The organism is Burkholderia sp. Bp8992, from assembly GCF_003853705.1.
In the GTDB taxonomy this organism is placed as follows: domain Bacteria; phylum Pseudomonadota; class Gammaproteobacteria; order Burkholderiales; family Burkholderiaceae; genus Burkholderia.
In genome coordinates, this window is the sequence record NZ_QTQI01000009.1 from 168287 (window position 1) to 223607 (window position 55321).

Consider the following 55321-nt stretch of genomic DNA (forward strand, 5'->3'; position numbering starts at 1 on the left):
GGTCGTCGATGATCTCGATCGTCATCGGCGTGCCGTTCGCGTCGCGCAGCGCGCCGTCCCGGTAGCGCCAACCGGCCTGCTCGAGCAGGTCGCGCGCTTCCTTCAGGTTCGCGCGCAGCGAGCCGGGCGGCAGCGTCGACGGCTGGCTGATCATCGGGCCGAACACGGCCGGCGGCAAGGTCGACCGGTACGGTTCCAGCAGCGCGAGTTCCTTCGCGCTCGGCATGCCGGACGCCGCGAACGGGCTCGCCTCCCAGAAGCTACTGGTGCGGCGGTACTGCCCGTAGAACATCATCCGGCTCATCCAGTCGAAGTCGAACGCCAGCGCAAGTGCATGCCGCACACGCACGTCCTGGAACATCGGCTTGCGCAGGTTCATCAGGAAGCCCTGCATCTGCGCGGGGCCGTCGGGGAATTCGCCCTGCTTCAGCATGCCGTTGCGAAAATTCTTGCCGACGTACTTGCGCGCCCACTGCGTCGCGCTGTATTCCATCCGCGCGTCCACGTCACCGGCCTTGAACGCCTCGAGCGCCGTGTACTGGTCGAGGTACAGCTTGAACGACACGTGGGCGAAGCGGAACATGCCGCGTCGCGACGGCAGGTTCGCGGCCCAGTAGTGCGGGTTGCGCACGTAGCGGATCTGCTTGTCGTTCCTGCGCTGCTCGATCAGGTACGCACCGCTCGCGATCGGCGGCACGGCCGCGATCTGGTCGAACGGCGGCCGCGTGCCGTCCGCGCGCTGCCCCCATTTCGGCGAGAACACCGGCAGGTCGCCCGCGATCAGCGCCGCGTCGCGCTCCGCGTGCTTGAACTCGAAGCGGATCGTGTGGCCGTCGACCACCACCGCACGCTTGATGATCGAGAACTGCGCGTTGTAGAGCGGCGACGCCTGCGGGCTCGTCAGCGTGTCGAACGAATACTTGACGTCTGCCGCGGTGATCGCGTCGCCGTTCGAGAAGCGTGCGGCCGGGTTGATATGGAACGTCGCCGACAGCCGGTCCGGCGCGAGCTCGACGTCGTCGGCGACCAGCGCGTATTCGGATGCGAGTTCGTCCCAGCTGCGCTGCATCAGCGTGTCGAACATCAGGTTCTTGATGTCGGGCGCGGGCGAGCCGCGCACGAGGAACGGATTCAGCGAATCGTAGCTTTGCGCTTCGTCGTAGTTTTCGAAATCGAGCGTGCCGTCGTCGGGCGCATTCACGTCCGCGTAGTCGAAATGCGTGAAATCCGGCGGATATTTCGGCTGGTCGTATTGCGAAATCGCCGGCACCGCGAGCGCGGCCCGCGGCATCGCACCGCCCGACACGAGCAGCGCCGCGCAGGCGAACAGCACAATCCGCGCGCGGTGCGGCACGTGTGCCCATCGCCATTTCAACAGTCTCATGGTCAGTCTGTCCGGAAGCGTGCGGGCGCGAAGCCTGCACGCGGTCGATGCCTGTGCCGGACGCCGCGTACTGGCCGCGTCCCGCCGGTAGTTCGTGTTGCAAACGATCGAAACACTGCGCCATCGCGTGCCGCGGTTGCGGGCATGCGTGGCGCCAGGCGAAAAAGGGCCGCTCCAATTAAAGGGGGGTTGTGGACGTGGAGCGGCCCGTCCAAGCCTGTCAATCCATCACGGCCTCCGTCAGAACTTGTACGTCGCGCCGACCTGCGCGAACCGGCCGATGTACGAGTACACCGACGTGTCGTACCCGCTCTGGCTCAGCGTGCCGTTCGCGAAGATCGGGTCGTACGGCGGCGTGCGGTTGAAGAGGTTGTCGATGCCGCCGTAGATCGTCCAGTTCTTGAAGCCCGTGTACGTCACCATCAGGTTGAACTGGCTGTACGAACCGACTTTCGGCGGCTCCGCCATCAGGTTCTGCGCGTACGGGCCCGTGAACTGCCACGTCAGCGCTGCATCGAACTTGCGATAGTTCCAGTCCAGCGTCGTGTTGCCGCGCCAGCGCGGGAAGCTGCCGCCGAACGGCTGCGTGATCGTGAAGTTGTTGCCCGCGCCGTTGACCGGCGCGGCGCCCGGGAAGCCGATCTTGTAGCTGTTGATGTATGCCCAGTCGCCCGACAGCGTAAGCATGCCCCAGCCCTTGAGCGGCAGCCCCTGGCGGAACGTACCTTCGAAGCCGTTCGTGTCGAGGTAACCGAGGTTCTGGTACGGAATCACCTTGTACAGCAACTGGCCGGTCGTCGGGTCTGTCACGACCTGCGATGGCTTGCCCTGGCCGATCACGTTGTCGATGCGGATCTTGTACCAGTCGAAGCCGATATCCGTGTAGCGGGCCGGTGAGACCTGGAAGCCGATGTTGAAGTTGCGCGTGCGTTCCGGTGCGAGGTTCGGGTTGCCGACCGTGATCGACGTGTAGTTCTGCCCGGTAGCCGGGTCGACCTGGATGCCGAGGGTCTGCGACTTGCTGTCCTCGACGAAGGTCGGCGCACGGAAGCCGCGGTTGTACGACGTATACAGCGTCAGCGCCTTGATCGGCTGGTAGCGCAGCGCGAAGCGCGGAGAGAATGCACCGCCCACGTCCGTGTAGTGGTCGTAGCGGCCTGCCTGGCTGAACGTCAGGTTCTCCAGGATCGGCACGTTGATCTGGTAATAGACAGCCGCAACGTTGCGCGCGCCGTTCACTGTCTGCAGATCGGGCGAGATCACCGCGCCGCTCAGGTATTCCGAGCCCGGCGTCAGCGTTTCGCTCTGGTGCGTGAACTGCGCGCCGAAGCCGATGCCAACGTCACCGGTCGGCAGGTGGAACAGGTTCGGCGTCGACAGCGTCGCGTCGATCGTGTCGAGCTTCGAGATGCCGAGGTTGTTCGCTTCCTGGTACAGGCCGTTGAATGCGTTCGGCGTCGCGGCCGGGTTCGCGAAATTCAGCGTGCCGTTCTGGTAGATGTTGTTCAGCGCGTTCACGTTCAGCTGGTTCGTGAACACGTTCGACACCGTGCTCTGCGAATGGCTGACCGACGTCGCCCAGTCCCAGTCGCCGTACGGCAGCGTGAACGAACCCTTGATGCCGGCGGCCGCGCGCCAGTAGTTGGCCCAGGTCTTTTGCGCAACCGTGTTCGGAAACGCGTAGGTTAGCGGCGTGGCCGCGCCCGTCGTGTTGTACGGGTTGCTGGCCGGTACCGTGTAGTTGAACGGCGACAGCAACTGCGTCTGCGGATTCCACACCAGCGCCGGGTTCTGCGGGTTGCCGATCACGTTGTTCCACAGGCCGTCGTTGGTCGTGGTCGTGTTGTAGCTTTCCAGGAAGTCCGCGAAGGCCGTCGTCGTGTCGTTGATCTTGAAGTCGCCATGCAGCTTCGCGTTCAGGCGCTCGGTCATAGGCAGGATCGACGTGCTTTCCGCCGTGTTGTACCCGCAGATGGTGCCCGGCAACCCGGCCGACAGCGAGTTCGTCGCGGCCTGGTGCACCGCTCCGCCGAACGGGCAGCCGTTCAGCGCCTGCGCACTGCCGTCGGGCATGTTCCAGTAGGACGGCGCGAGCAGCGAGAAGCCGCCCGGCTTGCCCGTGAAGTCCTGGTTGCGCGTGGAATCGCGGTCAGCCAGCGTGAAGCCGTTCGACTTGTAGTAGCTGAGTGCGGCCGTCACGTTGAAGCGGTCGGCGTTCAGGTCGCCGAAGCCGCCGAGCACGCCGAACTTCATCGTGCCGTCGCCGTTACCGGCGTTGATCGCGCTGCCGAGGCTGCCGTCGAGCTGCAGGCCGCGGAAATTGTGTTTCGTGATGATGTTGACGACACCGCCGATCGCGTCCGAACCGTACTGCGACACCGCGCCCGTCTTCACGATTTCGATCCGCTCGATATCGTTGAGCGGCAGCGTGTTGAGGTCGAAGAACGAATCGACGCTGTTCGAGAAGAATGCGTACGGCGCGACGCGCTGGCCGTCGACCAACACGAGCGTGTACTTCTCCGAGAGGCCGCGCAGTGCAATGCCGGCCGCGCCGGCCGCGAAGTTGCCCGACTGCCCTTCGCCCCAGCTGTTCGCCGAGTTGGCCGTCGCATTGCGCAGGAAGTCGGTCACCGTCACCGCGCCGCTGGCCTGGATCTCCTTCGGCGTGATCGTCTGCACCTGCTGAAAGCCGGTCTTGTCGGATTGCCGGATCAGCGAGCCCGTCACTTCGAACCGCTTGATCTGCGCGACCTTGCCCTGCCCGTTCGCGGCGGGTGCGGCAGGCGTCGCCTCGGCCGCTGCACCGGGTGCCGCATCGGGCGCCGCAGCGTCCGGTGCAGCGGCGCTGCCCGCCGTGCCGCCCGCCTGCGCGACGGTCACGGGTGCGCCGTTCGCGACCGCATCGGCGATCGCGACGGCGCCCGGCGCCGGCTGGCTCTGGGCGAACGCCGGCGGCACCAGTACGGCCGTCAACGCGAGTTCCGCCCAGACTATCCTCTTGATGGCCAACGCCAACACTCTCTGCTTCATCTTGTTCCCTCTCGCTCGTAGTAAGACCCCACCTGCTGTGCGCCGGAACCTTGTGAATTCCTTGCGCGTCCTGGGTGCCCGTGTACCGGAACCCGCGATTGCCACGCTTTCGACTGCCATGATTCGAACGGATCGGCCTCGGGGCACCAGTGCCATTCAGCACGACCGCTATTTATTGTTTTGCTTTGTCATACTAATTACCTACATTGAGCGCGCTACCTGCCTCTTCCCGATTCGACGGATGGCGCGTCGTGGTGCCGGCCCTTCCTTCGATCGGATACTTCTTCCTTGCGGCCGCCGCCGCTAGAACAGCCGCGGCGTGCCGACCCAGACGATTACCGCCTCTTCGTCGGCCGTGTTGTGCCACGCGTGCGGCATCGTCGACTCGTAGTGCGCGGTATCGCCTTCGTTCAGCGTGAACGTGCAGTCCTCGAGTGTCAGCGCGACCTGCCCGCGCATCACGTAGACGAACTCCTCGCCCGCATGCGTGGTCATCTCGGACGACAGCTGCCCTGCCGGCATCCTGACGAGGATCGCGTCGAGCTTGCGGCCGTCGACCAGGTTCGTCAGCCGCGCGAACAGGCTCGTCGAGTTCGCGAACTGGAAATACTGCAGCGCGTTGCCGCGGCACACCGAGCGCGCTTCCGTCGGCGTGTCGATGAAGTACTGCATCGTCACGCCCAGCGCCTTCGCGATCCGGACCAGCGACGTGATCGACGGCGTTGCCCGCCCGCGCTCGACCTGCGACAGGAACGGCTTCGAAATGCCGGCGATGCCGGCCGCTTCGTCGAGCGTGAGTTTCAGACGCTGGCGCAGCGCCCGGATCTTGTTGCCGAGCGACACGGCGACGAGCACCGACTCATCAGGGGGCACAACCATGGAAGAACTGAGCCTCGCAGTCGAAATCGGTTTGATGTCGGCGATCCGTGATCGATGCAACGATGCGCACGGCCCGGCGCGATACCCGCTCGCGCGCGGCAGCCGCGTGCGGGTGGTGCGCGGCGCAGGACGGCACCATCGCGGCCTGTCCGCACACGTCTCGCATATTTCATTCGGTTTACTAACTAACAAGGCTGCTCCTTTTCCTCGTCGAACCTGAACGTCATGCTGTCATGCACCGGCACTGTCGCGGCGGCGCACCGCTTGCCGATCGCGCCTGCAGCGTGCGCCGCCACCCCGTCGTTGCGTTACCGGGACGCCACCGCCGTCCACAGCCTGGCCAGGTCGCCGGAACCGTCGGTTCCCTTGACCGTGCGCAGCACCTGTACTGCATGTGCCTTCTGGCCGGCCACGTAGTACGCCTCGCCGAGCCGCAGTCGCGCCGCGTCGGGATGCTCGAGGCCGCCCTTCGCGATTGCCTGCTCCATCATCGGCAGCCCCTGCTGCGCGCGGCCCGCAAAGACGAGGTTCATGCCCGTGTCGAGCGGCGTCGCCGGCGTGGCGGCATCTGCGCCCGATTGCGCGCGCTTCGCGGCGAGCGCCTGCAGCCGCTTCTCGCGGTCCGCCTGCGCGTCCTTGCCGAGTACGCCGGACGCGAACCCCTGGTCGATTACCTGCTTGCCCTCGGCGGGCGATCCCGCCACCAGCGCGAGCTGCGTCATCTCCATGTATGCGTCGGCCGTCGCAAGCGATCCCGTCGCGCGGCGCAACCGGTAGATGTCGAGGTCGAGCGACGACAGATACCCGGGCGTGCCGCGAATGGCCGTGATCATTTCGTCCCAGTACGCGGGGCTCGGATGGTAGGTCACCAGCAGCCCGAGCGCACTGCGATACGCGTTGCCGTCCTTCACTTTCTGCGCGCACGTCGCGAGCATCTGCAGTTGCCCTTCGTCCGGTGCGCGTCCGCTGTTTGCCTGTGCGTCGGTGCTCGCCTTCAACTGGCTCACGACCGGCGCGCAATCGTTCGACAGGTAATACGACTGCGTGAGCAGCGTGCGCATTTCAGGGTCCGTGCCGCCTGCCTTCAGGTAGCGCTGCGCGATCCGGATCGCCAGCGGATAGTTCTTCTGCTGGAAATAGATGCCGGCCAGTGCCGCTGTCGTCCGCTGCTCGTCCTCGCCCGACAGCCGCCCCGAGTTCAGCACGGTTTCGTACGCCTGCGCAGCCGTGCCCGAGTCGCCGGCCGCGATTGCCGCCGCGCCGCGCATCTCTTCCACCATGTACGTTTCATACGGTGTCCGGTTGGGCACGGCGGCCGCCTGGCCGATCTTGCCGAGCGCGTCGCGATACTTGTGCGCGCGGTACAGCTCCTGCGCCGCTGCGAGCGGTTTCGCCACGTCCGGCCGCAGCGCGTCTGCCGGCAGCGCCGGCCGGCCGAGCATGCAGGTCGCGCCGAGCGCCGTCACCGCCAGGATCCGTTTCCATCGTCGCTGGTTCATCGGCTCGTCCGTTTCGTCATTGCATGAACTGTTCGTTACCGATCAGGCCGATCTTGGTCGCGCCCACGCGTTGCGCGGACGCCAGCACGGCCGCCACGTCCTTGTACGGCACCAGCTTGTTCGGTCGCAGGTGGATCTCTGCCTGCACGGGTTCCGCCGCGACCTGGGTCAGTTTCGCCTCGAGTGCCGAACGGTCCGGCACCGGTGTGCCGTTCCACGTCGTCGTGCCGTCGAAGTCGATATCGATCTGCACGACTTCCGGCGGCGCGGCCGGCGGCGGCGGGTTGCCGACCGGCAGGTCCATCTTCACCGAATGCATCTGGATCGGAATGGTGATGATCAGCATGATCAGCAGCACCAGCATCACGTCGATCAGCGGCGTGGTGTTGATGTCGACCATCACTTCCGGTTCCGCGTTGCTTCCGCCCGAAGGCACATTCATCCCCATCTTCGACTCCTGTCGACCCGCGTTAGCGCTTTAGCGCTTACGCGGGTCCCATGCTTTGCGGTCGACCCGCGTTAGCGCTTTAACGCTTACGCTGATCCCATGCTTCGCGGTCGACCCGCGTTAGCGCCTCAGCACTGACGCGAGCCCCATGCCCTGCAGCCGATCCGCTCGGGCGCCTAACCGCCGCGTGCCGGCGGCTCCGTAATGAACGACAGCTTCGCGATCCCCGCACGCTCGCACATCGTGACCACCCGGCCGATGAACTCGTAGCGTGTGTTCTGGTCGCCCCGCACGTGGACGCTCGGCTGCGGCTGCTGTTGCGACACGCCTTTCAGCTTTGCGAGCAGTGTCGGTGCGTCCACCAGCTGCTCGCCCCAGAAGAAATCGCCGTCGCGATTCACCGCGATCTCGATGCTTTTCGGCGTCGTCTGCAGCGGCTGCACCGTCTCCTTCGGCAGCTGAAGCTGGATCGTGTGCGTCACGACCGGAATCGTGATCAGGAAGATGATCAGCAACACCAGCATCACGTCGACGAGCGGCGTCGTGTTGATGTTGGCGATCACCTCGTCGCTATCGTCCTGCCCGACGTTCATGGCCATCGCGCGTCTCCGTCAGCCGGTCAGTTCGCGAGCGATGCCGCCGGCGATGCCGCACGCACCGGGCGCCGGTTGCCGGCCAGCAGCACCGTGTGCAGTTGCGCGCCGAAGTTGCGCACCCGCTCCATCACCGACTTGTTGCGCCGAACCAGGAAGTTGTAGCCGAGCACCGCCGGCACTGCGACGGCAAGGCCGATCGCGGTCATGATGAGCGCCTCGCCCACCGGGCCTGCGACCTTGTCGATCGACGCCTGCCCCGCGATGCCGATCGCGGTCAGCGCGTGATAGATCCCCCAGACCGTGCCGAACAGCCCGACGAACGGGGCCGTCGACCCCACCGTGGCCAGAAACGCGAGCCCGTCCTGCATCCGGTTCGACACGTTCGTGATCGAGCGCTCGACCGATACGTCGATCCACGTGTTGCGGTCCACCGCTTCGAGCAGCGCGTCTTCGTGATGTTCGCCGGCTTCGATCGCGGTTTCGGCGATGAACCGGAACGGCGACGCCTCGTCGAGCAGCTTGGCGCCTTCGGCCAGCGACGGCGCGGTCCAGAGCTGCGCGTCGGCCAGTTTCGCGCGACGATTCGCACGCAACTGCTCCAGGAACTTGGTGATCATGATGTACCAGCTTCCCATCGACATGATCACGAGCAGGATCAGCACGAAACGGGCGACGAAGTCGCCGTTCTTCCAGAGCGCGCCGAGCCCGTACGGATTCTCGACTGCGACCGACGTGGCCGGCGCGGGCGGCGGCGCCGGCTCGGCGGCGGCCGGTGCCGGAGCCGGCGCGGCCTGCGCCGACGTATCGGCCGCCCCGCTGGCCTGCGCGTGGGCGAGCTGCGGCGCAACGAACCCGTCGACCACGACGACGGACATCAACATGCTTGCCGCCAGCGCGGCCAGTAAACGCTTCGTCATACCCCACTCCAGTTCTTTCGTTGAACTTAATACACAAGTTCGAGACGGTTTTCCCCGACCCGGCTCGTGCCGGGCCGCCCACTGCATCAATTCAGATTGAACGAGAACGGCACCTGGACCCGCACCGACTGGCCCTGAGCGACGCATTTGAACCGTTTCACGGTGTTGAACGCGGCGCGATCGAGGATCGGATCCGCCGACTGTGCGACGCGCTCGTTCGTGATGTTCCCTTCCGCATCCACGACGAACTCGATCGTCACGTCACCCGTGATGTTGTTTTCCTGTGCTTCCTTCGGATACTGGATCGACGCGCGCAGCGTGTCCGAATTCGGGCAGACGACCCCGACGTCATGGCTGACCGGCTTGGCCGGTGCCGGAGGCGCCACCACCGGCGCCTGCACGGCCGGCGCAGAAGGCACCGGGGCCGACTGGTGCGTGATCGTGGCCTGCGGCGGCGCCTGCACCTGGACTTCCGGCGGCGGCACGAACGGCGGCGGCGGCGGCGCGAATTTCGGCGGCGGGAGTTTGACCACGGGCATCGGCGGTGGCGGCGGCGGCTTGACCGGCTCGATGATGCGGGTTTCGATCGGATGCTGGATCACCTGCACGACTTTCGTCGCGAGGCCGTTGAGCAGTGCGTAGATCAGCACTGCATGCAGCACCAGGACGATCCCGATGCCGCCGAACCGGCGCACCGGGTTCTGCTGCTTCTTGCCGAACTCTCTCGGACGCCCCAGCGTGGCCAGTCCGCTGTTCGAAGTAGCCAGATGTTCCTCGACTTTCATGCCCACCATCCATCCCCCAAGCGATTCGCCCAGTTTCGGGTTGCGGCCGGCAGCGCAGCCAGGTCGGCATCGCCACCGCATCATCCCGAAAATTTCATTTCAAATTCAATTAGCAATCCGAATTGAAAGAATCACATTCGAATTCCAATTAATTCTTTATCAAGGAATCGTTCCGGCCGGCGCGGCCCGGCTTTACACCGGTAAACCACGCGCCCGCACGGTCAGGCAATTGTTAGCTGAGCAGACGCCCCTCGTATTTCGTATGACGAATCGCCGATCGTTACGCGGTGATGTCAATGGCGCCGTTCACTTGGGTGCAGAAGATAGCAAGGAAAAAATTTTGCCGTCAAACTTTATTTGATGCCCAAATACAAAGTTTGGAGGCTTTATTCAAATAATATTCCGGTAAGCACAAATCAAGTATTTATTATTCAAACGGTAATTGATTTGTATGGATATATCAAAATCCGGATATCAAACCCTTTTCGACATAAATATTCGCGTATTTCCTGCGCTGCACCAGAATGGTTGGTCCCGGAGACGACGGGCTGGCGCGTCGCGTCATCTCGGCAACGCCGGCATCCGTCGTTCGACGTCCCTCTTCACCTGCTCGGAACGCGGCCGGCGTCACATGCCGCGAGACGCCGGCGGCACGATCCGGTCTCGTAAATATAAATAGGAATCCGATACAACTAGAATGAGATGACGATCTATCGAATCATCACGAAACAACTTCGCACATCAAATTAACATTCCGGGAAAACGCGTCCGAAAGGCACACGCCCCCCTCCTCGGCGCGCACGCATGCGCGCCGCCCTCGCGTGTCACCGCATGCGCCGTCTCGTCAGGACAGCATCATCCCCTGCATCTTGTGCGAGAAATGCGCGCGCTCCGCCGTCTCCATCAGCATCAGGAATTCGTCCTGCATCATGTGGATCAGCGCTTCGTGGTCGCCGGCCTCGAAATAGACTTCCGGCTGCTGCGCGAGACGTTCCTCGAGGAAGGTCTTCATCCCGTACGCCATGCAGACCGGCGGCAGCGCGCCCATGTCGCAATCCTTGAACAGCTCGCGCAACTCGACCTCCCGGGCGAGCACGAGATGGCGTCCCGTCTTCACCCAGAGATCCGACAGGCGCACCGCGTGCGTCGTCGGCAATACGGCGGCGACGTAGCCCTCGTCGTCCTCGAGGAGCACGGTTTTCGCGAGGCGATCGCCGGGAATATGCGCGGCGGCGGCCGTCTCCATGCTCGTATGGCTATAGGGGTGGTACACGACTTCGTACCGCGATGACTTCTGGCGCAGGCAATCCTGCAGGGTGGCGGATACAGGCATGGCACACCTCGTCTGGGCGAATCGGGCGAACGGCGTTCGCACCGGATTCGTTCAGCATAGGTCGCATTCCGGCCAATGGAAACGCCGTCGCGCAGCGACCGTCCGGACGGCCCGACGCGCGGTTCCGGTCCTTTTTCGCGCGGCCCGCGCGCCGAAGCCGGCATGTGAAATCCGGGCCCGGAATACGCTTCGCAGACCCTCTTTTCCTGTAGACGAACCCGGGCAGTGCATATGGCGGGCGCGGCCGCGCGTATCGATCCGCAGGCGCTGCAAAGCCGGACCGTTAGTTGCGTTTACGAGAAGACGCCAACGGAAAGCGCGCGTGTGCGCTCCATTCCGCAGGCACGCGAAAGGCCGCCTTGGCGCCGCCCGAACCGCGCCACCAAGGCGCCGCACACTGCCCTATACTGAGTCGGCCGCACGCGAACCGGCGGCACCCACCGACTCCGGGAGCGACACATGCATTACCAGTTGATCTACGAACTCGTCGACGATTACCTGACGCGACGGGAACCGTTCCGTGCGCAGCATCTCGCGCTCGCGCAGGCCGCGACCGAGCGCGGCGAACTCGTGCTCGCCGGCGCGCTGGCCGATCCGGCCGACCAGGCCGTGCTCGTGTTCGAAGGCGATTCGCCGGAAGCGGCCGAATCGTTCGCGCGCGCCGATCCGTACGTGCAGAACGGCCTCGTGAAATCGTGGCGCGTGCGGCCGTGGCGCGTCGTGATCGGCAAGCACGCGCCAGGCTAGGCGCGCGGGATGTCTACAGCCACCCTGCCCGCTTGAAACGCCACCACAGCGCGAAGTCGGCCACGACCATCACCGCGATGCAGCCGTAGAAGCCGTACTTCAGGTGCAGTTCGGGCATGTTCGCGAAGTTCATCCCGTAGATGCCGGCGATCATCGTCGGTATCGCGAACAGCGCGGCGAACGAGCCGAGCCGCTTCGTCACTTCGCTCTCCGCGAGCGAAATCATCCCGAGGTTGACCTGGATCGCCGTGACGACCATCTCGCGGCGCCCTTCGATCGTCTTCACGATCCGCTGCAGATGGTCGTACACGTCGCGAAAATATGCGGCCATGCCGCTGCAGACCTGCGGCACGCGCCCGCCGGTGAGCTTCGCGAGCGGCTCCATCAGCGGCGCCGTATGCTGGTACAGCAACACGAGCCGGCGTTTCAGCGAATAGAGATCCTCGATGATCGCGCGCGACGACGCGGGCGTCGCCTTCGCGAAGATGCGGTCCTCGAGTTCCTCGAGCTCGGTGCCGAGCGTTTCGAGGATCGGAAAATAGCGGTCGACGACCTGATCCATCAGCGCATAGAACACGAACGCCGATCCTTCCTGCAGCAGATGCGGCTCGCGCTCGCAGCGCTTGCGCACTTCGCGGAAATCCTGCTCGGTATGGTTGCGGATCGACAGCACGTAGTTCGGGCCGACGAACACGTTCAGTTCGCCGACCTTGAATTCGCCGTCCTCGTCGAGCTCGACCGTATGCAGCACGGCGAACAGCGAATCGCCGTATTCCTCGATCTTCGGCCGCTGATGCCCTTTGCGGGCATCCTCGAGCGCGAGTTCGTGCAGACCGAACTCCTCGCCCATCAGGTCGATTTCGTCGGGCGTCGGATCCTTCAGCGCGACCCACACGAAGCATTCGGGCTTCGACACGTAGTCGCTGATGGCATCGATATCGATGTCGGCCAGCTTGCGGCCGTCCTGGTATGCAGCGCAGTTGATCAGCATGTTGTCCGTGATGTTGCGGTTTGCGCATCAGTTTACCGCTTTGCTGCGCGGACGGCCCGGCTTGCACGGCACGCCGTTATTGGTCATGATCGGGCTGCGTGCGCCGCAGCACGCGCACCGCGGTACGTCGACAGGCCCGCGGCACCTGCGTTGCGCGATGCACAACGCCCGCGCGATCCAACCGTCAAGGAGGCAGACCTATGTGGTATTTCTCGTGGATACTCGGCATCGGCGTGGCGCTCGGCTTCGGCATCATCAACGCGATGTGGCTGGAAGCGGAGGTATTCTCGCGCGGCGACAAGCGCAACGACACGTCGAGCCCGCGGCCGGGAGGCAAGGCTTCGTGACGCACCTGGTGTTCTTTTGCGGTCACGCCGGCACCGGCAAGACCACGCTCGCGAAGCGGCTCATCGGGCCGCTGATGCGCGCGACCGGCGAAGCGTTCTGCCTGCTCGACAAGGACACGCTGTACGGCCGCTACAGCGCGGCCGCGATGGGCGCGCTCACGGAAGATCCGAACGATCGCGACAGCCCGCTCTACCTGAAACACCTGCGCGATCCCGAATACCAGGGCCTGCTCGATACGGCCCGTGAAAATCTCGCGCTCGGCATCGGCGCGATCGTCGTCGGCCCGCTGTCGCGCGAAGTGCGCGACCGGCGCATCCTCGACCGCGCATGGCTCGGCATCGCACCCGACGTCGCGCTGACGGTCGTCTGGGTCCACACGTCGGAAGACGTCGCACATGCGCGGATCGTCGCACGCGGCAACCCGAACGATGCGTACAAGCTCGCGCATTGGGACGAATACCGGCAGCGCCGCTTCGTGCCGACCGGCCGTGAATGCGACGGCATCGTGATGTTCGACAACACAGCGCCGTCCGACGCGGACGTCGACGCGCTGCTGTACCGCATCGTGCCGCCCCCCCAACCCGCGACGATCGTCCCGCCGCTGCCGGCCTGAGCGCGCCGCCCGCCGCCGCCCCGCTTTCTGCTTTCCCCCAAAAAAACAACGCCGGAAGCGCTGCTGCGCTCCCGGCGTCGTACGGCCCTCGTGCCAGAGGCTGGCGGTCGGTCAGGCGACCGCGTGCACGCGCTCCATCGTGCCGCCTTCGTACAGCTTGCCGAAGCGGTTCGACAGGAACGCCTTCAGCGACACCTTTTCCTGCGGGATGAAACCGCTCTGCGGCAGCTTCTTCTCGCGGAACAGATCCAGCACCGCGCACATCGCGCCGGCCGTCGTGATCTGGATCGCGCTCATGTGCATCCCGCACACGTCCTTCGCGAAGATCTTGCGCGTGAACACGTCCTGCACGAGCTGGCCGTCCTTCACGCCCGTCACCGTGACGAACACGAGCACGACGTCCTGCTTCGTCGACGGCACCGCGCGGCGCATGATCGACTTCAGCGTGTCGCGATCGGTCGACAGGCGCAGGTCTTCCAGCAGGAACTGGACGAGCTCGCGGTGGCCTGGATAGCGCACCGACTTGTAGTCGAGCGTCTCGACCTTGCCCGACAGCGTCTCGCACAGCGTGCCGAGGCCGCCGGACGTGTTGAACGCTTCGTATTCGGTGCCGTCCAGCGAGAAGTGCTCGAGGCCTTCGAGCGGCTGCACCCACTGCTTGCGGCCGTCGCGGATCGCTTCGCACGGCTGGCAGTATTCGTTGATCAGGCCGTCGACGCTCCACGTCAGGTTGTACTTCAGCGCGTTGGTCGGATACTCGGGCAGCGCGCCGACGCGCATCTTCACGTCGCGCACTTCGCTGAAGCCGTTCACGAGTTCGTGAGCGGCGATGCCGATGAAGCCCGGCGCGAGGCCGCACTGCGGCATGAACGCGCGGTCGGAGCCGTCGGCCAGTTCGCGGATCGCGTGGGTCGCGCGCACGTCTTCGGTCAGGTCGAAGTAATGGACGCCGGCAGCCTTCGCGGCGGCGGCGACGTTGACTGCGAGGTAGTACGGCAGCGCGTTGACGAGCGCATCGAAGCCCTTCACCGCTTCGCGAATCGCATTCGCGTCGGCCGAATCGACCCGTTGCGTCGCGATGCCTTCGCGCGACAGCTTCGCAAGCGCATCCGCGTCGCGGTCGAACGCAACGACTTCGTAGTCGCCCGTTTCACGCAGCATGTGAGCAATGGTGTGGCCGATCAGACCTGCGCCGACGATGGCGATTTTCATGCGCTTATCTCCTGATGATGGGTTGGTGTTGTGAACGGCGTTGAGCCATGAACACAGTTTAGGGACGCTCAAAATCAGTTCCAAGACGAAGAATGATGCGAAACGACCGATAATTTCGACGTTATGACGACACATTTCGCCGAAACGTCGAAACGAGGGTTTTTCACCCGCTGCGGCCTGCTATGGCTGGCCTAAGTTTCGCGATTCAGACTGCATGCCGGTCACCCGATTTCCATGGAGGCATCGCATGCAATCCCTGCCCGTCAACCGCGCGTCGCACTGGCTGAACAAGGTGCCCGACGTCGCCCTGTCGTTCTGGATCATCAAGATCATGTCGACCACGGTCGGCGAAACCGGCGCGGACTTTCTCGCGGTCAACGCGGGACTCGGCCAGACCGTCACGCGCGTCGCGATGGCGTCGCTGCTCGCGATCGCGCTGTGGCTGCAGTTGCGCACGCGTCGCTACGTGCCGTGGATCTACTGGCTCACGGTGGTGCTCGTCAGCATCGTCGGCACGCAGATCACCGACCTGCTCACCGACGGCCTGAACGTCAGCCTCTACGCGAGCACCGCCGCGTTTGCCGTCGCGCTCGCTGCGATCTTCTTCGTCTGGCATCGCGTCGAAGGCACGCTGTCGATCGACACGATCGTCACGCCGCGGCGCGAGCTGTTCTACTGGGCCGCGATCCTCTGCACGTTCGCGCTCGGCACCGCCGCCGGCGATCTCGCGACCGAGGCGCTCGGGCTCGGCTTCACCGTCGGTGCGCTTGCCTTCGGCGCGTTGATCGCGGCCGTGTTCGCCATGTGGCGGTTCGGCGCGAACGCGGTGCTGGCGTTCTGGATCGCGTACATCCTGACACGTCCGTTCGGCGCGTCGCTCGGCGATCTGCTCACGCAGGCCCGCGCGTACGGCGGGCTCGGTTTCGGCGCCGCGTGGACGAGCCTGCTGTTCCTGACCGTGATCGTGCTGCTCGTCGCCGTCGCGCAATTCGGCAGCGGCGCGCAGACGCGTGCCGGCGCCGCCGATTGACACCCCCTATTTCCCTTCATCGCATCGAGGACATCCCATGACCATCCCGAATTCCGTTTCCCGTCTCGTCATGACCGCAGCCGCGATGGCCGTGCTCGGCACCGCCGCCGGCTGCTCGAAGCAGGATGCGAGCGCATCGACCGCGGTACCCGCCGCGGCCGCCGCGTCGTCCGCAGCACCGCGCGCCTCGAAGCTCGGCGACCTGTCGCAATTCCGCACGATCGCCGCCGACGTGAACACGCTCGTCGCCAAGGGCGACCTGCCCGGCGCGAAAACCCGCATCAAGGATCTGGAGATCGCGTGGGATTCGGCCGAGGCCGGCCTCAAGCCGCGCGCTGCCTCCGACTGGCACATGGTCGACCAGGAGATCGACCGCGCCCTCTCCGCGTTGCGCGCCGACCATCCGACCCAGGCCGATTCGGCCGCCGCGATGAAGAGCCTGCTCGCGGCCTTCGACCGGTTCGGCGGCAAGTAAGCGCGGATCGGCGATGCGCCGGGCGCGCCGCACGTGACGGGCGCGCGGGAATCGCATACGCTGGCGGCGATCGCGCAGCACGGAGAACACGCATGCGAATACTGCTCGTCGAGGACGACCCGATGATCGGCGAGGCGGTCCATGCCGCGCTGAAGGACGCGTCGTACGCCACCGACTGGGTCGACGACGGCGGGCGCGCGCTGGCCGCGTTCGCCGCGCAGCCCTACGACCTGGTCCTGCTCGACCTCGGCCTGCCCGGCCGCGACGGGCTCGACGTACTGGCCGGCATCCGCGCGAAGGACGCCGGCACGCCGCTGCTGATCGTCACCGCGCGCGACGGGCTCGACGATCGCCTGCGCGGCCTCGACGGCGGCGCCGACGACTACATCGTCAAGCCGTTCGACATGGCCGAGCTGCTCGCCCGGATTCGCGTCGCGATCCGGCGCCGCGCCGGTTCGGCCGCGCCGCTGCTCGGCAACGGAATCGTGTCGCTCGACCCCGCCACGCGCGAGGCGACCGTCGACGGACAGCCGCCGGTCGCGCTGTCGAACCGCGAGTTCTCGCTGCTGCGTGCGCTGCTGGTCCGCCCCGGCGCGATCCTGTCGCGGCGCGAGCTCGAGGATCGGCTGTACGGCTGGGGCGAGGAAGTCGAAAGCAACGCGGTCGAATTCCTGATCCATTCGCTGCGCCGCAAGCTCGGCAGCACCGTGATCAAGAACGTCAGGGGGGCCGGATGGATGGTTTCAAGAAGCGCCTGAACGAGTCGATCGGGTTCCGCCTGTCGGTCGCGCTGTCGGCCGCGATCCTTGTCGTCGCCACCATTGCGGCCGCGTTCGCGTTTTCATCGGCGTTCGATGAAGCGCACGAATTGCAGGACGACGTGCTGCGCGAGGTCGCGACGCTGCTCGACCGCCAGCGTGCGCCTGCGCCGCATGCGGCGGGCGCCGGGCCCGCACGCGAAAGCGACGAGCTGTCGCGCGTGATCGTGCAGCCGCTCGGCGCCGATCCGCAAGCACGGCAACCGCGCACCGACGGCTCGCCTCAGCTCGCGCTGCCGCCGACGCTCGCCGACGGGCTGCATACGGTCGATGCCGGTGGCAGCGCCTATCGCGTGATGGTCCGTACGTTCGCGAACGGCGAGCGCATCGCGGTCGCCCAGGCAGCCGGCATGCGCGACGACGTCGCGCGCGAGAGCGCGTGGCGTACCGCGTTGCCGCTGCTGATCCTCGTGCCGATCCTGCTGCTGCTCGTCGCCGATCTCGTGCGCAAGCTGTTCCGTCCGGTCGCCGCGCTGTCCGCCGGGATCGACGCGCGCGACGAACACGACCTGCGCCCGGTGCCGGCCGAGCACGTGCCGGTCGAGGTGCGGCCGTTCGTCGTCGCGATCAACCGGATGCTCGCGCGCGTCGCGCAATCGGTCGATGCGCAGCGCCGCTTCGTCGCCGACGCCGCCCACGAACTGCGCTCGCCGCTCACCGCGATGTCCCTGCAGGCCGAGCGGCTGGCCGACATCGACCTGCCGGACGACGCGCGCGCACGGCTCGCCGCGCTGCGCGGCGGGCTCGACCGCAGCCGCCACCTGATCGGGCAGCTCCTCGCGCTCGCGCGGGCGCAAAGCGCGCCGGCCGCGCCGCCCGGCGCCGTCTCCGTGCATGCGATCTATCGCCGCGTGCTGGAAGACCTGATGCCGCTCGCCGAGGAGAAGGCGCTCGACATCGGCATCGACGACGGCCCGGACGCCCGCGTGAGCGTCGACGAGCTCGAACTCGCATCGCTGGTCATGAACCTGGTCGACAATGCGATCCGCTACACGCCGGCCGGCGGTCGCGTGGACCTGTCGACGTCATGCACCGATACGCATGCGTGCGTGACGATCGTCGACAGCGGGCCGGGCATCGCGCCGCAGGAGCGCGAGCGCGTGTTCGATCCGTTCTACCGCGTGCCCGGCAACGCGCAGATCGGCTCCGGGCTCGGCCTGTCGATCGTGAAGATCCTCGCGGACCGGATGGGCGCCGACATCACGCTCGCGCATGCGGACGAGCGGGCCGCGCACGGATTGCGCGTATCGGTGCGGATTCCGCTCGCGCGGCCGTCACGCGCAGCGCAGCCGCGCGACCGGACCGACGGCTGATCGAGCCGCTGCGTGCGATACAAATGCGACCGAAGCGTCAGCCGCCGATCGTCCCGCGATCGATCTTGCGCGACAGGATGATCGACGTCGTCGTGCGCTCGACGCCTTCGAGCGTGCCGATCTGGTCGAGCAGGTCGTTGAGCCGTTCGGGCGAATCGGCGCGCAGCCACGCGACGTAGTCGTACTCGCCGCTCACCGCGCACAGCAACTGCACTTCGGGCATCCGGTCGAGCTTGCGCAACACGTCCTTGCCGAACTTCGGCGTGAGGATGATGCCGACGTACGCGTAAATGCTCGCGTCGAGCACGTCCTGCCCGAGCCGGACGCTGTAGCCGGCGATCACGTTGGTGCGTTCGAGCCGCGCGATGCGTGCGACGACCGTCGTGCGCGCGACGTCGAGCTGGCGCGCGAGATCCGCGACACTGGCGCGCGCATCGGCTTGCAGCAGCGCGACGAGTTGCCGGTCGAGATCGTCGAGTTGGTCGAGGCGAGGTGGACGCATGAGACTGGGCCGGTGCGCAACGCGCCGGCTGAGTGGAAGGTGACGCGATGATAGCGCCGAACGCCGGTGCGCCCAACCGCCATCGCCCGGGTTCGAACCTTTCGATTTCGATTCGTATCGGATGTAAGCAAGTGTCGCATTCACTGCTGCGCCGCACGCGGCGTGCTACTAATAGCGTGCGACGCGAGATGCGCGCTTGCGGCAGCAGCCGCCGCGCCCGCTCGCACGACATCACCCCGGAGAGCCAACCATGAAGAAAATCTCGCTCACCCTCGCTACGCTCGCCGTTGCAGCCAGTGCGTTCGCGCAAACCCCGGCCCAGCCGCAAGCGCCCGCCCCGGCTCCGGCCACGACGGCCGCTGCGTCGGCCCCGAGCGCCGAGCAGCGCGCGGCACGCCATGAAGCGCGCATCGAGCAGCGCATCAAGTACCTGCACGATCAGTTGAAGATCACGTCGGCGCAGGAACCGCAATGGAAGACGTTCGCCGATACGATGCGCGACAACGGCGAAACGATGGGCCGCCTCTACAGCGAACGGATGGCCAAGCACGACGTCTCCGCGATCGACGACATGAAGCAGTATGCGGAACTGTCGCAGGCGAACGCCGACGGCGCGAAGAAGCTTGCCGAAGCCTTCGCCCCGCTCTACCAGAGCTTCCCGGCCGAACAGAAGGCGCTGGCCGACACGACCTTCCGCGGCTGGCTGCACCACGGCGGCGAGCACGGCGGCAAGGGCAAGACGAAGGGCAAGGAAGGCAAGGCGGCGGCCGCGCCGGCCGCCAGCGCACCCGCGCAGCCCTGACGCCCGCCGCGCCGGCGCCGTGCCGTGCCCGCCCGGGCCGGACGGCGCCGCGCCCCTGCCGGCGACCGGCGCGCCACACGGCGCGCCGAATTCGGGATAAGCTCCCGGCTTTTCCAGCTTTCCCGCTCCTTCCCGCCATGCTCGAACTCAAGCAACTCGATCTGCGTACCGACCCGCAGGCCCGTCGCGTCGTCAAGGACGAAACCGTCGCCGTGGATTTCGCGGATGTCGATGGCGAACTGATGAGCCTCGAAGGCCCGAACCGCTATGTGGCGGGCGACGCATTGATCACCGGCTCGACCGGCGACCGCTGGGTCGTGTCGCGCGCCCGCTTCGACGCCAAATACCTGCCCGCCGATCCGGCACTCGCGCACGGCACGCCGGGCGCCTACCGGAACCGGCCGGCCGTCGTGCTCGCACGCCGAATGGACGAGCCGTTCACGATCGCCCGCTCGGAAAACGGCGACACGCTGCGCGGCGTCGCCGGCGACTGGGTCATGCAGTACGCGCCCGGCGACTATGGCGTCGTGCAGGCGCAGCGCTTCGCGCAGGTGTACCGCGACGCATGATTCGCCGCGCCGGCGCGATGCCGGCGCCGTCGCTCACGCGAAGTCTTCGTCGAGTTCGAGTTCCGCGTCGCGCTCGACGGCCTCGCCGGCCGCGTGCCGCTCCTCGAGCGACCCGAGCATCGCTTCCGTATACGCATGCAGCACCGCATGACTGCGCGCGCGCTGCATCGGCTTGAGCGCCAGGTAGCGCGCGAGTGCCGCCGGCACGATGCGGATCGCGAGCGTCATCCGCTTCGGCGTCGCGCCGAAACGCATCGCGAGCCAGTGCACGGACAGGAAGCGCCCGCGCGCATCGCTGCTTTCGGCAAAGCGCGTCTGTTCCGGAAAGAGATCGCAGATCACGCGCGCGAGCGCGTCGAATTCCGCGCTCTGGCATTCGATCAGATAGTCGTCCATTCCGCTCTCCCGTCAGGCCGCCGCGCGCGACGGCCGGCACGTCTTCACCAGCACGACCACCAGGGCCGCGGCCAGCACGAAATACAAGGCCTCGACCCACGCGGCCGGCAGCGCGCGCACCTGGTACAACAGCGCCGGCACGGCCGCGAGCGCATGCAGAACGATCGCGAGCGGCAACACGCCCGCGCGGCCGGCACGCACGCCGCGCCACACCAGCACCGACAGCGCCACCTGCACCGCGAACGCCGAGCAGCGCTCGAGCAGCAACAGCAGGATCGACTGTGCCGACAGCGTCGCGAGCATCATGTGCAGCCGCACCACGGTGTCGACCGGCAGGTCGGACAGCTGCGTCTCGAGCTGGCCGCGGCCCGCGAGCCATGCGAGATACGACCACTGGCCCCACACGAGCACGCCGACGAACCATGCTTCGGCACCGGCGTGACCGATCCCGTAGCCGATCCCGCGACCGTCGCCGGCCGATTCGCCGTAGCGGCGGTTCAGGAAACGCATCCCGAGATAGCGGCCGACTTCCTCGAAGACGGCCGTCGCGAGCGCACCGTACGCGACGAACGCGAGCGGCTGCGTCAGCCAGCCGTCCTCAGGCGTGTGGCTCAGCACGAGCCCGTGGAACGCACGCTCGACGATCATCGCGAACAGCGTGAAGACGGCGACACCGACGATCGTGTCGCGGCGGTTGAGTGCAAGCGGCTTGCGCAGGATGCGGAAGAGGACGAGCGGCAGTAGCGCGATGATCAGCGTGGCGGCGATCAGCAGCGCCAGCGTGACGGGAGCGACAGTCATGTATTTCCTTGATCGGGGCAGCGCACCTGGCGCGCTGCGTGCCCCGAATGATACTCAGCTTGCGGTCGACGCGCGCGCACACAGCGCGCCGGGCAGCATCGCGACGCGCACGTCGCCCGCCGCGCCGTCGATCCGCTCGTGCACGAATTCGACGGCCTTGTAGCCGATTTCGTAGGTCGGCTGACGGATCGTCGTGATGCCGATCAGCTCGGCCCATTCCGGATCGTCGATCGACAGCAGCGCCGCCTTCTGCTGCCACGCGGCGCCGAAACGCGCACGCAGGTGGCGCGCGATCGCGAGCGCAACCGGCGCGTTCGCGGCGAACAGCGCCGCGCGCACGCCGCGCCGGGCCGCGGCGTCGATGCGGGTGTCGATGTCGGCAAGCGCCGCGGCAGCCGCGTCGGGCGCGTTCAGGTCGAGCACGACCGTCGGCGGCACCGGCAGCCCGCGCGCGTCCAGCGCCGCGCGGAACGCGGCCTCGCGCGCGCGCCGCGAGCTGACGCGCTCGAACGGCTGCACGACGAAATGGATCGCGTCGAAGCCGTGTTCGACCAGGTGCGCGAGCGCCATCTCGATCGCGTCGGCGTTGTCGAGGCCGATCAGGTCGGCCTCGAAGCCCTCGACCGTGCGGTCGACGAGCACGGCCGGAATGCCCGCGCCGCGCAGCGGGCGCAGCACGTCTTCGTCGGCACCGAGCGCGTTGACGATCAGCCCTTCGACGCGGTAGGTCGTGAGCAGCTGCAGGAAGCGCCGCTCCATCTCGACCTCGTTCGCCGCGTGACAGATGAGCGGCATGTAGCCGAGCGCATGGCACGCGGCCTCGACGCCCTGCAGCACTTCGACGGTGTAAGGATTGGTCAGGTCGGCCGCGAGCATGCCGAGCAGCCGGTTGCGGCCGCGCTTGAGCCCGCGCGCCATCTGGTTCGGCCGGTAGTTGAGCCGCGCGATCGCCGACTCGATCCGCTGGCGCAGATCGACGGACAGCACATGCGTCTCGCCGTTCAGGTAGCGCGACACGCTGGTCTTGCCCGTGCCGGCCTCGCGCGCGACGTCGCTGATCGTCGCCGGACGCGTCGTGGAAGGTTGCGAATCGGTCACTGTCGTGCCTCGCGACGTGCGATCCGCGCCGCTTCGTGAGCAGACGGACCTTTGTTGTTGGAAACGTAAGCCACCCGGCGGACTCCCCTGTCTGAGCGCTTCTGCGCCTGCACTGATCCCGTGCTTCGCGGTCGATCAGCGCCCGCGAGTCGCGTGCGTCGGCAGTCGGCCGCCCGGACCTGGCGCGGATACCCGCCGCGCGACGCCACCAGCCATGCAGCCGGGTTGTCGACGCGACGAGAGCGGGCGATCATAACGCAGCCAGCCCTCCCGCACCAAGATCATCGACTCTAACCGCGCCGCCGCCGCGCCGGGCGGTCGCCGGATGCGGCTCACGCGTGCGCGAGCGCGTCCGGATTGACGAGATTCGTGCGCAGCGTGCCGGCCAGCGCGCCGACCAGGTTTTCCGCCGCGCAGCGCGCCATCGCATGGCGCGTCTCGTGCGTCGCCGAGCCGATATGCGGCAGCGCGACGACATTCTTCATCTGCAGCAGCGGCGAATCCGCCGGCAGCGGCTCCTGCTCGAACACGTCGAGCCCCGCACCGCGGATCGTACCCGCGCGCAGCGCATCGACCAGCGCGGCTTCGTCGACGACGGGCCCGCGCGACGCGTTGATCAGGATCGCGCCGCGCTTCATCTTCGCGAATTCGGGCGCACCGACCAGATGGCGCGTTTCCGGCGACAGCGGCACCTGCAGGCACACGAAATCCGACTGTGCGAGCAGTTCGTCGAACGTCACGCGCCGCGCGCCGTACTGCGTCTCGGCTTGCGCGTGCGCGGAGCGGTTCGCGTACAGCACCTGCATCCGGAAGCCGAGCGCCGCGCGGCGCGCGACCGCGCCGCCGATCCGCCCGAGCCCGACGATGCCGAGCGTCTTGCCCTGCACGTCGGTGCCGTACAGGTCGGAGCCGATGCTGCGATGCCAGTTCCCTGCCTTGACCCACTCGGCCAGCTCGACCACGCGCCGCGCGGACGCCAGGATCAGCGAAAACACCGTATCGGCGGTCGACTCGGTCAGCACGTCCGGCGTATGCGCGAGCACGATGCCGCGGCGCGTCAGGTCGGCGACGTCGAAGTTGTCGTAGCCGACCGAGATCGTCGACCACGCCTTCAGCCGCGGTGCGCCGTCGAGCATCCGCGGCGTGACCTTCAGGCTCGCGCCGATCGCGCCGTCCGCGTCGCCGAGTGCGGCGGCAAGCGCGTCGGCGCCGTCGGCCTGCACGACGTCCGCATGCTCGCGCAGGTACGCGAGAACGTCATCGGGCAGCGGCTTGTACGCGACGATACGGGGCTTCATGTTTCATTTTCCTTGCAGCGGCGCGGCGAGCGGATGCGCATCGCGCGCCTGGGGTTTGACGGACAGCGTGAGGATCACCGCGGCGACGAGCGCGGCACTCATGAACGCATACGACGCGACGGGCGACCCGGTCGCACCGTTCAGGTAGCCGACGAAGTACGAGCCGACGAACGAGCCGAGCGCGCCCATGCTGTTGATCAGCGCCATCGCGCCGCCCGCGACGTTCTTCGGCAGCAGCTCCGGCACGATCGCGAAGAACGGGCCGTACGGCGCATACATCGCGGCGCCCGCGACGACCAGCAGCGCATACGAGATCCAGAAATGCGACGAGCCGAGCGCGTACGACGCGGCGAATGCGGCTGCGCCGATCAGCAGGAACGGCCACACGAAGCCGCGGCGCGAGCCGACCTTGTCGGACGCCCACGATGCGGCGAGCATCGCGATCGTCGCCGCGAGATACGGCAGCGCGGACAGCCAGCCGGTCGCGACCATCCCGAGGTCGGACCCGTTCTTGACGATCGACGGCAGCCACAGCACGAAGCCGTACACGCCGATGCTCCAGCAGAAATACTGCGCGCACAGCTTGATCACGGCCGGCGAGCGGAATGCCTCGCCGTAGTTGCGCACGGGCTTGATCGCTGCCTGCTCGGCCACGAGCGCGGCGTCGAGGTCGCGCTTTTCCTGCGCGGTCAGCCACGGCGAATCGGCCGGCTTGTCCTGCACGAGGAACCACCAGCACACGGCCCAGATGATGGCCGGCACGCCTTCGGCGATGAACATGTGGCGCCAGCCGAATTCATGCACGAGATAACCCGACACGATCGACATCCACAGCACGGTGACCGGGTTGCCGAGGATCAGGAACGTGTTCGCGCGCGAGCGCTCGTTCTTGGTGAACCAGTTGCTGATGTAGATCAGCATCGCCGGCATCACGGCCGCCTCGACCACGCCGAGCACGAAGCGGATCGCCATCAGCGACGGGATGTTGCTGACCACGCCCGTGAGCGCCGCGCAGCCGCCCCACAGGATCAGACTGACGAACACGAGCTTCTTCACGCTGCGGCGTTCCGCATAGATCGCGCCGGGGATCTGGAAGAAGAAGTAGCCGAGGAAGAACAGCGCGCCGATCAGCGACGACAGGCCCTTGCCGATGCCGAGATCCTGGTTGATGCCGGCCGCTGCCGCGAACCCGTAGTTCGCGCGGTCGAGGTAAGCGAGGCTGTACGTGATGAACACGATCGGCATGATCGTCCACCAGCGACGGGCTGCGAGATTGGTTGCCATGAGAGTGTCTCCGTATGTCGACCGGACTTGGCGCTTCAGCGCCCGTCCGGCCTCCAGCAAAACTACGTGTGCGTCGTGCACGAAATGGATCCGCGGATTGTGCCGTGTCCGGCCTCTCATTGCGCGGTGACGATTTCCTCTAAGCGATCGGCGCGATTGCTGACATTTTCGAGCCGGTCGAGGGCTTCGCGCGTCGGCAACCCTTCCGAATCGCCGATCACCTGGATCGCGAGCGCGCCGATCCGGTTGCCGCGCGCGACCGCCTGCTCGACGCTCCGGCCTTCCAGCAACGCGCTGACCACGCCGACCGCGAAACCGTCGCCGGCGCCGACCGTGTCGACCACCCGTTCGACACGCTCACCCGCGACCGTGCCCTCGCGGCCGTCGGCCGTGCGGAAATATGCGCCTTGCTCGCCGAGCTTGATCACGACGCCGCGCGCGCCCCGCGCGAGATAGAAGCCCGCGATGTCGGCCGGCGTGTCGTGCCCGGTGAGCTGGCGCCCTTCGGCGAGGCCCGGCAGCACCCAGTCGGCGAGCGTCGCGAGCGCGTTCAGCGTCTTCGCCATCACGTCGGCGGACGGCCACAGCGTCGGGCGCAGGTTCGGATCGAACGAGATCGTCTTGCCGGCCGCGCGCATCTCGCGCGCGAGCCGGAACGCCAGTTCGCACGAGGTCGCGGAGATCGCCGGCGCGACGCCCGTCAGGTGCAGGTGGCGCGCGCCGAGCACGTAGTCGGCCACGTAGTCGTCGCACGACAGGTAGCTCGCGGCCGAACCCTTGCGGAAATATTCGACGGTCGGGTCGCTGCCGTCGTCGTTGCGCGACTTCAGCTGGAAACCGGTCGGGTAACGCGGATCGACGGTCACGCACGACGCGTCGATGCCTTCGCGCGCCAGCGTGTCGAGCACGTAGCCGCCGAACGAATCGCGGCCCACGCGGCTCATCCAGCCGACCCGGAAACCGAGCCGCGACAGGCCGATCGCGACGTTCAGGTCGGCGCCCGCGATCCGCTTCGTGAATTGCCCCGCGTGCGCGAGATGGCCGGGCTCGGTCGCGACGAACATCGCCATCGCCTCGCCGTAGGTCACGACATCGAGTGCTGCTTTCATGAATGAACTCCTCGGGATCCTTTTGCGGTCAAGCGGTCGCGAGCCATGCGACACGGCGGCAGGCATCGCCCGCCAGATCGGCAGCGTCGAACGGGAACTCGATGCCGCGCGGCACATGCGGCGGCAGCGCCGCAAGCACGCCGGTCACGAGCGCGTCGTTCGGCGCCGGCGCGACCGCGAAGCGGCGCGCGCCCTCACCCTCGACGGCCTTGCAATGAATGTATTCCACGTGCGGCGCGAGCACTTGCGCGCAGTCGAGCGGCGCTTCGCCCGGCCACTGCCAGTTGCCGATGTCGAACGTCATCCCGAGCGCATCGCGCTGGCCGGCCGCGGCCAGCGCGTCGAACAGCCCGCGAAACTGCGCGAACGCGCCGCCGACCTGGAGCTGGCCGTTCTCGACCACCACACGCGCGTTCGCGCCGCGCGACAGCGCGACGATCTCGGCCGCGTGCGCGTCGCCGGCAAAACCGCCGAGCTGGAATTTCACGAAGCGCGCGCCGAGCGCGTCGGCTTCCGCGAGCGCGTCGCGCAATGCGTCGGCATCCAGCGCACCCGTTTCCGTATACAGCGTGGCCGGCGTCGAATAGACCGACCACAGCCCGTGGCCGGCGATCTGCGCGCCGAGCGCGGCCAACGCGCCGGGGGCCGTGTCGTCGTCCGACGCGAACAGTTCGCGCCGCACCTCGAATCCGGTCGCACCGGATGCCGCCACGGTCGAGATGAATGCGCTGTGGCCCTCCTGGCGCACGCGGTCCATCCCGAATGCGCTCGCCACGATCACGATGTCTGCCATGTTGCCCTTTTTTACCGGAATGGAACCGGTTCCATTTGCTTGAGACGGATGGTGCGCCTCGCGTCAGGCCCACGCCATAGAGGAAATCCCTAAGATAGTGCACCGCGCCAGCACGCGCCCGACGGCGTGCAACGCACGTTCCCGGCGCGGCTGCGGCCGCTCAGGCGAGGTCTTGCGCGAGACTCATGTCGAGGAACTGCGCGGCGACCCGCGACGGCGCACCGCCGTGCGGCACGAGAATGGAGAAATGACGCGTGAGCGGCGCCGGCGCGAGCGAGCGCAGCACGAGCGCCGCATCCTGGTGGCGCAACGACATCGCGGACACGAACCCGACGCCCATCCCGGCGCGCACGGCCTCCTTGACGGCCTCGACGCCGGCGATCTCGAACGCGACGCGCATCGGCGCGCCGCCGTGCGCGAACGCGCGTTCGACGAGCTGCCGCACGGCGGAGCCCGCCTCGCGCAGCACGAGCGGGTGCGCGGCGAGCGCGTCGAGCGTCACGCCCGCGTCGTAGCCGGGCGCGGCCAGCGGATGGCCGGCCGGCACGATCGCGACGATCTCGTCCTCGTGCCAGGCATGGACGGCCGTGCCCGGCGGCAACGCCTCGCCGGGCGGCCCCTCGATCAGCGCGATGTCGAGCGACGGCAGCGCGGCCACCACGTCGGCCGTATTGCCGCTCATCGTCTGGATCGTCACGCGCGGCGCGAGCGGCTGGAACGCCGCGATCAGATATGGCAGCAGGTAGCTCGCGGGCGTCGTGCTCGCGCCGATGCGCAGCGTGCCGGCTTCCAGCCCGCGCACCGCGTCGCGAAACGCACGCGCCTGCGCGAACGTATCGCGCTGCGCCTTCGCGTACTGCGCGAGCTGCTCGCCGACCGGCGTCAGGCGGATGCCGCGGCCGTCGCGCTGGTACAGCGGCTCGCCGAATTCGTCCTGCAGCAGCCGCAGCTGGCCCGACACGGCCGGCTGCGACAGATGCAATGCCACGGCGGCGCGGCTGATGTTCAGGTGTTCGGCGACGGCGGCGAACGTTATCAGTTGATCCGGGGTCATGGGGATGAATTATCGGCTTTCCGGATAGTTTACGTCACAAATCACAATTTTTCATATCGATATAACGAAATTAGGATTACAGCATCGCAACACGCTCCATCACGGTGCTTCCATGTCCACTGCCCCGACTCCCCATCTCAGCCATGCCGCGCCGTCGATGCGCGGCCAGTTGAACGGCGTGCTGTTCGTCGCGCTGTTCGCCGCCGCCGTCACGAGCCTGTCCGAGCTGCCCGCGGTCGCGGCGCTCGGCCTGTCGCCGCTGATCGTCGGCATCGTCGCAGGCGCCTTGTACGGCAACGCGCTGCGCGACGGCATGCCGGCCAGCTGGGCGGCCGGCGTCAATTTCTCCGCGCGCAAGCTGCTGCGCATCGCGGTCGCGTTCTTCGGGTTGCGCGTGAGCCTGCAGGAAATCGCGCAGGTCGGCCTGCCGGGCCTCACGGTGTCGGTGCTGGTCGTCGTCAGCACGCTCGTGATCGGCACCTGGGCCGGCATGAAGCTGATGAAGCTCGACCGCGACGCGGCGCTGCTGACCGCCGCCGGCAGCGCGATCTGCGGCGCGGCCGCCGTGCTCGCGTTCGAATCGACGCTGCAGTCGAAACCGCACCAGAGCGCGATGGCCGTGGGCAGCGTCGTGCTGTTCGGCACGCTGTCGATGTTCCTGTACCCGCTCGCGTATCACGCCGGGCTGCTGAACCTCGATCCGGCCGGCCTCGGCCTGTTCTTCGGCGGCACGATCCATGAAGTCGCGCAGGTGGTCGGCGCGGCGAGCGACATCAGCCCCGAGGTCGCGCACGTCGCGACGATCGTGAAGATGACGCGCGTGATGCTGCTGGTTCCCGTGCTGCTGGTGCTCGGCTGGTGGCTCGCCCGCTCGGCCCGCGCAACGGCCGGCGGCGCGCAGGGCAAGCGCAAGGTGGCCGTGCCCTGGTTCGCGCTCGGCTTCCTCGGCTTCGTGATCGTCAATTCGCTGAACGTGCTGCCGACCGCCGTCACGCATACGCTGAACGTGCTCGACACCTTCGCGCTGACGATGGCCATGACGGCACTCGGCATCGAGACGCGCGTCGCGCAGATCCGCGCCGCCGGCCCGCGGGCGCTGATGACCGGCCTGATCCTGTATGTGTGGCTGATCGCCGGCGGCTACGCGATCACCTGGGCCGTGCAGCACTGGCTTGGCTGAGCCGCACGTCCGTGACGGTTCGCACGCCGCGCCCGACGGGGAAGTCCCGCGGGCGCGGCGCAGTGCTATGCTTCGCGTCGTTTTCCATCGCCCTCTTTCAGCCGTGCTCTCGTTCCTGCTGAAGCTGCGCACTCGCGCCCAAAAGCTGTTCCGCCTGTCGGACGCCCATACGATGCTGATCTGGTCGGCGATCGTCGGCGTCGGCGGCGCCTTTGCCACGATGGCGTTCCGCGAAGGCATCGACCTGATGCAGCGCCTGGTCTCCGGGCAAAGCGGCAGCTTCGTGCAGATGGCCAAGAGCCTGCCGTGGTACGTACGGTTCTGGATGCCGGCAGCCGGCGGCTTCCTCGCCGGCTGCGTGCTGCTGCTCGCGACGCGCGGCGACAGGCAGGCCGCCAAGACCGACTACATGGAATCGGTCGCACTCGGCAACGGCGTCGTGCCGGTCCGGCAGAGCCTGTGGCGCAGCGTGTCGTCGCTGCTGACGATCGGCAGCGGCGGCTCGATCGGCCGCGAAGGCCCGATGGTGCAGCTCGCGGCGCTGGCCGCGTCGCTGGTCGGCCGCTTCGCGCACTTCGACCCGCCGCGCCTGCGCCTGCTGGTCGCCTGCGGGGCCGCTGCCGGCATCACGTCCGCGTACAACGCGCCGATCGCCGGCGCATTCTTCGTGTCGGAAATCGTGCTCGGCACGATCGCGATGGAAAGCTTCGGGCCGATGGTCGTCGCGTCGGTCGTCGCGAACATCGTGATGCGCGAATTCGCCGGTTACCGGCCGCCGTACGAAATGCCGGTGTTTCCGGCCGTCACGGGCCCCGAGGTCCTGCTGTTCGTCGTGCTCGGCGCGCTGTGCGGCGTGCTTGCGCCGCAGTTCCTGCACCTGCTCGACGCATCGAAGAACCAGTTCAAGCGGCTGCCGGTGCCGCTGCCCGTGCGGCTCGCGCTCGGCGGCCTCGTCGTCGGCGTGATCTCGGTATGGATTCCGGACGTCTGGGGCAACGGCTACAGCGTCGTGAACCACATCCTCCATTCGCCGTGGACCTGGCAGGCGCTCGTCGCGGTGCTCGTGTTCAAGGTGATGGCGACGGCCGCGACGGCCGGCTCGGGCGCGATCGGCGGCGTGTTCACGCCGACGCTGTTCGTCGGCGCGGTGTTCGGCTCACTGTTCGGGCTCGCGATGGAAGCGCTGTGGCCCGGCCATACGTCGGCCTATTTCGCTTACGCGATCGTGGGGATGGGGGCGTTCATGGCCGGCGCCACGCAGGCGCCGCTGATGGCGATCCTGATGATCTTCGAGATGACGCTGAGCTACCAGGTCGTGCTGCCGCTGCTGGTGTCGTGCGTGTTCGCGTATTTCGTCGCGCGCGCGACGGGCACGACGTCGATGTACGAGATCACGCAGCACCACTACCAGGACGCGCAGGAGCGGCTGCGGCTGCGCACCACGCAGATGCGCGAGCTGATCCAGCCCGCGCAGACGGTCGTCCCGCTCACGGCGAGCGTTGCCGACATGACGCGCGTGTTTCTCGAATACCCGGTGAAGTACCTGTACGTGACGGACGACGCCGGGCGCTTCCGCGGCGCGGTCGCGCTGAAGGACATCACGTCGGACCTGCTCGACAAGCGCGACACGACCGACAAGACGGCCGCGCACTATGCGCATACGCCGTTTCCGCTCCTCACGCCCGACATGCCGCTCGCGACCGCGCTCGAACGCTTCATGGCGTTCCAGGGCGAACGGCTGCCGGTGATCGAAAGCGAAGCCGAGCCGACGCTCGCGGGCGTCGTCTACAAGACCTCGCTGCTCGACGCGTACCGGCGGATGACCGGCGAGCGCTGACACGCGCCGCCGATCCGCCCGCGCCGGTCAGTCCGGCGCGCGCCCCAGCACGACCCGCGCGAAGAATCCCGCGAGCACCGATTCGGCCACGTCGACCGATACGTGCTGCGGATCGGCCGTGTAATACGACTGCACGCCGTCGCACAGGCACATCAGCCCGAACGCGAGCGTATCGGCCGGCAGCAGCAGCGGCGTACCCGAGCGCTCGGCGAAGCGCTCGATGAATTCCGCCATCTGTACGCGCTTGCCGTGCAGGAACTGATTGAAGCGCACGCGGAACTTCGCGTCGCGCGCCGCCTGCAGCTTCGCCTCGCCCCATAGCAGCGAGTATTCGTCGTCGCGAAACAGCGTCCGGTAATACGCGAGCGCCATCGATTCCATCTGCTCGCGCGTGCCCCCCTCTTCGAAAATCGCCTGGAAGTCGGACCGCACCTCCTCGTGGTTGCGCTCCAGCAACTCCAGCAGCAGGTCGGACTTGCTGCGGAAATTCGAATAGAACGCACCGCGCGTATAGCCGGCCGCCGCCGCGATGTCTTCGACACTCGCGGCCACATAGCCTTTCTTCAGAAAAATGCGATGCGCGGCCGTCAACAGACGTTCACGCGTCTGGTCCCGGCTCTGCTCGCGGGTTAAGCGCTGTGGTTTCATGGCGCGCAGTCTAGCACCATTCCCCTTTCATATTCATCTTTGCATTCAGATACAGGTGTGTATTAGAATTCGCCACAGTTTCTGAATGTGCCGTCCGCACGCCCGTGCCGACGCCGCCTGGGGCAAGCGCCCGCCGCGCTTGCCGACCTCGTTCCGCTCCACCTCACCTGGGGGTTTCGTGAATCGCTCCGGTTTCCGCGCCACGCTGCTGATCGGCGTCGCGCTCGTCCTTGCCGCCTGTCATCCCAAAGAATCCGCGCCGCCCGCCCCGCGCCCCGTCGTCGCGCTGCCCGCGCGGGCCGATACCGCCGCGACCGCACGCACGCTCCCCGGCGACATCCAGCCGCGCTATGCGACGCCGCTGTCGTTCCGCATCGCCGGCAAGATCATCGAGCGCAAGGTGCGGCTCGGCGATACGGTCAAGGTCGGCCAGGTCGTCGCGCTGCTCGATCCGTCCGATGTCGAGAAGAACGCCGCGAGCGCGCAGGCGCAGCTCGATGCCGCGACGCACAGTCTCGCGTTCGCGAAGCAGCAGCTCGACCGCGACCGTGCGCAGGCGCATGAAAACCTGATCGCGACCGCGCAGCTCGAACAGACCCAGAACAGCTATACGTCGGCGCTCGCGCAGCGCGACCAGGCGCAGCAGCAGCTCGCGCTCGCAAAGAACCAGCTCCGCTACGCGACGCTCGTCGCCGATCACGCGGGCTTCATCACCGCCGAACAGGCCGACACCGGCCAGAACGTGTCGGCCGGCCAGCCGGTCTACCAGCTCGCGTGGTCGGGCGACGTCGATGTCGTCAGCGACGTGCCCGAGGCTGCGCTCGCCTCGCTCGCGCCCGGCCATGCGGCGACCGTCACGCTGCCGTCGCTGCCGGGCCGCCAGTTTGCCGCCAAGGTGCGCGAAATCGCGCCGGCCGCCGATCCGCAAAGCCGCACCTATCGCGTGAAGCTCACGCTCGCCACGCCCGATCCGGCGATCCGCCTCGGGATGACCGCGAACGTCGCGTTCGACGGCGCACCGGCCGCCGACAACGCGCAGCCGATCACGCTGCCCGCGACCGCGCTGTTCCACGACGGCGCGCAACCGGCCGTGTGGGTCGTGCGCACGAAGGACGACACGCTCGAACTGCGCCGCGTCGACGTCGCGCGCTTCAACGAGCGCACCGTGACCGTGTCGCACGGGCTGCAGCCGGGCGAGCGCGTCGTGCTGCAGGGCGTGCATACGGTCAGCGCGGGCGAGAAAGTGCGCGCGATCGCGCCGCTGCATCCGGAGGACTTCGCATCGTGAGTACTCCGCATGAAGAAGGCCGCTTCAACCTGTCGGCGTGGGCGTTGCGCCACCAGGCGCTCGTCGTCTACCTGATCGCGCTCGCGACGCTCGCGGGCATTCTCGCGTACACGCGGCTCGCCCAATCCGAAGACCCGCCGTTCACGTTCCGCGTGATGGTGATCCGGACGTTCTGGCCCGGCGCGAGTGCGCGGCAGGTGCAGGAACAGGTGACCGACCGGATCGGCCGCAAGCTGCAGGAAACGCCGGCCGTCGACTTCCTGCGCAGCTATTCGCGCCCCGGCGAATCGCTGATCTTCTTCACGATGAAGGATTCGGCGCCCGTGAAGGACGTGCCCGAGACCTGGTACCAGATCCGCAAGAAAGTCGGCGACATCGGCTACACGCTGCCGCCCGGCGTGCAGGGCCCGTTCTTCAACGACGAGTTCGGCGACGTCTACACCAACATCTGGACGCTCGAGGGCGACGGCTTCACGCCCGCGCAACTGCACGACTACGCGGACCAGTTGCGCACCGTGCTGCTGCGCGTGCCGGGCGTCGGCAAGGTCGACTACTTCGGCGACCCCGACCAGCGGATCTTCATCGAGGTCAACAACGCCCAGCTCACGCGCCTCGGCATCTCGCCGCAGCAGCTCGGGCAGGCGATCAACGCGCAGAACGACATCTCGTCGGCCGGCGTGCTGACGACCGCCGACGATCGCGTGTTCGTGCGGCCGAGCGGCCAGTTCGACAACGTCGACGCGATCGCCGACACGGTGATCCGCATCAACGGCCGCACGTTCCGGCTCGGCGATCTCGCGACCGTGAAGCGCGGCTACGACGACCCGGCCGTCACGCAGATGCGTACGAACGGCAAAGCCGTGCTCGGCATCGGCGTCACGATGCAGCCGGGCGGCGACGTGATCCGGCTCGGCAAGGCGCTCGACGCGGAATCGAAGGACCTGCAGGCGCAGCTGCCGGCCGGCCTCAAGCTGACGCTGGTGTCGAGCATGCCGCACGCGGTCTCGCATTCGGTCGACGACTTCCTCGAAGCCGTCGCCGAAGCCGTTGCGATCGTGCTGGTCGTGAGCCTCGTGTCGCTCGGCCTGCGCACCGGGATGGTCGTCGTGATCTCGATTCCGGTCGTGCTCGCGGTCACCGCGCTCTTCATGTACCTGTTCGACATCGGGCTGCACAAGGTATCGCTCGGCACGCTCGTGCTCGCGCTCGGGCTGCTCGTCGACGACGCGATCATCGCGGTCGAGATGATGGCCGTGAAGCTCGAACAGGGTTACAGCCGCGCACGCGCCGCCGCGTTCGCGTACACGAGCACCGCGTTCCCGATGCTGACGGGCACGCTCGTCACGGTGTCGGGCTTCCTGCCGATCGCGCTCGCGAAATCGAGCACCGGCGAATACACGCGCTCGATCTTCGAAGTGTCGGCGATCGCGCTGATCGCGTCGTGGTTCGCAGCCGTCGTGCTGATCCCGCTGCTCGGCTATCACATGCTGCCCGAGCGCAAGCGGCACGCGCACGAGGCACACCTGCCCGACGACCACGAGCACGACATCTACGACACGCGTTTCTACCGGCGGCTGCGCGGCTGGATCGACTGGTGCATCGAGCGGCGCTTCGTCGTGCTGCTGGTTACCGGCGCCCTTTTCGTCGTCGCACTGATGGGCTTCACGCTCGTGCCGCAGCAGTTCTTCCCGAGCTCCGACCGGCCCGAGCTGCTGGTCGACCTGCGGCTGCCCGAAGGCGCGTCGTTCGCGGCGACGCTGCGCGAAACCGAGCGCCTCGAGAAAGCGATCGACAAGCGCCCCGAGATCGACCATTCGGTGAACTTCGTCGGCAGCGGCGCGCCGCGCTTCTACCTGCCGCTCGACCAGCAGCTGCAACTGCCGAACTTCGCGCAGTTCGTGATCACCGCGAAATCGGTCGAGGATCGCGAGAAGCTCGCGACCTGGCTCGAAACCACGCTGCGCGACACGTTCCCGGCCGTGCGCTGGCGGCTGTCGCGGCTCGAGAACGGCCCGCCGGTCGGCTATCCGGTGCAGTTCCGCGTGAGCGGCGACAGCATCGCGACGGTCCGCTCGATCGCCGAGAAGGTCGCGGCGACGATGCGCGGCGATGCGCGCACGGTCAACGTGCAGTTCGACTGGGACGAGCCGGCCGAGCGCTCGGTGCGCTTCGAGATCGACCAGAAGAAGGCGCGCGAGCTGAACGTCACGTCGCAGGACGTGTCGAGCTTCCTCGCGATGACGCTGTCCGGCACGACCGTCACGCAGTATCGCGAGCGCGACAAGCTGATCGCGGTCGACCTGCGCGCGCCGCGCGCCGACCGCGTCGATCCGGCGAAGCTCGCGGGCCTCGCGCTGCCGACGCCGAACGGCCCCGTGCCGCTCGGCTCGCTCGGCCGCTTCACGCCGACGCTCGAATACGGCGTCGTATGGGAGCGCGACCGCCAGCCGACCATCACCGTGCAGTCGGACGTGCGCGCCGGCGCGCAGGGCATCGACGTCACGCATGCGGTCGACGCGAAGCTGAACGCGCTGCGCGCGCAGCTGCCGGTCGGCTATCAGATCAACATCGGCGGCTCGGTCGAGGAAAGCGCGAAGGCGCAGACGTCGATCAATGCGCAGATGCCGCTGATGGCGATCGCCGTGTTCACGCTGCTGATGATCCAGCTGCAGAGCTTCTCGCGCGTGCTGATGGTCGTGCTGACCGCGCCGCTCGGGCTGATCGGCGTGGTCGCGACGCTGCTGCTGTTCGGCCAGCCGTTCGGCTTCGTCGCGATGCTCGGCGTGATCGCGATGTTCGGGATCATCATGCGCAACTCGGTAATCCTCGTCGACCAGATCGAGCAGGACATCGCGGTCGGCCACGGGCGCGTCGACGCGATCATCGGGGCGACCGTGCGGCGCTTCCGGCCGATCACGCTGACGGCCGCGGCCGCCGTGCTCGCGCTGATCCCGCTGCTGCGCTCGAACTTCTTCGGGCCGATGGCGACCGCGCTGATGGGCGGCATCACGAGCGCGACCGTGCTGACGCTGTTTTACCTCCCCGCGCTGTACGCGACGTGGTTCCGCGTGAAGCGCGACGAACGCGACCCGCAGGACGGGCCGCCGCCAGGCGCCACGCCTGCCGCGCCGTCGGGAGCTTGACCATGGATCGATCGATGACCCTGAAAACGAAAGCCGTGCGGGCGCTTGCCGTGGCGAGCCTCGCCGGCCCGCTCGCGGGCTGCGCGTGGTTCGCGCCGAGCGGCGAGCCGCCCGCAATGCCGTCGCCCGCGCACTACGGCAGCGTGCCGCAAGTCCAGCAGACCGTGTCCGCGCAAGGCGTCGCGCAGCAGTTCGACGTCGGCGCGCAGCCGGTGCCCGACTGGTGGAAGCAGTACCGCTCCGATGCGCTGAACGCGCTCGTCGACGAAGGGCTGCGCAACAGCCCGACGCTGAGCGCGGCGTCGCATTCGCTCGATGCCGCGCGCGAACAGCTGCGCGGCCAGATCGGCAGCTCGATGCTGCCGTCGATCGACGCAGTCGGCCAGGCCACGCGCCAGCGCGCGCTCGGCGTGCCGATTCCCGCGCTCGGCGCGCCGACGCTGCTGTACGACACGTTCGTCGGGCAACTGCAGGCGAGCTACACGGTCGACCTGTTCGGCGTGTCGCGCTTCGCGAACCGTTCGCTCGCGAAACGCGTCGACGTCAGCGCGTTCCAGCTCGAATCCGCGCGGCGCGCGCTCGCCGCGAACATCGTCACCGCGTCGATCACCGTGTCGGTGCTCAATGCGCAGATCGACACGACCGAGCGGCTCGTCGCGCTCGCGAACGACCAGGCGCACGACGCCGAACGCCGCCATGCGCTCGGTTCGGCATCGCGCAGCGACGCGCTGAACGCGCGGCAAAGCGCCGACACGTTCGCGGCGAGCCTGCCCGCGCTGCGCCAGCAGCGCGACTCGGCGCGCCATGCGCTCGCGGTACTGGTCGGCCGCACGCCCGACCGGCCGCCGGCCGACCTCACGCTCGCCGATCTGCACCTGCCCGAACAGGTGCCCGTCGTCGTGCCGTCCGACCTGCTGAAAAGCCGGCCGGACATCCAGGCGGCCGATGCGGGGCTGAAGGCAGCAGCAGCCGAAGTGGGCCTCGCGACCGCACAGATGTTCCCGCAGCTGTCGCTGTCGGCGGCCATGGGCAAAGGCGGCTTCAGCTGGCCGACGATGCTGTCGGGTGCCGGCGCGATCTGGAACGTCGGTGCGTCGCTGAGCCAGCCGATCTTCCACGGCGGCGCGCTGCTCGCCCAGCGCCGCGCGGCGAAGGCGACCTACGAGGCCGCGGTCGACCAGTACAAGCAGGCCGTGCTCGGCGCGTTCCAGAACGTCGCCGATTCGCTGGCGGCGCTCGAACACGATGCGGAAGCGCTCGATGCGTCGTCGCGTGCCGCACTTTCCGCGCGCGGCGCCTACGACGACGCGGCCGCCCGCGTGCGGCTCGGCGCACTGCCGCCGTCGGCCGCGCGTGCGAGCGAACTGCAGTACCGCAATGCGCGGCTCGACGAGATCCGCGCGACCGGCGCGCGGTTCGCGGATACCGCGCGCCTTTACCAGGCGATGGGCACGCCGCCGACCGGCAAGGACGACAAAGCCGGCCAGCCCGGCCAGAACGGCAACGCGGCCGGCGACGGCACAGGCGGCCGCGAAGCCCGCGCGGCCACGCCCGACACCACGCCTTCGCCGCAATAAGCCGGCTCCTCGATCGGGCGCGTGCCGCACGGCCCCGCGCGCCCGATCGCCGAACTTCCGCTTGACCCTCACGTAGCGTAACGTTCGAGACTCCAGTGTGCGTACCGAACGGAGGAACGAATGCGACTGAAAGTGGGAGAACTGGCGAAACGCAGCGGGCTGACCGTCCGCACGCTTCATCACTATCACGCGATCGGTTTGCTGACGCCTTCGGCGCGCGCCGACAACGGTTACCGGCTGTACGACCGCCACGACATCGCCCGGCTCCACCAGATCCAGGCGTTGCGTCGCTTCGGCCTGTCGCTCACCGAAATCGGCGACCACCTGAACCAGCCCGGCACCCCGCTCGTCGAGCTCGTCGCGAAGCAGATCGCGCTGCTCGACCGCCAGCTTGCGCAGACCGCGCAGCTGCGCGAGCGGCTCGTGAACCTGCATGCGCAGCTCGCGGCGGGCACGGAGCCGGAACTGGCCGATTGGCTCACCACACTGGAGTTGATGACCGTGTACGACAAATATTTCTCCGAGGAAGAACTCGCGCGCATGCCGATGTACCGGAAGAGCCAGACGGGCGACGCGGAATGGATCGCGCTCGTCGGCGAGGTCCGTGCGCTGCACGACGCGGGCGTGCCCGCCGAGGACGAGCGCGCGCGTACGCTCGCGTCGCGCTGGATGGCGCTGCTCGTGCGCGACACGAACAACGATCCGCGGCTGCTGGCGAAGCTGAACCTGATGCACGAGCACGAGCCGGCGATGCAGTCGAAGATCGGCATTTCGACCGAACTGCGCGACTATGTGCTGCGCGCGTCGGCGGAAACGAAGATGCGGATCTTCGAGAAGTATCTTGCGCCGGACGAGATCCGCTTCATGCGGGCCCACTACGGCGAACGCGCGATGGAGTGGCCGCAGCTGATGGGCGACGTGCGCGACGCGATCGACACCGACGTGAAGCCCGATTCGCCGCAAGGCCGCGCGCTCGCGCAGCGCTGGCTCGAGCTGTTCTGCAGCTATGCGGGCCACGATCCGGCCACGCATGCGAAATTCCGCCAGGCGCTGATGAACGAGCCGGCGCTCACGAAGGACTCGTGGACCGACGACACGCTGATCGGTTTCGTGCGCGAGGCGATGGCGCAGCTTGCGCCGGTGCGTTGAGCGTGTGACGGGGCGGGCGGCGGCCGAATTGCTCGCGTGCCGCCCGCGTCGCCACTGACGCTCGGTCGCGCACTTGCCAGTCGGGCCGGCCGTCGAGCGTTGCCGTCACCTTCCGCTCGACGCCGCCGAACGCGGCTCTGGCGGGCGTCACCGATCGCGCGTACCGAGCCCGAGCGCCTTCATCCGCCGGTACAGCGTCCGCTCGCTCATCCCGACCTGCTCGGCAAGCGCCTTGCGCGTGCCGTCGAACGTGCGCGCGATGCGCACGAGTTCCGCATCCGACAGCCCGCGCCCGTCCGCCGCGCGATCCTGCGGCGCCGCCGCGGCCGCGACGAGTTCGGCCGGCAGATGCTCGACGCGGATCGTCCCGTCGTCCGCGAACAGGCACGCGCGTTCGAGCACGTTGCGCAGTTCGCGGATGTTGCCGGGCCATGCATACGCATCGAGGCACGCTCGCGCGCGCTCGGTCAGCACGTACGGCCGCGCGCTCGCATCGCCCGCCTTGCCGCGCGCATTCGCGATGCGCCGCAGGATCGATTCGGCCAGCAGCGCGACGTCGCCGCGCCGCTCGCGCAGCGCCGGCAGCGGAATCGGAAACGCGTTGATCCGGTAGTAAAGATCCTGCCGGAACCGGCCGTCGTCGATCATCTCGCGCAACGGCTTGTGCGTGGCCGCGACGAGCCGGAAATCGGCGCGCAGCGCCTCGACGCCGCCCACGCGCCGGAACGTGCCCGACTCGATCAGCCGCAGCAGCTTCACCTGCATCGGCAGCGGCACGTCGCCGATCTCGTCGAGAAACAGCGTGCCGCCCTGCGCGGTTTCGACGAGGCCCGGCTTGCGCTGGTTCGCGCCCGTGAACGCGCCTTTCTCGTAGCCGAACAGTTCGCTCTCGAACAACGTCTCGGCAATCCCCGAGCAATCGACGACGACGAACGGCCCCATCGCACGATCGCTCGCCTCGTGCAGCGCGCGGGCGAACAGCTCCTTGCCGGTGCCCGATTCGCCGAGCAGCAGCACCGGCAGCGTCGACGGTGCCACGCGCTGCAGCGCGCCGAGCGCCGCATTGAACGCGTCGGCGCCGCCGACGAGCCCTTCCGCACTCGGCTGCGCGGACGCGCTGCGCACCGTCGTCAGCCGCTCGACATAGGCGATCACGTTGCCGTCCGCATCGAAGATCGGCCGCAGCTCGACGTCGACGTGCTCGGGGCCGCGCGGCGTGTGATGGATGTGCAGCACGCGATTCAGCCCGCGTGACTCGAGCGCCTGCTTCATCGGGCAATGCTCGCCGGCCTGGTCGCACGGCACGTCGTAGTGATGCGACACCTGGAAGCAGTGCCGGCCCACGTGCTCGACGCCCGCCACGCCGAACTGGCGCCGGTACGCATCGTTCGCCGCGAGGATGCGGTAGTCGGGATCGACGACGATCATCGGCTGCGGGTCCTGCTCGAGATACGCGACGAGCGCGCGCACGTCGGGCATCGCGTCGCGACGCGGCGCGGGAACGATCGGGATGGTGTCGTGCGGATTCATGCGGCGGCTCGCTCGGTGAAGAGGCGCCCGGGCGGACTGCCAGGCTGACTGCCAATTCTGCCACGACACTGCCAGTTATGGCAGTCCTCATCCTCGAGCGGACGCCAGCGACACCTTCATGCTACCGCCGGCACGCCGGAAATCCGAGTCGAATCAAGCCGCTGGCACATCGGCGAGTGCCTTGTCGCAGCCTGGCACGCTTCTTGAGACAAAGACCCCGATTGCAGATGCAGAACCCGATCGAGGACACCCCGTGAGCAACGCCCCCGCCCTGTCGGTCGAAGGCTTTTTCGACCCGGCGACCCACACCGTCAGCTATCTCCTGCTCGATACCGAGAGCCGCGCGTGCGCGCTGATCGACAGCGTGCTCGACTACGATCCGAACTCCGGCCGCACGCGCACCACCAGCGCGGACCGGCTGATCGCCCGCGTAGCCGAACTCGGCGCGACCGTGCACTGGCTGCTGGAAACGCACGTGCACGCCGATCACCTGTCGGCCGCGCCCTACCTGAAAGCACGGGTCGGCGGCCGGATTGCGATCGGCTCGCACGTGCGCCGCGTGCAGCACGTGTTCGGCACGCTGTTCAACGCGGGCCCGGGCTTCGCGGAAGACGGCCGCCAGTTCGACCGGCTCGTCGACGACGGCGACACGCTCGCGCTCGGCGCGCTGACGATCCGCGCGCTGCATACGCCGGGCCATACGCCCGCCTGCATGACCTACTGCGTGGACGACGCGACGCAGCGCGCGGCGTTCGTCGGCGACACGCTGTTCATGCCCGACTACGGCACGGCCCGCTGCGACTTCCCCGGCGGCGATGCGCGCACGCTGTACCGCTCGATCGCGCGCGTGCTCGCGCTGCCGCCCGACACGCGCCTGTATCTGTGCCACGACTACCAGCCGGGCGGCCGCGACGTGCAGTTCGTGACGACCGTCGCCGAGCAGCGCCGCGCGAACGTGCACGTGAAGGACGGCGTGACCGAGGACGATTTCGTCGCAATGCGCACCGCGCGCGACGCGACGCTCGACATGCCCGTGCTGATGCTGCCGTCGGTGCAAGTCAACATGCGCGCCGGCCACCTGCCCGAACCCGAGAACAACGGCGTGCGCTACCTGAAGATCCCGCTCGACGCGATCTGAGCGCCTGCACCCCACCGAGAACCCCGACATGACGACCATCCGCAAGCTGACCGACACGCTGTCGGTCTCGCCGCAGATCGCGGCAGCCGACCTGCCCGCGCTTCACGCGGCCGGCATCCGCGCGATCATCTGCAACCGGCCCGACGGCGAAGGCGCCGACCAGCCGACCGTCACCGAGATCCGCGCGGCCGCCGCGCCGCTCGGCATCGACGTGCATGACCTGCCGGTCGATACCGGCAAGGTGACCGACGAACAGGCCGCGCGGTTCGGCGCGCTGCTCGCGTCGCTCGACGGGCCGGTGCTCGCGTACTGCCGCAGCGGCACGCGGTCGGCCACGCTGTGGGCGTTGTCGCAAGCGGCGCTGCGTCCGCTGAGCGACATCGTCGCCACCGCCGGCGCAGCCGGCTACGACCTGAGCGCGCTGGCATCGCGTATCGCACCGGGTGGCCGTCAGGCGGCACCGGCCGTCGACGCGCGCCACGACATCGTGATCGTCGGCGCGGGCGCGGCCGGCATCGCGGTTGCATCGAGCCTGCTCGCGCGCGACGCGTCGCTCGACATCGCGGTGATCGATCCGGCCGACATCCACTACTACCAGCCCGGCTGGACGATGGTCGGCGCGGGCGTGTTCCAGCCGGAAACCACCGCGCGCCGGATGACCGACGTGCTGCCGCGCGGCGTACACCGGATCCAGGCCGCCGTCGCGGGCTTCGAACCCGACGCGCACACGGTCGTGCTCGACGGCTGCCGCCGCATCGGCTATCGCAAGCTCGTCGTGTGCCCGGGGCTCAAGCTCGACTGGCACGCGATCGACGGTCTCGCCGACACGCTCGGCCGCAACGGCGTCACGTCGAACTACCGCTACGATCTCGCGCCGTACACGTGGGCGCTCGTGCGCGCGTTCCGCGGCGGCAATGCACTCTTCACGCAGCCGCCGATGCCGATCAAGTGCGCGGGCGCGCCGCAGAAGGCGATGTACCTGTCGTGCGATCACTGGCGTCGCGCGGGCCGCCTCGAAGCCGCGAACGTCGAGTTCCTGAATGCGGGCGGCGCGCTGTTCGGCGTCGCCGACTACGTGCCCGCGCTGATGGAGTACGTGAGAAGCTACGACATCGCGCTGTCGTTCGGCCACAACCTCGTCGCGATCGACGGCCCCGCGCGCCAGGCGACGTTCACGCGCGCGCTGCCGGATGGCGGCAAGGAAACCGTCGTGCGTGCGTTCGACATGATCCACGTCGTGCCGCCGCAGAAGGCGCCCGATTTCGTGCGATCGAGCCCGCTCGCCGATGCGGCCGGCTGGATCGACGTCGATCCGGCGACGCTGCGGCACAAGCACTTTCCGGACATCTACGCGCTCGGCGACGCCACCAACACGACCAACGCGAAAACGGCCGCGGCCGCCCGCAAGCAGGCGCCCGTCGTTGCGCACAACCTGCTCGCGTCGCTCGGCCGCGCGCACGGCGACGCCGCATATGACGGCTACGGCTCGTGCCCGCTCACCGTCGAGCGCGGCAAGATCGTGCTCGCCGAGTTCCTGTACGGCGGAAAGGTCGCGCCGACCTTCCCCGCGTGGCTGATCGACGGCAAGCGCCCGTCGCGGCTCGCGTGGCTGCTCAAGGAACGCGTGCTGCCGCCGCTCTACTGGAAGGCGATGCTCAAGGGCCGCGAATGGCTCGCGAAGCCCGCCGTCGCACGTTGACCGGAGCGCGATGACGTCATGTTGATTTCCCTCGTACTGGGCGGCTTCGTCGGCGCCGTGCTCGGCCTGACCGGTGCCGGCGGCGGCATTCTCGCGGTGCCCGCGCTCGTCGTCGGGATGAGCTGGCCGATGCAGCAGGCCACGCCCGTCGCCCTCGTCGCGGTGGCGGGCAGCGCCGCGCTCGGCGCGCTCGAAGGCTTCCGCCGCGGGCTCGTGCGCTATCGCGCGGCGCTGCTGATGGCCGTGGCCGGCGTGCCGCTGACCACGCTCGGCGTGCGGCTCGCGCACGTGCTGCCGCAGCGCCTGCTGCTCACGCTGTTCGCGTTGACGATGCTGGTCGTCGCCGGCCGCTTGCTGCGGCAGGCGCTGCGGCACGCCCCCGCCGATGCGGACGCGTCGCCGCTGTGCGTCGGCCGCATCAACCCCGACACGGGCCGGCTCGTCTGGTCCTGGCCGGTCGGTGTCGCGCTCGCGTCGACCGGCGCGGTGACGGGCCTGATGACGGGGTTGCTCGGCGTCGGCGGCGGCTTCGTGATCGTGCCGATGCTGCGCAAGTTCACGAACGTGTCGATGCACGGCGTGGTCGCGACGTCGCTGATGGTGATTGCGCTGGTCGGCACGGGCGGCGTACTCGCGACGCTCTTGGCAGGCACGCGCGCGCCGCTCGACGTGACGCTGTGGTTCACCGTCGCGACCGCGCTCGGCATGGCCGCCGGCCGCGTCGCGTCGCACCACCTCGCCGCGCGGCACGTGCAGGCCGGCTTCGCGGCCGTGCTCGTCTGCGTGGCACTCGGGTTGCTGGCGAAGGCGGCGTTCGGCGCTTGAGCCGAATGCGGCAACGGATCCACGCCCCCAAACAAAACGCCCGGCCCGACTCGTCGTCGGCACCGGGCGTTTTTCATTGCGGCCGCAACCTGTGGATCAGGCCGCGTATCCTGCCATCCGCTTGCGTTCCTGGCGCAGCATCACGAAGTTCGCGATCACGACGCCGGCCGTCACCGCGACGATGAACAGCGTCGCGAGCGCGTTCATCTCCGGGTTCAGGCCGAGGCGCACACGCGAGAACACGACGAGCGGCAGCGTCGTCGAGCCGGGGCCCGACAGGAACGCCGACAGCACGAGATCGTCGATCGACAGCGTGAACGACAGCAGCCAGCCGGCGATCAGCGCCTGCGAGATCAGCGGCAGCGTGATCGTGAAGAACACCTTCAGCGGCGTCGCACCGAGATCGAGCGCAGCTTCTTCCAGCGACGGGTTCAGCTCGCGCACGCGCGACTGCACGATGATCGCGACGTACGAGATGCACAGCATCACGTGGCCGAGCCAGATCGTGAACACGCCGCGCTCGGCCGGCCAGCCGATCCACTTCGCGAGCTCGATGAACAGCAGCAGCAGCGAGATCCCCTGGATCACCTCGGGGATCACGAGCGGCGCGTTGATCATCCCGCTGAACAGCGCGAAGCCGCGAAAGCGTCCCATGCGCGCGAGCACGAAACCGGCCCATGTACCGATGAACACGGACGCGAACGCGGTCAGCACGCCGATCTTCAGCGACAGCCATGCGGCCGTCAGCAGCTCGTCATCCTCCACGAGCGCCGCGTACCAGCGGAACGAGAAACCCGACCACACGGTGACGAGCTTCGACTCGTTGAACGAGTAGACGATCAGGCTGAGGATCGGGATGTACAGGAACGCGAAGCCGGCAAACAGCGCCGCGAACTGCAGGTAACGATTCGGCTTCATCGACGGCCTCCCTGTTCCTTCGCCTGGAAGTGCTGGAACATCGCCATCGGCACGAGCAGCAGCAGCACCATCGCGCAGGTCACGGCCGACGCCATCGGCCAGTCTGCGTTGTTGAAGAACTCGTTCCACATCACGCGGCCGATCATCAGCGTGTTCGCGCCGCCGAGCAGCTCCGGAATCACGTACTCGCCGACCGCCGGGATGAACACCAGCAGGCAGCCCGCGATGATCCCGTTCTTCGACAGCGGCAGCGTGATCTGCACGAACGCCTTCCACGGCTTCGCGCCGAGGTCGTACGCGGCCTCGAGCAGGCGCAGGTCCATCTTCACGAGGTGCGCATAGAGCGGCATCACGAGGAACGGCAGGTACGAATACACCATCCCGATGTAGACCGCGTAGTTCGTGCGGTACAGCTCGATCGGCGTATGCGTGAGGCCGACCCACATCAGGAAGTTGTTCAGCAGCCCGTTGTTCTTCAGGATGCCGATCCACGCGTACACGCGGATCAGGAACGACGTCCAGAACGGCAGCATCACGCCCATCATCAGCAGGTTGCGGGTCGCCGGATTCGAGCGCGCGATGTAGTACGCCATCGGATAGCCGACCAGCAGGCACAGCAGCGTCGTGATCGCGGCCACCCACACCGAGTTCACGTAGGTCGCGAAATACAGGCTGTCCGTGAACAGGAACGCGTAGTGCGACAGGTTCAGCGCGACGTGCACGACGCCGTCGGTGTACGACGCGAGTTCCGTGTACGGCGGAATGCCGAGCTGCAGCTCCGCGAAGCTGATCTTGACGACCAGCACGAACGGCACGAGGAAGAACAGCACGAGCCACGTGAAGGGCCCGGCGACGACCGCCGACGCGCCCGTCAGGTTGAAGCGCCGCACCGGCCACTCGAGCAGGGACTTGAACGCATTCATGACGTCAGCACCACACCGGCCGTCGCGCTCCAGCGCACGTAGATCTCGTCGCCGAGCGCCGGCGTGTCGAGCTCGGAAATCGCGAGGCTAGACACGTTCGCGATCACCGTCTTGCCGCCGTCGAGCTTCACGTGATACAGCGAATAGCCGCCCATGTACGCGACGTTGCTGATCCGGCCGCGCGCCCAGTTGAACGCGCCTTCGGGCGGCTTGCGCGTGAGCGCGATCCGCTCGGGGCGCACCGACACCGTGACCGGCATCCCGAGCGGGCCCGAGATCCCGTGGCTCACGTACAGCCGGCTCGGCAGCTCCGGCGATTCGATGTACACGTGGTCGGGCTCGTCCTCGACGGTCACGCCGTCGAACAGGTTCGTCGAGCCGATGAACTCGGCCGAGAAGCGGCTGTTCGGGTATTCGTACACTTCGTTCGGCGAGCCGATCTGCACGATCTGGCCTTCGCTCATCACCGCGAGGCGATTGGCCATCGTCATCGCTTCTTCCTGGTCGTGCGTGACCATGATGCAGGTGACGCCGACCTTGTTCAGGATGTTGACGAGCTCGATCTGCGTGCGCTGGCGGATCTGCTTGTCGAGCGCGGACATCGGCTCGTCGAGCAGCAGCAGCTTCGGGCGCTTGACCAGCGAACGCGCGAGCGCGACGCGCTGCTGCTGGCCGCCCGACAGCTGATGCGGCTTGCGCTTCGCGTACTTGCTCATCTGCACGAGTTCGAGCGCGGACGCGACGCGTTCCTTCAGCTCGGCCTTCGGCGTGCCTTCCTGCTTCAGCCCGAACGCGACGTTCGACTCGACCGACATGTGCGGGAACAGCGCGTACGACTGGAACATCATGTTCACGGGCCGCTTGTACGGCGGCATCTGCGCGAGATCCTCGCCGTCGATCAGGATCTTGCCCGACGTGACCGTCTCGAGGCCCGCGAGCATCCGCAGCAACGTCGACTTGCCGCAGCCCGAGCTGCCGAGCAGCGCGAACAGCTCGCCCTGGCGCACGGTCAGGTTGACGCTGCGCACGGCTTCGGTGTCGCCGAATTTCTTGACGACGTCGACGATCTGGACAAAATTCTCGGCGCGCGCATCGGCGCCGGAGGAGGAAACGGAGAACGGCGCGGCCGCAACCGGCGCACCCGACTGGCTATTCATGATGTGCTGCTTCTCTCCTGCGTTAGACGAACAAAGCCCCCGGGGGCACCAGGGGCTTCATGACTGCTGGTTCACTTCGGCTCGCGTCAGCGGCCCGACTTCAGCTCGGTCCACAGACGCGTCTGCAGACGCTGGATTTCAGGCGGCAGCGGCTTGAGCAGGAACAGCGTCTTCACGACGTCGGCCGGCGGGTAGACGGCCGGGTCGTTCGCCACGTCGGGCCGCACGTACTTGCGGGCCTCGGCGTTGGCGCTCGGGTAGTACACCGCGTTCGTGATCGCCGCGTGCACCTTCGGATCCTCGATGTAGTTGATCCACTGCAGCGCGGCATCCTTGTTCTTCGCGTCCTTCGGGATCGCCATCACGTCGAACCACACCGGCGCGCCGCCCTTCGGAATGTAGTACTCGACCTTGTACGGCTTCTTCGCCTCGATCGCGCGATGCTTCGCGATCACGACGTCGCCCGACCAGCCGAACGCGAAGCAGATGTCGCCGCCGACCAGGTCGTTGATGTAGCCCGACGAGTTGAATTGCGTGATGTACGGACGGATCTTCTTCAGCACTTCCATCGCGGCCTTGTAGTCGGCCGGGTTCGTGCTCATCGGATCCTTGCCGATGTAGTGCAGCGTCGCCGCGAACATCTGGTCGGGCGCGTCGAGCACCGACACGCCGCAGCTCTTCAGCTTCGAGATGTTTTCCGGCTTGAACAGGATGTCCCAGTTGTCGAGCGGCGCCTTGCCGAGCGCCTGCTGCGCCTTCGTCAGGTTGTACGCGAGACCGGTCGTGCCGTACGCCCAGGGCACCGAGTACTTGTTGCCCGGATCCGCGCCGGCGACGAGCGCCATCAGTTGCGGATCGAGATACTTGAGGTTCGGCAGCTTCGACTTGTCGAGCGGCGTGAAGATGCCGGCGGCGATCTGCTTGCCCGCGTAGTTGCTGGTCGGCACGACGATGTCGTAGCCCGAGCTGCCGGTCAGCAGCTTCGCCTGCAGCGTGTCGTCGCTGTCGTAGTTGTCGTAGCGGACCTTCACGCCCGCCTGCTTCTCGAAGTTCGGGATCGTGTCCTTCGCAATGTAGTCCGACCAGTTATAGACATTGAGCTGCGTATCCTTCGCCGCTGCCGCCGACGCACCCACGCACAGCGCGAGCGCTGCGAACCGGCCCACTACCTTTGCTTTCATCCCGTTCTCCCTCCGGCCGGACGCGTTGCCCGGCTGCCGTCTGCCTCGTCATGGCGGCGCATTCTGGCGCGCCGCCCCTCGAAAACCCCGAAAACTACCATCATTCGCGCCCCGTCACAAAAAAATCATGCCGGTGTCGCGCAAACGGAACAGATTCCCGCCGCCGGCCCGTCGGGCCGCCCGTGCGGCGGGGCGTTCCGGGGGAATTCTATCGGGTAATCGGCGTCTGTCCACCGGGAAAAACAGGCGATGGCGAAACCGCGTTCGCGCACCGGGCGCGCGGCCGGACAGCATGCCGGCCGGCGTCGCCCGACCCGGCGGCTGCGATGCATTAAAATGGCGGTTGACGATTCAACTGCGCGAACCCTTCCGATGGCCTCCAATCTCCACGACCTGCCCGACAGCCCCTGCATCGGCGTGTGCTCGACCCTCTTCGACGAAGTCTGCAAGGGTTGCGGCCGCACGGCCGCCGAAGTGTCGAACTGGGTATTCCTGAGCGACGAGGAAAAGCGCGCGGTGTGGGAGCGCATCTCGCGCGAAGGCACCGCGATGCGCTTCCAGTACGACAAGCTGTAAATCCGCCGGACATAAAAAAAGCGGCATGCCGACCGCCATGCCGCCAACCCCAACTCTGTTCTTTTCCTGCCGCGTCAGAACTTCATCCCGACGCCCACGCCGACGATCAGCGGATCGATGTGCAGCGTGCCGATGCCCTTGTCGCCCAGCGTCGCATCGGTGCTCATCCAGATCTTCTTCACGTCGACGTTCATGAACACCTTCTTCGTCAGCTGCACGTCCACGCCGAACTGCAGTGCGGGACCGAAGCTGCTCTTGTTGATCGACACGCCTTCCCCGCCGACGTTCAGCCCGTTGTTGTAGAAGTACGTGTAGTTCAACCCGGCGCCGACGTACGGACGCACCTTGCCCGCATGGTTGAAGTGATACTGCAGCAGCAGCGTCGGCGGCAGCACGCCCACGCCGCCGAGATTGCCGAGGCTCGACGTCAGCTGGTGCCGCGACGTGCCGAGGATCAACTCGACACCGAGGTAGTCGCGGATCATGTACGTGAAGTCGAGCTCCGGCACGATCGCGTTGTTCACGCCCGTGTTGATTGCGCCGAGCGTGTCGCTCGCGCGCTCGTTCGGCTGGATGCTGATCGCGCGAAGCCGAACCAGTACGTCACCCTGGTTGATGCCGTCGCCCGGCGATGCCGCGTGCGACAGCGAGGGCATCGCGAGCAGACTCGCCGCGAGAGCGGCAGCGGTGACACAAGTTCGAATCGTTTTATGCATGGTACGGACCCCCAAAGAATGGTTTCCATTCTCTCCGTAGGGTCTTTTCGCCATCTTGATATTCATCAAGCCAGCGTAAACGTGGGACGGTTTGCCGCAGGCTCGGTCGCATTGCCGGTCAGCAGCAGGTCGAGCAGATCGCGCACGCTGCGGATCGCACGGCCGAACGGCAACGCTTCGCGGCCGCGGAAGAACAGCCCGTTCGCGACGTCGCCGCGCAGCGCGGCCGCGAGCCGCGTGTCGATGCAGAAGTGGCCGAACTTCTCGATGCCGTCGCGCAGGCCGCAAACGCTCAGGCATTCGAGCGCGGTCGGGCAGCGCTGCTTCAGCGCGCCGAGCTTGGTGCGGATGCGCGTCTCGTTGCGCAGGTAACGATCGAGCCACGGCGTCTTCACCGCGCGTGCGGGCAGCCCCGTCACGCTGACGAATTCGACGATGTCGTCGGGCGTCGCGTCGGCGAGCACGCGCTTGAAGTGCGGATGCGCATCGCCCTCTTCCGTCACCGCGAACGGCGTACCGACCTGCACGCCGTTCGCGCCGGCCGCGAATGCCGCGCGCACCGTGTCGTGACTGTTGACGCCGCCCGCAACGATCAACGGAATCGTTTCGCGCTCGAGACCGAGCGACGCCATCACCTGCGCGGTCTCGTCGAGCACGCGCGCAAAGTCGAAACGGTGATCGTGCATGTCGTCGATCTGCGTGACGCCGAGGTGGCCGCCCGCATGCGCCGGATGCTCGATCACGATCGCATCGGGCAGGCGTCCCTTCTTCATCCACTTCTTCAGCACCAGCGCGATCCCGCGGCTGTCCGACAGGATCGGGATCAGCGCGATGTCGTGCCCTTGCGTGAGGTCGGGCAGATCGAGCGGCAGGCCCGCGCCCATCACGATCGCGTCCGCGCCCTCGTCGCACGCGACACGCACGTAGTCGGCGTGCGCGCTCACCGCCTTCATCACGTTGACCGCGATCATGCCGCGCCCTTCGCCGTAGGTCTTCGCGAGACGGATCTCGCGTGCGAGCGCCTCGAGGTTCGCGGCTTCGAGCGTCGCGCGATCGGGTTGCGCGCGGCAGCGGGCGAGCAGGTCCGCGTGATGGTGGCGCAGGTCGATGCTCGCGATCGTGCCGACCGCGCCTTCGCGCGCGACGCTGCCGGCCAGCCGGTGCGCGGAGATGCCGACGCCCATGCCGCCCTGCACGACCGGCAGCAAGGTGCGGCCGCGAATCGTCAGCGGCGGAAAGGAAGTGCGTACGGTCATCTGAAACCTCGTCGGAACATCGGAACCGCGATGATCGACGATCCAGCGACGCGCACCTTGACGGCCGTCAATAAAAAAACGGCGCGCGCGCGCCGTTTCCGTTTCATGCCACGCGAAGCGCTCAGGCGGGCTTCGCCGGCTTCAACTGCATCGACTTGTACTCGAGATACTCTTCGAGCCCGTACACGCCGTTCTCGCGGCCGTGCCCCGACTGCTTGTAGCCGCCGAACGGCGCGGCCATGTTCCACGTGCCGCCGTTGATGTCGACCTGTCCCGTGCGGATGCGGCGCGCGACGCGCATCGCGCGTTCGTCGCTGCCGGCCCACACCGCGCCGCCGAGCCCGTACGGCGAATCGTTCGCGATGCGCACGGCCTCGTCTTCATCGCGATACGTGATGATCGACAGCACCGGCCCGAAGATCTCCTCCTGCGCGATCGTCGATTTCGGATCGACGCGGCCGAACACCGTCGGCTTCACGAAGAAGCCCTGCGCCACGCCTTCCGGCAGGCCCGTGCCGCCCGTCACGAGTTCCGCGCCTTCGTCGATGCCGCGCTGGATGTACGCCTGCACGCGCTGCTGCTGCACGGCCGACGCGAGTGCGCCGAGGCGCGTCGCGTCCTGCCGCGGATCGCCCGCGACGTACGTTTCGGCCGCCGCTTTCGCGATCGCGCGCGCTTCGTCGTAGCGTGCCTCCGGCACCAGCATCCGGGTGTGTGCCGAGCAGGTCTGTCCCGCGTTCAGGTAGCACGCGTTGACCGTGCCCTTCACGGCCGCCGCGAAATCGGCGTCGTCCAGGATCACCGACGCCGACTTGCCGCCCAGCTCCAGCGCGACGCGCTTGACGCCCGCGGCCGCCAGTTCGGCCACGCGCTTGCCCGCGCGCGTCGAGCCCGTGAACGACACCATGTCGACGTCCGGATCGGTGGCCAGCACCTCGCCGACGACCGGCCCATAGCCGCACACGAGGTTGAACACCCCGGCCGGCAGCCCGGCCTCGTGAATCGCTTCGGCGAGCATGAACGCGTTGAGCGGCGCGACTTCGGACGGCTTCAGGACGACCGTGCAGCCGGCCGCGAGCGCCGGCGCGACCTTCAGCGTGACCTGGTTCAACGGGTAGTTCCACGGCGTGATCGCCGCGACCACGCCGACCGGCTCGCGCACGACGAGCGAGTTGCCGACCTGTGCCTCGAATTCGAACGACTCGGCAAGCTTCACGTACGCCTTCCAGTTGTAGATCGGGCCGCCGACCTGGATCGCGCGCGACAGCTTGATCGGCATTCCGACTTCGCCGGTGATCGATTGCGCGAGTTCCTCGCTGCGCGCCTGCAGGTGTTCGACGATCTTGCGCAGATAGCCCGCGCGCGTCGCGGGCGGCGTGGCCGCCCATGCATCGAAGGCCGCGCGCGCCGCGCGGATCGCGTCATGTGCGTCGGCTGCGACGCCTTCGGGAATCCGCCCGATCACGGCCTCGGTGCCCGAGTCGATCACATCGATCGTGCCGGTTCCGGCCGGTTTGCGCCATGCGCCGTCGATGTAGAACTGGTCGTAGATTTTCATCGCTTTCCGCCTCCAGGAAAGCCGACATTCTAGCGAGCGTTCCGGTCGGCCGGCGTGTCGATTGACAGCCATTCGAAAGGACCTTAGCCTCGGCGCCTCATTCATCATAAGAAAGGAGAATGCCTTGAGCATCCTGACCAGAATCGAGGGCGGCTATCTTCAGGTACTGCGCGTGATCGTGCTGCTGTTCGCGACCGCCGTGCTGATCGGCGGGGTCATTTTCGGCGCGGTCGCACTCGACGCACGCCTGTCGAAGCCACAGAAAGTCGAATCGGCCATCCAGGTCGATCCCGCATCGTTCGCGTGGGAGAACGACGCACCCGCCAAGGCCGCGCCGGCCGCCGGCGGCGCCGCCACGGACGACAGCGCGTCGCCCGCGCTGCGCCTGTCGACGCAGTTGTCCGCCATCGTGCAGAAGCACGGCCGCACGGCCCTGTCGCCCGACTACGCGGTCGACCGCGACGCGTACGAGCCGTCGTTCCAGCGCGTGCTCGGTGACGACGACCACCCGGATATCGGCTACTTCGAGCAGCAGATCGCGTATCTCGACAAGGTGCTGTCGCGCACCGATGTCGCAGCCGGCGTGAAGAAGAAGGTCACCGCACACGGCGACGAGTATGCGCGCGAGCAGGCGTACACCGGCATCGTGTCGGCCGTCATGCGCGATTTCTCCGAGCGCTACGACGCACGCCGCACCGCGATCGAGAACGAGAAGAAGGCCGCGGAAGACACGGCCGCCGAGAACGGCCAGACCGCGCGCTACGCCGGCGCCGCCGCGCTCGTCGCACTGTATTCGTTCGTGTCGCTGGCGGTGCTGATCATCCTGATCCGCGTCGAGCGCAGCATCCGCTCGATCGCGCGCGCCACGCACACGCCGACCTGAACCCCGCCCGCCGGGCTGCGGCGGGCCCGGCGACGGGCCCGCTTCGCGGCGAAAGCGGCCGCGCCCGGCCGTCCGTTCCTGCGCTTTCGCGCACTTTCCGTTCCCGCTCCCCCCTTCCTCTGCCGCAGGCCATGAACGCACGCGCCGCGTCCGTCTCGCCGCCGCCACGTCAGCATCCACCCGGGTGCGCGGGCGGGCCCGCATCGTGCTATGTTTTTATTATCGGCACCGGCCCATTGCAACCGGCGCCGCCCGGAATCGACGCATTTCGTGAGCGCTGCCATGACCGACGCACCCCATCTCCTCGGCTCGCAAGATCGCCTTGAACTGCTTTGCTGGCTCACCTGCGGCAACCTCGGCGCGTTTTACCTCAACGAATCGTGGCCGGACGCCGCGTTCCAGGTCCAGGCCGCGCACCGCTGGCTCGACCGCCATCACCGCCAGGCCGACTGGCTCGCGGTCGCGAAGCTCGCGGCGCTGGCGCAGGACATCGCGAAGCGGCATGCGGGGTTCGTCGACGCGTCGTGGGCGCGCGACGCAGTCGAGGAAATCGTCGATACCGACGATCTCGACTACCGCGCGAAACTCGTGCAATGGGTGTACGAAGACTGCTGCAAGGCGCTCGCGGACAAGCGGCTGGCCGATTGAGCCGTCCGTCGCGGCCGCGTGCGCGCGGCCACGGCATCGCTTTGCGCGATGGTCGTTCCACCGTGCCGGACGTCACAGTCTGAATTGCTGACGCGTTACGGTGCACGCGCGCCCCTCTGGTGCCGGCACGCACGTGGCGTGCCGCTGCGCTTACAGCAGCGACTTCGCCTGCGTCAGCACCTTGTCGCAGATCTGCCTGGTCACCTGCTGCTTCAGCCCGCCGCCGCTCAGGTCGAGCTTGCCGCCGTTGCCGGCGTCGAGGATCCCGCTCGCGCCGCTCGTATAGCCGCTGTCCGACGACGCATTGCCGCCGAGCTTGCCCATCAGCGCGTCCTTCACCGACGCTGCGCCGCCGGACGCGCCGCCGAGATAGTTGTTCTGGATGCAGAACTGCAGCAGGCCCGCGACGTTGCCGGTGCTGCCCGGTGTCAGCGACGCACCGCCGCCGCCCGTCAGCGCGCCGCCCAGGCCGCCGAGGTTGCCGAGCGCACCGCCCGCGCTGCCGCCCGAATCGCCGCCGCCGACCTGTTTCAGGACATCGCCAAGCTGCGCATGGGCCACCGAAAACGGTGCGAGCAATCCGATCAGCGCGCCGGCAACGGTCGCGCGGCATAGACGTGCATTCATGTGAAGCCTCCCGGTTGTGACTGAGTGAGTGCCGCGAATCGAATCCAAGGATACTCAATCGACCCGTGCATGACAGCCTTCACGCATGGGCCGAAACGTCAGGCATCGTGATATCGCGGCGATTTGACAATGCTTGACGGCGTGCCGGCCGGCATCGCAGGCTCGACAAGCGATCGAATGCGCGTACCGGCGATCGTCATCTCGTCTCGCCGGCGCACATGAAGCGCCTTAGAATCATCGTCGCCGGCCGTTCGGACCCTCCGGCCCGATCTCAACCTCGACCATGAAGGATGCTCGCGTGGCGCTTGCCCATCGATTTCTGCGGATCGCCGGCGCATCGGCCGCGCTGCTCGCCGGTTGCGGCACGGCCGCCGCGGCGCCCGCCCCTGCATGCCCGTCACCTTCGTTCGACCGTTATCCGGCACCGGCCGCCAGCGCGCCGCGCAAGCCGGCCGCATCGCCCCGGTTGACCAGCAAGGAAGCGCGCCTGTACCGCACCGTGATTCGCGACGCATTCACGCAACCGGCCAATTTTGCCGGTCACTATCGCGTGGCGATCTGGGGTTGCGGCACGGATTGCCGGAATTTCGCGATCGTCGACAAGGTCACCGGCGCGACCTATACGATGCCGGGCGTGACGGCCATCTCGGGCGTGATGGGCAACGACGACGAGCGCGTCGAGTTCCGCGCCGGCAGCACGCTGCTGATCGTCGCCGGCTGCTTCAACGACGCTTGCGACG

54 protein-coding genes (2 of these 54 cut by a window edge) are annotated in these 55321 nt (G+C 67.6%); 24 read left to right on the top strand and 30 right to left on the bottom strand.

Annotated features, from left to right (window positions below):
* The 3 genes from DIE03_RS15890 to DIE03_RS15900 form a co-directional block, all read right to left on the bottom strand.
* Positions 1-1384, bottom strand: partial view of an extracellular solute-binding protein gene (locus DIE03_RS15890; RefSeq protein ID WP_124451876.1) — the 5' portion only. It extends 500 nt beyond the left edge of the window; 1384 of the gene's 1884 nt are visible here — the first part of the coding sequence; its start codon is at positions 1382-1384; its stop codon lies beyond the left edge, outside the window.
* Between the two features lie 240 nt (positions 1385-1624).
* Positions 1625-4414, bottom strand: a complete 2790-nt coding sequence (locus DIE03_RS15895; protein WP_124451878.1) for a TonB-dependent receptor — start codon at positions 4412-4414, stop codon at positions 1625-1627.
* Between the two features lie 303 nt (positions 4415-4717).
* Positions 4718-5293 (bottom strand): helix-turn-helix domain-containing protein, encoded by a 576-nt coding sequence (locus tag DIE03_RS15900; RefSeq protein ID WP_124451880.1) that lies wholly within the window; start codon positions 5291-5293, stop codon positions 4718-4720.
* On the opposite strand from DIE03_RS15900, the gene DIE03_RS15905 reads away from it, so the two are divergent.
* Entirely contained in the window at positions 5292-5513 is a 222-nt protein-coding gene (locus DIE03_RS15905) for a hypothetical protein (protein ID WP_124451882.1), read from the top strand. The two genes, DIE03_RS15900 and DIE03_RS15905, sit on opposite strands and share 2 nt — an antisense overlap.
* A gap of 88 nt (positions 5514-5601) precedes the next feature.
* Here the strand turns inward: DIE03_RS15905 and DIE03_RS15910 are convergent, their stop codons facing one another.
* From DIE03_RS15910 to DIE03_RS15930, 5 genes are all read right to left on the bottom strand, one after another.
* Positions 5602-6792 carry a lipopolysaccharide assembly protein LapB gene (locus DIE03_RS15910; protein WP_124451884.1) on the bottom strand — a complete coding sequence of 397 codons (1191 nt, stop codon included), beginning with the start codon at positions 6790-6792 and terminating at the stop codon, positions 5602-5604.
* Between the two features lie 16 nt (positions 6793-6808).
* Entirely contained in the window at positions 6809-7240 is a 432-nt protein-coding gene (locus tag DIE03_RS15915; protein WP_124451887.1) for a biopolymer transporter ExbD, read from the bottom strand.
* Positions 7241-7416: 176 nt separating this feature from the next.
* Entirely contained in the window at positions 7417-7839 is a 423-nt protein-coding gene (locus DIE03_RS15920; protein WP_048250972.1) for a biopolymer transporter ExbD, read from the bottom strand.
* A 20-nt stretch (positions 7840-7859) separates the two neighbouring features.
* Positions 7860-8753: a MotA/TolQ/ExbB proton channel family protein gene (locus DIE03_RS15925; RefSeq protein WP_124451889.1), complete on the bottom strand. Its 894-nt coding sequence runs from the start codon at positions 8751-8753 to the stop codon at positions 7860-7862.
* A gap of 86 nt (positions 8754-8839) precedes the next feature.
* A complete protein-coding gene (locus DIE03_RS15930) occupies positions 8840-9538 on the bottom strand; it encodes an energy transducer TonB (protein ID WP_124451891.1) in 699 nt (232 codons plus the stop codon).
* On the opposite strand from DIE03_RS15930, the gene DIE03_RS15935 reads away from it, so the two are divergent.
* Positions 9537-9899 (top strand): hypothetical protein, encoded by a 363-nt coding sequence (locus tag DIE03_RS15935; protein WP_124451893.1) that lies wholly within the window; start codon positions 9537-9539, stop codon positions 9897-9899. The genes DIE03_RS15930 and DIE03_RS15935 overlap by 2 nt on opposite strands.
* Positions 9900-10382: 483 nt before the next feature.
* Here DIE03_RS15935 and DIE03_RS15940 read toward each other — a convergent pair whose 3' ends face one another.
* The gene (locus DIE03_RS15940) at positions 10383-10871 is read right to left on the bottom strand and encodes an aminoacyl-tRNA deacylase (RefSeq protein ID WP_059234117.1); all 489 of its coding nucleotides are present in this window, start codon (positions 10869-10871) and stop codon (positions 10383-10385) included.
* Positions 10872-11330: 459 nt separating this feature from the next.
* On the opposite strand from DIE03_RS15940, the gene DIE03_RS15945 reads away from it, so the two are divergent.
* Entirely contained in the window at positions 11331-11618 is a 288-nt protein-coding gene (locus DIE03_RS15945; protein ID WP_124451895.1) for a YciI-like protein, read from the top strand.
* A 13-nt stretch (positions 11619-11631) separates the two neighbouring features.
* Here the strand turns inward: DIE03_RS15945 and corA are convergent, their stop codons facing one another.
* Positions 11632-12609, bottom strand: a complete 978-nt coding sequence (corA, locus tag DIE03_RS15950; RefSeq protein WP_124451897.1) for a magnesium/cobalt transporter CorA — start codon at positions 12607-12609, stop codon at positions 11632-11634.
* A gap of 200 nt (positions 12610-12809) precedes the next feature.
* Between corA and cydX the strand changes: the two genes are divergently transcribed.
* A complete protein-coding gene (gene cydX / locus DIE03_RS15955) occupies positions 12810-12956 on the top strand; it encodes a cytochrome bd-I oxidase subunit CydX (protein ID WP_124451899.1) in 147 nt (48 codons plus the stop codon).
* Positions 12953-13570: an ATP-binding protein gene (locus DIE03_RS15960; protein WP_124451901.1), complete on the top strand. Its 618-nt coding sequence runs from the start codon at positions 12953-12955 to the stop codon at positions 13568-13570. Before cydX ends, DIE03_RS15960 begins: the two co-directional genes overlap by 4 nt.
* A 111-nt stretch (positions 13571-13681) precedes the next feature.
* Here the strand turns inward: DIE03_RS15960 and DIE03_RS15965 are convergent, their stop codons facing one another.
* The gene (locus DIE03_RS15965) at positions 13682-14782 is read right to left on the bottom strand and encodes a saccharopine dehydrogenase family protein (RefSeq protein WP_034181371.1); all 1101 of its coding nucleotides are present in this window, start codon (positions 14780-14782) and stop codon (positions 13682-13684) included.
* Positions 14783-15029: 247 nt separating this feature from the next.
* On the opposite strand from DIE03_RS15965, the gene DIE03_RS15970 reads away from it, so the two are divergent.
* The 4 genes from DIE03_RS15970 to DIE03_RS15985 all read left to right on the top strand — a co-directional run bounded on the left by DIE03_RS15970 (position 15030) and on the right by DIE03_RS15985 (position 18418).
* Complete coding sequence (locus DIE03_RS15970) at positions 15030-15812, top strand: hypothetical protein (protein WP_124451903.1); 783 nt, start codon at positions 15030-15032, stop codon at positions 15810-15812.
* Positions 15813-15849: 37 nt separating this feature from the next.
* A complete protein-coding gene (locus DIE03_RS15975; protein WP_124451905.1) occupies positions 15850-16287 on the top strand; it encodes a hypothetical protein in 438 nt (145 codons plus the stop codon).
* Positions 16288-16379: 92 nt separating this feature from the next.
* The gene (locus tag DIE03_RS15980; RefSeq protein WP_124451907.1) at positions 16380-17045 is read left to right on the top strand and encodes a response regulator transcription factor; all 666 of its coding nucleotides are present in this window, start codon (positions 16380-16382) and stop codon (positions 17043-17045) included.
* Entirely contained in the window at positions 17021-18418 is a 1398-nt protein-coding gene (locus DIE03_RS15985; protein WP_124451909.1) for a HAMP domain-containing sensor histidine kinase, read from the top strand. The genes DIE03_RS15980 and DIE03_RS15985 overlap by 25 nt, the downstream gene beginning before the upstream one ends.
* Before the next feature lie 37 nt (positions 18419-18455).
* Here DIE03_RS15985 and DIE03_RS15990 read toward each other — a convergent pair whose 3' ends face one another.
* Positions 18456-18920, bottom strand: coding sequence for an Lrp/AsnC family transcriptional regulator (locus DIE03_RS15990; RefSeq protein ID WP_006481526.1), 465 nt, complete (start codon positions 18918-18920; stop codon positions 18456-18458).
* Positions 18921-19170: 250 nt separating this feature from the next.
* On the opposite strand from DIE03_RS15990, the gene DIE03_RS15995 reads away from it, so the two are divergent.
* Positions 19171-19722, top strand: a complete 552-nt coding sequence (locus DIE03_RS15995) for a Spy/CpxP family protein refolding chaperone (protein ID WP_124451912.1) — start codon at positions 19171-19173, stop codon at positions 19720-19722.
* Positions 19723-19859: 137 nt separating this feature from the next.
* Entirely contained in the window at positions 19860-20291 is a 432-nt protein-coding gene (locus DIE03_RS16000) for a PGDYG domain-containing protein (protein WP_124451914.1), read from the top strand.
* 33 nt (positions 20292-20324) lie between these two features.
* Here the strand turns inward: DIE03_RS16000 and DIE03_RS16005 are convergent, their stop codons facing one another.
* From DIE03_RS16005 to DIE03_RS16040, 8 genes are all read right to left on the bottom strand, one after another.
* On the bottom strand, positions 20325-20687 hold the full coding sequence (locus DIE03_RS16005) for a DUF3022 domain-containing protein (RefSeq protein ID WP_124451916.1): 363 nt from the start codon (positions 20685-20687) through the stop codon (positions 20325-20327).
* Between the two features lie 12 nt (positions 20688-20699).
* Complete coding sequence (locus tag DIE03_RS16010) at positions 20700-21488, bottom strand: YhfC family intramembrane metalloprotease (protein WP_124451918.1); 789 nt, start codon at positions 21486-21488, stop codon at positions 20700-20702.
* A 54-nt stretch (positions 21489-21542) separates the two neighbouring features.
* Entirely contained in the window at positions 21543-22586 is a 1044-nt protein-coding gene (locus DIE03_RS16015; protein WP_124451920.1) for a LacI family DNA-binding transcriptional regulator, read from the bottom strand.
* A 332-nt stretch (positions 22587-22918) separates the two neighbouring features.
* On the bottom strand, positions 22919-23884 hold the full coding sequence (locus DIE03_RS16020; protein WP_124451922.1) for a D-glycerate dehydrogenase: 966 nt from the start codon (positions 23882-23884) through the stop codon (positions 22919-22921).
* Between the two features lie 3 nt (positions 23885-23887).
* A complete protein-coding gene (locus DIE03_RS16025) occupies positions 23888-25168 on the bottom strand; it encodes an MFS transporter (RefSeq protein ID WP_124451924.1) in 1281 nt (426 codons plus the stop codon).
* A 116-nt stretch (positions 25169-25284) separates the two neighbouring features.
* A complete protein-coding gene (locus DIE03_RS16030) occupies positions 25285-26277 on the bottom strand; it encodes a sugar kinase (protein WP_124451926.1) in 993 nt (330 codons plus the stop codon).
* A gap of 28 nt (positions 26278-26305) precedes the next feature.
* A complete protein-coding gene (locus DIE03_RS16035; protein WP_124451928.1) occupies positions 26306-27070 on the bottom strand; it encodes a sugar phosphate isomerase/epimerase in 765 nt (254 codons plus the stop codon).
* A gap of 160 nt (positions 27071-27230) precedes the next feature.
* Positions 27231-28124: a LysR family transcriptional regulator gene (locus tag DIE03_RS16040; protein ID WP_124451930.1), complete on the bottom strand. Its 894-nt coding sequence runs from the start codon at positions 28122-28124 to the stop codon at positions 27231-27233.
* A gap of 112 nt (positions 28125-28236) precedes the next feature.
* Between DIE03_RS16040 and DIE03_RS16045 the strand changes: the two genes are divergently transcribed.
* Both DIE03_RS16045 and DIE03_RS16055 read left to right on the top strand, forming a co-directional pair.
* Positions 28237-29304, top strand: coding sequence for a YeiH family protein (locus tag DIE03_RS16045; RefSeq protein ID WP_124451932.1), 1068 nt, complete (start codon positions 28237-28239; stop codon positions 29302-29304).
* Positions 29305-29407: 103 nt separating this feature from the next.
* Positions 29408-31141 carry a ClcB-like voltage-gated chloride channel protein gene (locus tag DIE03_RS16055; protein WP_221623691.1) on the top strand — a complete coding sequence of 578 codons (1734 nt, stop codon included), beginning with the start codon at positions 29408-29410 and terminating at the stop codon, positions 31139-31141.
* Positions 31142-31168: 27 nt separating this feature from the next.
* On the opposite strand, the gene DIE03_RS16060 is transcribed toward DIE03_RS16055, so the two are convergent.
* The gene (locus tag DIE03_RS16060; protein WP_124451937.1) at positions 31169-31789 is read right to left on the bottom strand and encodes a TetR/AcrR family transcriptional regulator; all 621 of its coding nucleotides are present in this window, start codon (positions 31787-31789) and stop codon (positions 31169-31171) included.
* A 178-nt stretch (positions 31790-31967) separates the two neighbouring features.
* Here DIE03_RS16060 and DIE03_RS16065 point away from each other — a divergent pair, with 178 nt between their 5' ends.
* The 4 genes from DIE03_RS16065 to DIE03_RS16080 all read left to right on the top strand — a co-directional run bounded on the left by DIE03_RS16065 (position 31968) and on the right by DIE03_RS16080 (position 38946).
* The gene (locus DIE03_RS16065; RefSeq protein ID WP_124451939.1) at positions 31968-33077 is read left to right on the top strand and encodes an efflux RND transporter periplasmic adaptor subunit; all 1110 of its coding nucleotides are present in this window, start codon (positions 31968-31970) and stop codon (positions 33075-33077) included.
* A complete protein-coding gene (locus DIE03_RS16070) occupies positions 33074-36220 on the top strand; it encodes an efflux RND transporter permease subunit (protein WP_124451941.1) in 3147 nt (1048 codons plus the stop codon). Before DIE03_RS16065 ends, DIE03_RS16070 begins: the two co-directional genes overlap by 4 nt.
* 2 nt (positions 36221-36222) lie before the next feature.
* On the top strand, positions 36223-37797 hold the full coding sequence (locus DIE03_RS16075; RefSeq protein ID WP_124451943.1) for an efflux transporter outer membrane subunit: 1575 nt from the start codon (positions 36223-36225) through the stop codon (positions 37795-37797).
* 120 nt (positions 37798-37917) lie between these two features.
* Positions 37918-38946: a MerR family transcriptional regulator gene (locus DIE03_RS16080; protein ID WP_124451945.1), complete on the top strand. Its 1029-nt coding sequence runs from the start codon at positions 37918-37920 to the stop codon at positions 38944-38946.
* 147 nt (positions 38947-39093) lie between these two features.
* Here DIE03_RS16080 and DIE03_RS16085 read toward each other — a convergent pair whose 3' ends face one another.
* Positions 39094-40476: a sigma-54-dependent Fis family transcriptional regulator gene (locus DIE03_RS16085; protein ID WP_124451947.1), complete on the bottom strand. Its 1383-nt coding sequence runs from the start codon at positions 40474-40476 to the stop codon at positions 39094-39096.
* Between the two features lie 253 nt (positions 40477-40729).
* Between DIE03_RS16085 and DIE03_RS16090 the strand changes: the two genes are divergently transcribed.
* Genes DIE03_RS16090 through DIE03_RS16100 form a run of 3 tightly spaced genes read left to right on the top strand, consistent with a single transcriptional unit; the run spans position 40730 to position 44138 of the window.
* A complete protein-coding gene (locus DIE03_RS16090) occupies positions 40730-41614 on the top strand; it encodes an MBL fold metallo-hydrolase (RefSeq protein ID WP_124451949.1) in 885 nt (294 codons plus the stop codon).
* Between the two features lie 28 nt (positions 41615-41642).
* Positions 41643-43313, top strand: a complete 1671-nt coding sequence (locus tag DIE03_RS16095) for a bifunctional protein tyrosine phosphatase family protein/NAD(P)/FAD-dependent oxidoreductase (protein WP_124451951.1) — start codon at positions 41643-41645, stop codon at positions 43311-43313.
* An 18-nt stretch (positions 43314-43331) separates the two neighbouring features.
* Positions 43332-44138, top strand: coding sequence for a sulfite exporter TauE/SafE family protein (locus DIE03_RS16100; protein ID WP_124451953.1), 807 nt, complete (start codon positions 43332-43334; stop codon positions 44136-44138).
* 96 nt (positions 44139-44234) lie between these two features.
* Here DIE03_RS16100 and DIE03_RS16105 read toward each other — a convergent pair whose 3' ends face one another.
* The 4 genes from DIE03_RS16105 to DIE03_RS16120 all read right to left on the bottom strand — a co-directional run bounded on the left by DIE03_RS16105 (position 44235) and on the right by DIE03_RS16120 (position 48317).
* On the bottom strand, positions 44235-45056 hold the full coding sequence (locus tag DIE03_RS16105; protein ID WP_124451955.1) for an ABC transporter permease subunit: 822 nt from the start codon (positions 45054-45056) through the stop codon (positions 44235-44237).
* Positions 45053-45979 carry an ABC transporter permease subunit gene (locus DIE03_RS16110; RefSeq protein WP_124451957.1) on the bottom strand — a complete coding sequence of 309 codons (927 nt, stop codon included), beginning with the start codon at positions 45977-45979 and terminating at the stop codon, positions 45053-45055. Before DIE03_RS16110 ends, DIE03_RS16105 begins: the two co-directional genes overlap by 4 nt.
* On the bottom strand, positions 45976-47136 hold the full coding sequence (locus DIE03_RS16115; protein ID WP_124451959.1) for an ABC transporter ATP-binding protein: 1161 nt from the start codon (positions 47134-47136) through the stop codon (positions 45976-45978). The genes DIE03_RS16110 and DIE03_RS16115 overlap by 4 nt, the downstream gene beginning before the upstream one ends.
* Positions 47137-47222: 86 nt before the next feature.
* A complete protein-coding gene (locus DIE03_RS16120; RefSeq protein ID WP_124451961.1) occupies positions 47223-48317 on the bottom strand; it encodes a polyamine ABC transporter substrate-binding protein in 1095 nt (364 codons plus the stop codon).
* 372 nt (positions 48318-48689) lie between these two features.
* On the opposite strand from DIE03_RS16120, the gene DIE03_RS16125 reads away from it, so the two are divergent.
* Positions 48690-48893: a DUF1289 domain-containing protein gene (locus DIE03_RS16125; protein ID WP_124451963.1), complete on the top strand. Its 204-nt coding sequence runs from the start codon at positions 48690-48692 to the stop codon at positions 48891-48893.
* Between the two features lie 74 nt (positions 48894-48967).
* Here the strand turns inward: DIE03_RS16125 and DIE03_RS16130 are convergent, their stop codons facing one another.
* The 3 genes from DIE03_RS16130 to DIE03_RS16140 all read right to left on the bottom strand — a co-directional run bounded on the left by DIE03_RS16130 (position 48968) and on the right by DIE03_RS16140 (position 52423).
* On the bottom strand, positions 48968-49609 hold the full coding sequence (locus tag DIE03_RS16130; protein ID WP_124451965.1) for an OmpW family protein: 642 nt from the start codon (positions 49607-49609) through the stop codon (positions 48968-48970).
* Positions 49610-49674: 65 nt separating this feature from the next.
* Complete coding sequence (locus DIE03_RS16135) at positions 49675-50865, bottom strand: nitronate monooxygenase family protein (RefSeq protein WP_124451967.1); 1191 nt, start codon at positions 50863-50865, stop codon at positions 49675-49677.
* Between the two features lie 121 nt (positions 50866-50986).
* Positions 50987-52423: an aldehyde dehydrogenase family protein gene (locus tag DIE03_RS16140; protein WP_124451969.1), complete on the bottom strand. Its 1437-nt coding sequence runs from the start codon at positions 52421-52423 to the stop codon at positions 50987-50989.
* 124 nt (positions 52424-52547) lie between these two features.
* Between DIE03_RS16140 and DIE03_RS16145 the strand changes: the two genes are divergently transcribed.
* The gene (locus tag DIE03_RS16145; protein WP_124451971.1) at positions 52548-53306 is read left to right on the top strand and encodes a hypothetical protein; all 759 of its coding nucleotides are present in this window, start codon (positions 52548-52550) and stop codon (positions 53304-53306) included.
* Between the two features lie 282 nt (positions 53307-53588).
* A complete protein-coding gene (locus DIE03_RS16150; protein ID WP_124451973.1) occupies positions 53589-53954 on the top strand; it encodes a hypothetical protein in 366 nt (121 codons plus the stop codon).
* A 150-nt stretch (positions 53955-54104) separates the two neighbouring features.
* On the opposite strand, the gene DIE03_RS16155 is transcribed toward DIE03_RS16150, so the two are convergent.
* Positions 54105-54581: a DUF2501 domain-containing protein gene (locus DIE03_RS16155; protein WP_124451975.1), complete on the bottom strand. Its 477-nt coding sequence runs from the start codon at positions 54579-54581 to the stop codon at positions 54105-54107.
* Positions 54582-54879: 298 nt separating this feature from the next.
* Here DIE03_RS16155 and DIE03_RS16160 point away from each other — a divergent pair, with 298 nt between their 5' ends.
* Positions 54880-55321, top strand: partial view of a hypothetical protein gene (locus DIE03_RS16160; RefSeq protein ID WP_124451977.1) — the 5' portion only. It continues 98 nt past the right edge of the window; the window shows 442 of its 540 coding nt (coding positions 1-442); the start codon lies at positions 54880-54882; the stop codon falls past the right edge of the window.

What these genes read in the sequence shown, in the direction of transcription:
- DIE03_RS15895 (WP_124451878.1), bottom strand. Translation starts at nt 4,414, where the DNA reads ATGAAGCAGAGAGTGTTGGCGTTGGCCATCAAGAGGATAGTCTGGGCG.
- DIE03_RS15905 (WP_124451882.1), top strand. Translation starts at nt 5,292, where the DNA reads ATGGAAGAACTGAGCCTCGCAGTCGAAATCGGTTTGATGTCGGCGATC.
- DIE03_RS15900 (WP_124451880.1), bottom strand. Translation starts at nt 5,293, where the DNA reads ATGGTTGTGCCCCCTGATGAGTCGGTGCTCGTCGCCGTGTCGCTCGGC.
- DIE03_RS15910 (WP_124451884.1), bottom strand. Translation starts at nt 6,792, where the DNA reads ATGAACCAGCGACGATGGAAACGGATCCTGGCGGTGACGGCGCTCGGC.
- DIE03_RS15915 (WP_124451887.1), bottom strand. Translation starts at nt 7,240, where the DNA reads ATGGGGATGAATGTGCCTTCGGGCGGAAGCAACGCGGAACCGGAAGTG.
- DIE03_RS15920 (WP_048250972.1), bottom strand. Translation starts at nt 7,839, where the DNA reads ATGGCCATGAACGTCGGGCAGGACGATAGCGACGAGGTGATCGCCAAC.
- DIE03_RS15925 (WP_124451889.1), bottom strand. Translation starts at nt 8,753, where the DNA reads ATGACGAAGCGTTTACTGGCCGCGCTGGCGGCAAGCATGTTGATGTCC.
- DIE03_RS15935 (WP_124451893.1), top strand. Translation starts at nt 9,537, where the DNA reads ATGCCCACCATCCATCCCCCAAGCGATTCGCCCAGTTTCGGGTTGCGG.
- DIE03_RS15930 (WP_124451891.1), bottom strand. Translation starts at nt 9,538, where the DNA reads ATGAAAGTCGAGGAACATCTGGCTACTTCGAACAGCGGACTGGCCACG.
- DIE03_RS15940 (WP_059234117.1), bottom strand. Translation starts at nt 10,871, where the DNA reads ATGCCTGTATCCGCCACCCTGCAGGATTGCCTGCGCCAGAAGTCATCG.
- DIE03_RS15945 (WP_124451895.1), top strand. Translation starts at nt 11,331, where the DNA reads ATGCATTACCAGTTGATCTACGAACTCGTCGACGATTACCTGACGCGA.
- corA (WP_124451897.1), bottom strand. Translation starts at nt 12,609, where the DNA reads ATGCTGATCAACTGCGCTGCATACCAGGACGGCCGCAAGCTGGCCGAC.
- cydX (WP_124451899.1), top strand. Translation starts at nt 12,810, where the DNA reads ATGTGGTATTTCTCGTGGATACTCGGCATCGGCGTGGCGCTCGGCTTC.
- DIE03_RS15965 (WP_034181371.1), bottom strand. Translation starts at nt 14,782, where the DNA reads ATGAAAATCGCCATCGTCGGCGCAGGTCTGATCGGCCACACCATTGCT.
- DIE03_RS15970 (WP_124451903.1), top strand. Translation starts at nt 15,030, where the DNA reads ATGCAATCCCTGCCCGTCAACCGCGCGTCGCACTGGCTGAACAAGGTG.
- DIE03_RS15975 (WP_124451905.1), top strand. Translation starts at nt 15,850, where the DNA reads ATGACCATCCCGAATTCCGTTTCCCGTCTCGTCATGACCGCAGCCGCG.
- DIE03_RS15980 (WP_124451907.1), top strand. Translation starts at nt 16,380, where the DNA reads ATGCGAATACTGCTCGTCGAGGACGACCCGATGATCGGCGAGGCGGTC.
- DIE03_RS15985 (WP_124451909.1), top strand. Translation starts at nt 17,021, where the DNA reads ATGGATGGTTTCAAGAAGCGCCTGAACGAGTCGATCGGGTTCCGCCTG.
- DIE03_RS15990 (WP_006481526.1), bottom strand. Translation starts at nt 18,920, where the DNA reads ATGCGTCCACCTCGCCTCGACCAACTCGACGATCTCGACCGGCAACTC.
- DIE03_RS15995 (WP_124451912.1), top strand. Translation starts at nt 19,171, where the DNA reads ATGAAGAAAATCTCGCTCACCCTCGCTACGCTCGCCGTTGCAGCCAGT.
- DIE03_RS16000 (WP_124451914.1), top strand. Translation starts at nt 19,860, where the DNA reads ATGCTCGAACTCAAGCAACTCGATCTGCGTACCGACCCGCAGGCCCGT.
- DIE03_RS16005 (WP_124451916.1), bottom strand. Translation starts at nt 20,687, where the DNA reads ATGGACGACTATCTGATCGAATGCCAGAGCGCGGAATTCGACGCGCTC.
- DIE03_RS16010 (WP_124451918.1), bottom strand. Translation starts at nt 21,488, where the DNA reads ATGACTGTCGCTCCCGTCACGCTGGCGCTGCTGATCGCCGCCACGCTG.
- DIE03_RS16020 (WP_124451922.1), bottom strand. Translation starts at nt 23,884, where the DNA reads ATGAAGCCCCGTATCGTCGCGTACAAGCCGCTGCCCGATGACGTTCTC.
- DIE03_RS16025 (WP_124451924.1), bottom strand. Translation starts at nt 25,168, where the DNA reads ATGGCAACCAATCTCGCAGCCCGTCGCTGGTGGACGATCATGCCGATC.
- DIE03_RS16030 (WP_124451926.1), bottom strand. Translation starts at nt 26,277, where the DNA reads ATGAAAGCAGCACTCGATGTCGTGACCTACGGCGAGGCGATGGCGATG.
- DIE03_RS16035 (WP_124451928.1), bottom strand. Translation starts at nt 27,070, where the DNA reads ATGGCAGACATCGTGATCGTGGCGAGCGCATTCGGGATGGACCGCGTG.
- DIE03_RS16040 (WP_124451930.1), bottom strand. Translation starts at nt 28,124, where the DNA reads ATGACCCCGGATCAACTGATAACGTTCGCCGCCGTCGCCGAACACCTG.
- DIE03_RS16045 (WP_124451932.1), top strand. Translation starts at nt 28,237, where the DNA reads ATGTCCACTGCCCCGACTCCCCATCTCAGCCATGCCGCGCCGTCGATG.
- DIE03_RS16060 (WP_124451937.1), bottom strand. Translation starts at nt 31,789, where the DNA reads ATGAAACCACAGCGCTTAACCCGCGAGCAGAGCCGGGACCAGACGCGT.
- DIE03_RS16075 (WP_124451943.1), top strand. Translation starts at nt 36,223, where the DNA reads ATGGATCGATCGATGACCCTGAAAACGAAAGCCGTGCGGGCGCTTGCC.
- DIE03_RS16080 (WP_124451945.1), top strand. Translation starts at nt 37,918, where the DNA reads ATGCGACTGAAAGTGGGAGAACTGGCGAAACGCAGCGGGCTGACCGTC.
- DIE03_RS16085 (WP_124451947.1), bottom strand. Translation starts at nt 40,476, where the DNA reads ATGAATCCGCACGACACCATCCCGATCGTTCCCGCGCCGCGTCGCGAC.
- DIE03_RS16095 (WP_124451951.1), top strand. Translation starts at nt 41,643, where the DNA reads ATGACGACCATCCGCAAGCTGACCGACACGCTGTCGGTCTCGCCGCAG.
- DIE03_RS16100 (WP_124451953.1), top strand. Translation starts at nt 43,332, where the DNA reads ATGTTGATTTCCCTCGTACTGGGCGGCTTCGTCGGCGCCGTGCTCGGC.
- DIE03_RS16105 (WP_124451955.1), bottom strand. Translation starts at nt 45,056, where the DNA reads ATGAAGCCGAATCGTTACCTGCAGTTCGCGGCGCTGTTTGCCGGCTTC.
- DIE03_RS16110 (WP_124451957.1), bottom strand. Translation starts at nt 45,979, where the DNA reads ATGAATGCGTTCAAGTCCCTGCTCGAGTGGCCGGTGCGGCGCTTCAAC.
- DIE03_RS16115 (WP_124451959.1), bottom strand. Translation starts at nt 47,136, where the DNA reads ATGAATAGCCAGTCGGGTGCGCCGGTTGCGGCCGCGCCGTTCTCCGTT.
- DIE03_RS16120 (WP_124451961.1), bottom strand. Translation starts at nt 48,317, where the DNA reads ATGAAAGCAAAGGTAGTGGGCCGGTTCGCAGCGCTCGCGCTGTGCGTG.
- DIE03_RS16125 (WP_124451963.1), top strand. Translation starts at nt 48,690, where the DNA reads ATGGCCTCCAATCTCCACGACCTGCCCGACAGCCCCTGCATCGGCGTG.
- DIE03_RS16130 (WP_124451965.1), bottom strand. Translation starts at nt 49,609, where the DNA reads ATGCATAAAACGATTCGAACTTGTGTCACCGCTGCCGCTCTCGCGGCG.
- DIE03_RS16135 (WP_124451967.1), bottom strand. Translation starts at nt 50,865, where the DNA reads ATGACCGTACGCACTTCCTTTCCGCCGCTGACGATTCGCGGCCGCACC.
- DIE03_RS16140 (WP_124451969.1), bottom strand. Translation starts at nt 52,423, where the DNA reads ATGAAAATCTACGACCAGTTCTACATCGACGGCGCATGGCGCAAACCG.
- DIE03_RS16150 (WP_124451973.1), top strand. Translation starts at nt 53,589, where the DNA reads ATGACCGACGCACCCCATCTCCTCGGCTCGCAAGATCGCCTTGAACTG.
- DIE03_RS16155 (WP_124451975.1), bottom strand. Translation starts at nt 54,581, where the DNA reads ATGAATGCACGTCTATGCCGCGCGACCGTTGCCGGCGCGCTGATCGGA.